Consider the following 42,328-nt stretch of genomic DNA (forward strand, 5'->3'; position numbering starts at 1 on the left):
CATCGTTGTACTTTATATATATTCGCGCACACCCACTGAAAAGCCCTCCCGGCCCCGTCTCTCTCTATTAAATCTTACGCCCGGCCCCCATCGCGGTTTCGCGACCGGGGACGGGCTTCCTTGTTATATGGTTCCTTCCAACGGGCTTTCGCCCGAAGGTCGTTGTTTATCTCCACAGTATGTCAATGAACTTGTCAAAATTCCGCCCCTCCAAACTTATAGGTCGCCCTATTGTCTCTCAAAGCGGGTGCAAATATAAGAGGGTTTTTTAGTTTGCACAACCCCATCCGTAAAAAATTTTAAAAAAAACGGGGTTAAAGAATTTTAAGATATACAGAATTGCGTTTAAACCTTAAGTTCACAGGGGTTTACAGAAATTCAGGTCATCAAAAATATTATGAAAAAAAGTTCCAAACCAGGCCAAAACGAATTACAAAATCACGATACGGGTAATTCGGAGCGGAGTAATACTCCTTGGTTTGGTTAAAACCGGAGTTGAAATGTTCTGCTTTTAGATATATCCTGGTTTGCTGGATCTTGGCGTTGATGAAAAAATCCAACATCGGATAACCTCCCAACTTTTCCTCGTTCTGGATATAGAACTCCCCTAAAAGCGGATTGTAGGCATCCATGGTGTAGGCGGTGAAGTACTTAAATGTTACGCCGGTCTGCAGGTACATCGCTTTTTTAAAAACATCCGAAGAAAAATATAAGGTATTACGCGTCACCAATTGCGGCAGGTTGAGTACATCATTGGCCTGTGAGACATTTTGGTACATGACCGTATTATTGAGTGCAAAGCCCCCCAGTCGAAATTCTTTTTTATACGTAACCTTGGTATGGGTAAGCACATCGCCTTCTTGGTACGGTCTAACTATTGAATTCTCTACACCTTCCGCTACGCGATTTTCAGGATCAGCGCCAAAATAACTGTAATTATCGACCGTAGTGTAGTCTACCGTCAGATCTCCCCATATATCGGAATCCAGATTGAACTGCAGGCCATATACCTGTTCCTTTTCAAAAACGCCTAGATTCGACCAATTGTAATTGACATAATCACTTTGGTACAACAAATAATTAAAGTTCGGCATACGGGCAGATGCATGGGCCGATGCACTTACCCTGTGCCGATCGTTAAGTTGATATCCTGCGGACGCATTGAAGAGATTACCCCCTAATTCGCCCGAGAGATTATATTTGAATTCACCCTCAAGGGCAAAGCCCCGGATCCTTTTTTCATAGTTCGCCCCAACAGCAATCTCCTCTCCTTTCAAACGACTTGGAATGCGACTTCCGTCTTCGGTTATCAGTATGCTATTGAAGAAATAATTATAGTTGTACACCGATATATTGCCCCTTAACCTGCCCAATGTCTCATTATAGAATTCGGCGTCGACTTCGTTGTACATCGCCTTCAATTGCGCCTTATCGTCAATGGCCGGCACAAGCCTGTCACCAAAATAGTCGCTCTGTTGGGTCTGGCCGAACGTGTAATATTTGGTCTCATAGTTGAACACATGTCCAAACCCCAACGATGTTCTTTCTACGCGGCTCGAATCCTTTTCCTTTTTGAACACTTTATAAAAATGGTCGAAATAATACCGCTTACCCAGTATCTTATTATCGGCATCGTTAAACCGAATATCTATTTTTTTCCTATCGTTAAAGCTGGGGTCCCCCGATTCGAATTGCTCCTCTTTGTTGGTAAGTCCACCGTTTGCCTGGGTTTCAATATCCTGAGCGGCGATGTGCGCCCGTATGCGATATCTTCCGTTTTTGGTGACGTAATTCGTGGTCGTGCGAAAATTACCGGATTCCGCCTGGTCGGATAGATATTTACCCAAGGAACGAAAGCCCTTGTAGGCCAACGAGAAATTCAATCTTTGGGAGGTGTTGAAGGTCAGCATGGCGTCCAATAGCTGTCCCTCTTCAAAAGTGGTCTTGAAAAAAAGATCTGTCATTGGGGTGGCTACGTTATAATAGTCGATATCCCGAACCTCCAAATAATTATAGTTCAAGGCGGCCGCCCCCAAAGCCGGATAAAGCTGTACTGACCTTAGATCGACGCCCAATTTATTGTAGGGCTGTCCGACGTTGGCAAAAGGCATCAGTTCAAAATCATCCCTTCGCAAATAATTGTATTTGTATTCTTTTTGGATGGTCAGGGTGGTATCCAAATAGATGGTGTCTGTTTTATAGGATATAATCTTGTAGTCCTTTATGGTAATTGGTTGTGATTTCGATGCAGGATCACGGGTATCGAGCCTTCTCTTTTTTTTCTGTACCAAGGATGTATCGACCGATTGTCGAGCGGGGATGGAATCTTCTTGCGCGAAAGTGGTAGGGCCTAGGAACAGGAAAAAGATGGGGAGGAAATAGTGGCATAAATATCCGGTAGGGATGCATGCAAAGGGAGTAGTTCGTAAATTCCAACTTTTAAATTCCAAATTTCAAATATTCAATGGGGTAGGATGCTACACTATTTGAATGGCTATCAACGTGAACATTGATACATACTTCGTGGACAAAGTTAAATTTTTTAGTTGGTAATTAAATGTGAAAGTTTTTGTCGGGCAATTTTGTATTTTCCCTTTCTCAAAAAACCACGCTCATTTTAAAATCATATTATCATATTTTGGAGCCCGAAGCTGGCACCGATGAGGCCGGTAGGGGCTGCCTCGCGGGACCGGTGACCGCGGCCGCCGTTATCCTTCCCAAAAGCTTTACCCACGAACTTCTCAACGATTCCAAACTGCTCTCTCACAAAAGCAGGGATTTTCTTAAACCGCTTATCGAATCGGACTGTACCGCTTTTGGAATTGCCCATGTACATCCTCAAAAAATCGACGACATCAATATCCTTAATGCAGCTCTCCTTGCCATGCACAAGGCAATTGATCGATTGATGATTGTACCAGAATTCATCATCGTAGACGGCAATCGTTTTAAAAGCTATAAAGAAATTCCACATGAGTGCATCGTAAGAGGAGATAGCCAGTACATGAGTATAGCAGCCGCGTCGGTGCTGGCAAAGACCTATCGTGATGCCTATATGGAAAAGCTTCATGAAGAATACCCCATGTACAACTGGAAAAAGAACAAAGGATATCCTACGAAAGAACACCGCGAGGCCATCCGAAGATACGGACTCACCCCACACCACCGACGGAGTTTTCGGCAGTTGCCAGAGCAATCTACTCTAGATTTTTAATGAAATTCCATACACCAAAATCAAATTCAAAAAAATTAAAATTTGTCTTTGATTTTATTTCTTACAGTAAACCAATACTTATTTTCTACCACTGGTACTGCATTGACTACCATTCATACAATTTTCACTACCGAATACAGCATTTTTTATTCCAAACTTAGTTAACCATACTATTTTGCATCCTTTAAAGATAGCTTTCCAAATTTGGGTGTTTGAAAAATTCTAGTATCTTTAAAATTAACAAAATAGTAAAAAATGAATAACCTAAACCGATTTCTTACAATTGCCACAACTGTTTTCTGTCTATTTGCTTTTGCGCCTTGCGCCCAGGGTCAATTTCTTAAAAAACTGGGTAAAGTAGCCGAAAGGGCGGCCGAACGCACCGTTGAACGCAGGGTCGATAAAGAGGCCACTGAAAAAACGGATCAGGGTCTGGACGACATTCTGGAACCTGGGTCCAAGGAAAACGACAAATCGGAGGAAAAGGGCAAAACGGGGAACCCCGTTCCAAATGAGGATGGACGAGGCACCCCCCCCAACGATGTGCCGGAAAATGGAACAGGAAAGAGCTCGACAAATACTTCCGGATCTTCTGAATCCGATAGTCCAAAATCCTTATCTATATATAGCAAATTCGATTTTGTACCCGGAGACGACCTGATTTTCTTCGATGATTTTTCAAATGATTTTGTAGGCGATTTCCCTTCACAATGGGATACTAATGGCAACGGCGAAGTTGTAAGCGTGGGAGATTCTTCGGGGAAGTGGTTCGAAATGAAATCGAGTAGTTCCTATTATCCCAATGTGGCAGACCTTCCGGTGGATTATACGATCGAGTTCGACCTTCTCACACAAGGTATCGACAAGCCGGGCACAGGTTCCGCAAAATTATTCATCAACCTGACGAGCGATAATGTATACGGTAAGTCTCACACAGATAAGAACGCAATACGAGTCTCACTTCCACTCTACAAACTTTCCCCCCGAGATATCGAAGTTTGGAACCAGATCAATGGTGAAAATACCATTAGCAACAATATAACGTCGGATTTGGTCAAGGTAATGCGTCAGCAGCCCCATATTTCGATGGCCGTAAACGGGCAGCGGTTCCGACTTTGGATCAACGAGACCAAATATTTGGACCTCCCCAGCTTGGTGCCGGCCGATATGCTGGACCACCTCCGCTTTGATGTCGTGGGCCTTAGGGACCAGCAAGACCGGGTCTTCATCAAAAATCTAAAAGTGGCCGGTGGTGGAGTCGATCTTCGCAGAAAATTAATGGCCGAGGGGAAAGTATCTACCAATGCTATTCTCTTCGATAGCGGCTCCGCCACATTACAACCGTCTTCGATGGGCGTAATCCGCCAGATATACCAAGTGTTGCAGCAAGAAACCGCCATGAAACTAAAAATTGTAGGGCATACCGATGCCGATGGCGACCCCACCAATAACGTTGATCTTTCCAAAAAACGCGCTGAGGCCGTGAAAAATACCTTGATTTCAGTATATCAGATTTCTGGGGACAGGTTGCAAACTGATGGCAAGGGCGAGAGCGAGCCGATCGGTGATAATGCGAATGCCAATGGAAAGGCACAGAATCGTCGCGTAGAATTTATCAAACTTTAAATAAATAGAAATTAAACCTTAAACTATAGAACACCATGAAACAGATTTTTTTATGTATTGCAGCCTTTATGTTAATGACCGGCTTAGGCTTTGCTCAAAATCAGTGTAGCAAATTTTATCCCATGGAAGAGGGCACTACCTTTCAATACACGAGCTCCGATAAAAAGGGAAAACCGGAAGGAACAATCGATTATACCATTTCCGAAGTGTCGGATAACGGACCGGCAACAGTGGCAACATTTGACCTCAAGTACACCGATAAAAAGGGTAAGGAAATCTTTGAGTCGAACTACAAGATTTCCTGCGAAAATGGCACGGTGAGTATCGATTACAAATCGCTATTCCCGACCCAGATGATGCAGCAATATTCGGATATGGATATTGATATGGATATAACCGGAACCGATATCGAACTGCCGAACGATCTCAGTGTTGGCCAAGAACTGTCGGATGCCAATGTTTCGATAGCCATGAGCATGAGCGGTATAAAAATGAATTCTACCGTTGACCAGACCGACCGTAAAGTAGAAAAGAAAGAAAGCGTAACAACGCCGGCCGGCACCTATGACTGCTATCTTATTACGGAGACCACAACCTCGAAGGTCATGGGCGCCTCTTTCGAATTGCAGTCCAAACTCTGGTTGGCGGAAGGTGTAGGCATGGTAAAGCAGGAAAGTTATAAAAAGAACGGGGATCTGATGAGCCGGTCAGAGTTGACGAAGTTCAGTAAATAAGAGGGATGTATAAGTGTGGAAATGGTATAGAACTTCGGTTTAGGCCGAAGTTCTTTGTTTTTCAATATCAGCCCCAAAAAGTATTTCAAAATGCCTCAATAATTTCTGTTTCACCCCTTCCATATCCACTTCCCTTTTCCCGAGCTCGACATTCATTGAAGTCACCGCCTTGTCCTTGATTCCACAGGGTACCATCAGATCAAAATACCCCAAATCGGTATTTACGTTCAGTGCGAACCCGTGCATGGTCACCCACCGACTGGCGCGGACTCCCATGGCACATATTTTGCGGGCAAAGGGCGTGCCAACATCTAACCAAACCCCGGTTTCGCCTTCGGAACGTTCCGCTTTCAGTCCGTATTCGGCCAAGGTTAAGATGACCATTTCTTCTAAAAGCCGCAGGTATTTATGGATGTCGGTAAAAAAATTGTCCAAATCCAGAATCGGATAGCCCACGATTTGCCCAGGGCCGTGGTAGGTGATATCGCCGCCCCGGTTAATTTTGTAAAATTTGGCATCCTTTTCTTCCAACTTTTTTTTGTCGACCAGCAGATTATTGATATCGCCACTTTTGCCCAAGGTAAAAACATGGGGGTGTTCTACGAAAAGGAAATGGTTGGGGGTTTGTTCATTGGTTTCCTGACGTCGATTCTTGATTTTCAGATGGACGGTTTTTTGGAAAAGCAATTCCTGAAAGTCCCAAGTTTCTTTGTAGTCTTTTAGTCCCAAATCCTGTAAATGCACCTTTTTGTTCATCGTGGCAAAGGTACGATGTTTCATGTTGAATTCTAATCACCCTGCGGCCTGGAATGGGATCCTTTCACTTCTAAATAGCGTTGGGCAAAGCCGCTAGTTCGGATTGTTCAAAATAACAAGTGCCGCAATAACCCCTGGAACCCATCCGCAGAAAGTAAGCAAAAGTACGATAAGAAATGAACCGCAGCCCTTACCAAGTACGGCCAAGGGCGGAAAAAAAATGGCGAGCAATACGCGTATAAAACTCATGGTGATTTGATTTTTTAGATTGATGAAATGCCCTTTGATGCGAGGGGGTTACTTATATGACGAAAAAATAGCGTGATTGTTACAAAAACAAATACTCGATTTTTGATACCCCATGAAAAAGGGTTTCCCTTCTTAGTGTATGAATTAGAATTTCTAGGACGACCCTATTTTAAGATTCTCAGCTACTTAATTTCATTGCCCAAAATAATCTGCTGTGTTACGTTCGCAAATCTGAACCTCACGCATCCGACATCATTCGTCATCGGTCAATTTTCAAATCATCACATCCCCAAATCTTCAAATTGATACCTTATATTTGCAGGCTTAATATAGAATACACATGCAGCTCTCGGAACAAGAAACTATCAGAAGGGAAAAATTGACCAAACTCCGCGAAATGGGTATCGACCCCTACCCCGCCGCCCTATATCCCGTAAATACCACTTCCAAAAGTATCAAAGCGGATTATGAGGATGGAAAAAAAGTGATCATCGCGGGTCGATTGATGTCCCGCCGCATTCAAGGGAAAGCTTCATTTGCCGAGTTGCAGGATAGTGATGGCCGGATTCAGATTTATTTCAATCGGGACGAAATCTGCCCTGGGGAGGATAAGTCGCAATACAACGACGTCTATAAAAAGTTGTTGGATATCGGAGATATCATTGGTATCGAAGGGGAACTTTTTACGACACAGGTAGGGGAAAAGACGGTTATGGTCAAAAGCTTTAGGATGCTGAGCAAGGCGTTGCGACCCCTTCCGTTGCCAAAAAAGGATGCCGAAGGCCATGTTTTTGACGAGTTCAATGATCCGGAGCAACGCTACCGCCAACGCTATGTCGATTTGGTCGTCAACCCGAAAGTGAAGGAAACTTTTATCAAGCGGACCAAGATTACGAATACTATTCGTCAATTTTATAACGATATGGGGTATTTGGAAGTCGAGACGCCCATTCTACAGCCGATTCCCGGTGGGGCGGCCGCCCGTCCGTTTTTGACGCATCATAATGCACTTAATATTCCGCTGTACCTGCGTATCGCTAACGAGCTTTACCTAAAACGTTTGATCGTAGGCGGCTTCGACGGGGTCTATGAATTTTCTAAAGATTTCCGAAACGAGGGCATGGATCGCACCCACAATCCCGAATTCACGGTGATGGAGCTCTATGTCGCCTATAAGGATTACCATTGGATGATGGATACCACCGAAAAACTCTTGGAAAAAGTCGCCCTAGAGGCCAACGGAAGTTCCAAGATTACCGTTGGCAAAAACGAAATCGAATTCAAGGCACCCTATCCGAGAGTGCCGATCTTAGAGGCCATTAAAATCCATACGGGATTCGATGTTGCCGGTATGGAAGAAGATGAACTCCGCGAAACCGCCAAAAAACTGCATATCGAAGTTGATGAGACTATGGGCGTAGGCAAACTCATTGACGAAATTTTCGGTGAGAAATGCGAGCATAATTACATTCAGCCGACATTTATTACGGACTATCCGAAAGAGATGAGTCCATTGACCAAGCAACACCGTGATAACCCGGCCTTGACCGAGCGCTTCGAACTCTTCGCCAACGGTAAAGAAATCGCCAATGCCTACTCCGAGCTCAACGATCCCATCGACCAGCGCGAACGCTTTGAAGATCAGCTGAAACTCTCCGAAAAAGGCGACGACGAGGCTATGTTCATTGATCAGGATTTTTTACGTGCCCTTGAATATGGTATGCCCCCCACCTCGGGCATCGGTATAGGAATCGACCGCTTGGTCATGCTGTTGACCAATAATTCTTCGATTCAGGAAGTGCTTTTCTTCCCACAAATGAGACCGGAGAAGAAGGCCCTAGAACTTACCGATGAAGAGAAAGCCATTGTCGCGCTTCTCAAACCATCGGGCAGCATGGAACTGAACGAACTCAAAGCCCAAGCCGGACTTAGCGGCAAAAAATGGGATAAGTCTATCAAGGGACTTACGAAGCAGGGGGTGGTTAAGGTTATTGTTGATGGGGATAGTAAGATTGTGGAAATGAAAAGTTGACGGCAAACAGGTCCTTATTACTTTCTATTCCCCGTTTCCTTCAATGAAAACCCGTTTGATAGGAAAGCATTCCGCACGATAGTGTCAAATCATCCATGTTTTAGGGAGAATTATCTATATGTGGTTTAAAGATAACTTCTTATCTTTAAACGAATTACATTGGTGACCTTCTTTGCCCATACTTTATCCTGAAAATGAAGCAGAAAATAGATAAGAGTTTGAGACTAATATTGATGGCCTTTTTGATGGTATTCTTAGGATGTCTACAGTCCTGCGGCGAAACCGACCGTGTCGATTTTAGCACCCAGATAAAGCCCATTCTTAACAATAAATGTATTACTTGTCACGGTGGGGTCAAAAAAAATGGTGGCTTTAGCTTACTGTTCGAGAAAGATGCCCTTGCCGAGAACGAATCCGGAAAACCGGCAATTATTCCCGGGAATGCTTCTGGAAGCGAGCTGATCAGCCGCATCCACGAGACGGATCCGGAGCTCCGCATGCCCTATGAAAAGCCGCCACTTTCTGAGGAAGAAATCGATTTATTGACCCGCTGGATAGATCAAGGGGCGGAATGGGGCCAACACTGGGCGTATTCGCTTCCGGAAAAAGTGGAGATACCCGCGATATCGCAAGAAGCGGGATTTACAGCGGACGGTACCTCCAACTTTGTCCAAAACGAAATCGATAACTTTGTCTTCGCCCGGCTTGAAAGCGAGGCCTTACATCCCAATCCGCCTGCAGAAAAGAACATCATTGCCCGAAGATTGGCCCTGGACCTTACGGGATTACCGCCCGATCAAAAACTTTTTACTGCATTTACCGACGGCGATCTAACCTACGAAACCATGGTCGACACTTTATTGGCCAGAAAGGATTATGGTGAAAAATGGGCCAGCTGGTGGCTCGATCTGGCACGGTATGCCGATACCAAAGGCTATGAAAAAGATATGGGGCGGAATATGTGGCGGTATCGCGACTGGGTTATTTCGGCATTTAACGAGAATATGCCTTACGACCGGTTTACCACGGAACAATTAGCGGGCGACCTCTTGCCCGACCCAACGACGGACCAATTGATTGCGACGGCCTTTCATAGAAATACCATGAACAACGACGAGGGCGGAACCGAAGACGAGGAGTTTCGAGTGGCCAGCGTCATCGACCGGGTGAACACCACTTTCTCGGTGTGGCAAAGCACGACTATGGAATGTGTACAGTGCCACAGCCATCCCTACGACCCCTTTACCCATGAAGAATACTTTAAGGCCATGGCCTTTTTCAATAATTCAAGGGACGAGGATACGCCGGACGAAAGTCCGAATATCCGTTTTTACGATGAAGAGCAACAACAAGATGTTGACCGGGTGAACGCCTGGGTCAAAAAATACGGTTCAGCCGAAGTCGCAGCCCTTTATGACGATTTTTTGACCTTTAACGAGCCCAAGTATCTCGCCCATAATGCAGTGGATTTTACCAACGGCGAACTTGCGGATACCAAATATCTCGCCCTTTGGGACGATGGTTCATGTACCTTGAAGAACGTGAATACAAGCGGGGCAGGTTTTATGTACATGAACTACCGATCGGATATCGATGGCACCCAGGTGACCATTCGGAAAAATAATTCGGAAGGTGAAATTTTGACACGTTTTATTACCAATAAGACCGAAGGCAATACGATTCGAAAAATACCCTTTAAAGGCACTGACACAAATATCGATCTCTATTTTGAGACGAACAACGATAACATCAAAAAACAGGTCTCTACCAGTTATATTACATGGTTCGCTTTTCTGAAGGATATTCCAGGGAAATCGCGACCTGGGTATCAAGGCATCACCGAAACTTTTTTAAAACTTTTGAACGAGCATACTCCCGTATTGCCCATCATGGTGGAAAATCACAGCTATATGGCCCGCGCCACCCAAGTTTTTGACAGGGGAAATTGGTTGATGAAAACGGATTCCGTCGAACCCGGCGTGCCGAAAACCTTGAACGACTGGGAATCCGGTTGGGAGGGAAACCGATTGGGTCTTTCCAAGTGGATCGTCAGCAAAAAGAATCCGCTTACCGCCCGCACTTTTGTAAATCGCGTTTGGCACCAGCTTTTTGGGCGGGGTATCGTGGCCTCAATAGAAGATATGGGTACCCAATCCGACCCTCCCAGTCACCCTGAACTTTTGGATTGGCTATCGCTGCGTTTTATGAACGAACACGATTGGGACATGAAGGCCCTGATAAAGGACATCGTAATGTCCGGTACCTATCGCCAGAGTTCCAAGAACAGTCCCGAACTCTACCAAATAGATCCTAACAACGAATTGTTTGCCCGCGGCCCGCGCAGACGGTTGTCGGCCGAACAGATTCGCGATCAGGCTTTGGCCGTTTCCGGATTATTGAGCGATAAAATGTATGGTCCCGGTGTAATGCCGCCCCAGCCCGATGGGGTTTGGCAATCGGTCTATAGCAACGAGTCGTGGGTAGAGAGCGAGGGTGAGGACAGATACCGTAGGGCGGTGTACACTTACCTGAAACGCACTAGTCCCTATCCCTCGTTTGTCACCTTCGATGCGGGCAGTCGTGAGGTCTGTACCATTCGCCGTACCGTGACCAATACGCCTTTGCAGGCCTTGGTGACCCTAAACGACCCGGTCTATCTCGAAGCCTCCTACAACTTGGCAAAATTCATGTACGGACCAGACGTTGAAAAAGGGATTTCTAAAGGCTATGAAAAGGCGACCTATTCCAAAATAACGCCAGAAAAATTAGAGGCCTTAAAAGAATTGTACGAAGAATCCTTATTGGAATTCGATAACGGGGAATCCCTTGGCAGCAACTTTTTTACACTTGCGGAGCAACCCACTCCGCAGCAAGCGGCACTTACCGTAGTGGCGAACGCGATTATGAATTTGGATGAGTTTTTGAGCAAGGCATAAAAATTAAGAACAGTGAAAGACAAGATACAACGTTTAATTCAGGAAAGGATCATCCGTGAGACAGAGGCCAAGACCCGACGCCATTTCATCAAACAATGCGCGACGGGTATGGGCGGTCTGGCGCTGGGTTCCATTTTTGCGGGATGTAATGATTTTTTGAAGGATGAAAAATCTTTTAAGCAATCCGGATTTTCAGATCGCGACCTGAACCCGTTGGCGACCTTGGCGCCTCCGTTCGGACCTAAGGTGAAAAATGTCATCTATTTGCATATGGCGGGAGCACCCTCGCAACTTGAAATGTTCGATTATAAGCCCGAACTCCAAAAATTGAACAATCAAGAATGTCCGCAATCGCTGATCGAGGGTAAAAAATTCGCCTTTATCCGTGGCACACCTAAATTATTGGGGCCACAGGCCAATTTCAAGCAAGAGGGCGAATCGGGGAATTGGGTATCCGACAACCTACCGCATTTTAAAACGGTAATTGACGAGGTGGCCTTTTTAAAAGCGGTGCACACCGATCAGTTCAACCATGGTCCGGCACAGTTGTTCATGCATACCGGTAGTCCGCGTTTGGGTCGGCCCAGCATAGGTGCGTGGGTCACATATGGATTGGGCTCCGAAAACCAGAACTTACCCGGGTTTGTGGTGCTTACCTCCGGTGGAAAAGCACCTAGTGCAGGCAAAAGCGTTTGGGGCAGCGGATTTTTACCCTCCGTATACCAAGGCGTGCAATGCCGCTCAAAAGGCGATCCCGTACTCTACATCGATGACCCGGACGGTATCTCAAGAAACCTAAAAAAAAGCACTATAGATGCTATCAATAAAATAAACAAGGAGGAATACGCCAGATACGCCGATCCCGAAATCCTGGCCCGTATCAACCAATATGAAATGGCCTATCGTATGCAGATCGCGGTTCCCGATGTGATGAACATCAACGACGAGCCCGAGAACATCAAACAGATGTACGGGGTCGAACCGGGCAAGGAATCTTTTGCCAATAACTGTCTTTTGGCTAGAAAGCTGGTCGAGGACGGCGTCCGTTTCGTGCAATTGTTCGATTGGGGCTGGGACAGCCACGGCACCGGACGTGATACTGCAGTGGACATAGGCCTCCGCAATAAATGCCGTGAAATCGACCGGCCGATGACCGCCCTATTGCTCGACTTGAAGCAGCGTGGCCTTTTGGATGAGACCCTGGTCGTTTGGGGCGGCGAATTCGGCCGAACGCCCATGCAGGAAAATCGCGAAGGTAAGGAAATGGGCTTCAAGGGCCGCGACCACCACGGCGATGCCTTTACCATGTGGATGGCCGGCGGGGGCATTAATAAAGGCGCGGTACACGGCCAGACCGATGAAATCGGTTTCTCGGGAGTTGAAGGGCGTGTTTCCGTACATGACGTTCATGCCACCATTTTGCATCTATTAGGATTCGACCACGAGCAGTTTACCTTCAATTTTCAAGGCAGGCCGTTCCGGTTGACGGATGTCGAGGGAGAGGTTATTCGGGAGATTTTGGCGTAGCGGTAGTACTAGTAGCCCCTAACTTTACTTTCAGGGTCAAAAGAAAAAACTTAGCTTAGACGACGTTAATCGCCACCCATGAACCTAAGCAAAAAACTCGGCCTATTTCTGGGGCCTCTCCTCTTCGTTATCCTTATCAACCTCCCTTTCGAAATGGTTTCGGAAAAGGGCGATGCCGTAATCGCCGTCGCCGTGTGGATGGTCATATGGTGGATTACCGAAGCAGTCTCCATTTCCGTCACGGCGCTATTACCCCTCTTACTATTTCCGATATTGAACATCATGGAAATCGGAGCCGTGGGCGCCAACTACGGGAGCCCTATTATCTTTCTGTTCTTCGGGGGCTTTGTTCTCGCACTTGCCCTCGAGAAGGTAAACCTACACAAACGCATTGCCCTGAATATCATAAAAATCACGGGTACGACCCCCAATAAAGTCGTTCTAGGTTTTATGATCGCCACGGCCGCACTTAGCATGTGGATCAGCAATACGGCGACCGCCGTGGTCATGCTGCCTATCGCCATGTCGGTAATCGGCCTGCTCGTAAACGATGAGGATGGCTTCACCAAGGGCGATAAAAACTTTGCCCTCAGCGTGATGTTGGGAATAGCGTTCGCCGCCAATGCAGGCGGAATTGCTACCGTTATCGGCACGCCGCCCAACTCGATATTGATCGGTCTGTTGGAGAACGAATACAATATGGAAATTTCATTTGTAAAGTGGATGGTCATCGGAGTACCGTTTTCCACCATACTGATCGGGATTATTTATCTAGTGCTCGTAAAATGGATGTACCCCTGCAACAACTTAAAATTTACGGCATCCAAGGATGTCATAAAAAATGAATTGGAAAAACTAGGGCCCATGTCCGGAAAGGAAAAACAGGTACTCGTCATTTTCGGTATCACGGTTATCCTTTGGATTTTCAGAACGGTCATCAACGAAATATTTCCGGACCTAAAACTAAACGATACGATCATCAGCATGATGGCAGCCGTCGCTATGTTCGCCATTCCCTATAATCTAAAGAAAGGGGATTTTATCATCCACTGGAAGGACACGCAAAAACTTGCCTGGGGCATCCTGATCCTTTTCGGGGGCGGACTTGCATTGGCCGAAGGCATGTCGGTCAGCGGTATCGTCGATATGGTTTCCGGGGCGATTGCGGATAGCGAGGTCAGCGTATTGTTTACCGCCATACTGCTGATTACCATGATGTTATTTTTGACCGAACTCATGAGCAATGTGGCCTTGACCGCCCTGCTTATACCCGTCGTCGCCGGCATCGCCATCGGGCTCGGAATTCCTATCCTTTATTTATTGATCCCGGTCACCATGGCCAGTAGTTGCGCCTTTATGCTGCCCATGGCCACTCCGCCAAATGCCATTGTTTTTGCCAGCGGCTATATCAAGGTCCACCAAATGGCGCGGACGGGCATAGTCTTGAACCTGATTTCCGTTGTTTTGTTAGTCCTGATGTTCAAATTTATAGTGCCTTTGTTGTTTTAAACACTCTTTAATCGCCTTAAAATTATCCATTAGCCGCCAATACAATAAATTCAGCATCATCGCTGGATAATCCAAAAGCAACAAAACCCCCATTCTAAATGGAGGCTTTATTCCGTTAATTCAAAGACTAGTTCCTACACCTCGGTAGGGCAAGCTTCCTATTTCATATTTGCTTTATAGGCATCAAAGCCTTCTGGAAGATACGCTTGGGTATCAAAATCCAATTCAAAAGCATCGTTTTGATCGATGTAATTGAAAGCGGCAACATCCGTTGGATACGCGTAAGCGTCAAAGTTGGCAGGTAAATGCCTTTTAGTTTTTACATCATCCGCTACCTCATCTTCTATAAAGATAACGGCGTCAAGATTGACATATATTTCATAGGGATCAAAACCTTCCGGCAAATAATCGGCCGTATCGAAACCCAGCTCGAAATCCGAATCATCCTCTATATAGGTAATGGAATTGATAAGCCTATCATCCCTTTCCGTAGTCAGATTACTTGCAAAAACTCCGTTGGCAACTAAAATCCCTGTTGCGATAGTAAGTATAAAACTCTTTTTGTTCATTATGTAAATACCTTTTGGTTTGAGATAGTATAACGCCCAATTGTCTAAATATTGTTACCTATATTTTGTGGGATGTTTCCTAATAATCGCCAAATCATCAAATTGATAATTTACTGCATAAAAAATTGACAAGTTGATATTTTAACATTTATAGCGTTGCACTCTAGGCATTTTAACCGGCCAATTTTTATTGGGCGAAAGCTAAACTTTATATTGTGATTTTCTTTGGACGGATATCCTACACAACCGTTTAACGTCAAACTATGCTTTTTGACTTTCCTTACCCTTATCAGTAGTTGCCAAAAGAGAAAGAGATTAATAGGAAGTACTATAAGGATATCTCGCAAAACCTGCCAAAACATCGACGAACGGCATAAAAAGGATGCTAAAAAGACCAAACATCAATTTATAGCACTTTGACCACACCGTAAACCCAGTTCACAACAAAAGATTTTCAGAGGTTGGATGATGTACTACTTTAGTACCAGAATTAAAAAACATAAGCCATGTCCCAAAGAGTAAAAAGCTCCCTGTACTTAGCCGCATTTGCGATCGCATCTTTAATTTATTACAACGAGACCAGCATCGACCCAACTCCCCAAACGGTCGATATGGCGAACGCCGATATCGAACAAATTTCGAGCATCGACTTGGCAGAGTAAAAAAATACCGGTTTCTATTCGATTCCGGACGAACCAGACCTACTTATTGAACGAAAGCACGGACCTACTCCGTGCTTTTTTTATGGGTTTAAACCTAATGACCCCTGACCAAACGGCCACCCTAAGGACCAAAAAAATGACCTTGGCCCTAGACCTGACCGAGGTCCAGCAAAAGCAAATTCAAACCCTGAATTTGGAAAACGCCAAGACCCGGGAATCCTCAATGGAAAAGCGTAAATCGATTAAAGAAAATGGGGAATCAAAAAAGCCCACTCCGGAGGAGCGCTACGCGATGAAAAACGAGCGATTGGATCGAATGATTGCCCAAAAGGCTGAAATGAAGGACATACTTTCGACAGAGCAGTATGGAAAATGGGAGAAGATGGTACAACGAAGAGGGAAGCACCGAAATGGGATGAAAGACGGGGGGAATATGGCGCAGTGGAAAGGGAAGCACCGAAAAGGGATGAACGAAATACATGGCATCCGCTAGGATCCCAACAAAACCAAATCGTCCTTAGTGTTCAAAGGATTTTCGAAACGTCTTTCCCGTAAATACCCTCCACAATTTCGTACAAATCTGGAATTACGGTTCGAGCCAAGCCCGAATTACTGTTCAAAAGCACACATATTCCTAAATCCGCTTCGGGGTAGACCGCGATTTCGTTCCTGAAATGGTTCACACTTCCCCCATGGTGCCACATCGTTTTTTCTGCATCCGTATCCGCTTCGGAAAATTTGTGGATACGCCATCCGAAGCCATAATACGAACGTAGGTGTCCGGGCCAACGTTGGTAATATTTGTTGTGCTCGTTCAGCGCGATAAACGGCTTGAAAGCTTCTCCCAAGGCGGCCTTGTCCATTATTTCGGGATTGTGCCCCAGCAAAAACCGCATCCATTTGGCCATATCGCCCGCACTGGCATTGATGCCTCCGGCCGCAATGGCGTTGTGATAGCTATCCGTTAATTTTGTGCTTCTCCATCCCCCTCGCGTTCGCACATGGGGCAGGGCAATATCGGGACTATGGGAGAGCGTTTCGTAATCCGTTGTAGTGGAACACATTTCCAAGGGATTAAAAAATCGATGCTGTAAGGCTTCCGAGATATTCTCACCGGTCACTTTCCGCATCATTTCACCGCATAAAGAAAACATGGCATTTTGATAACTGTAGAGTGCGCCCGGTTCGCTAATTGGTTTAACATCCTTAAAGTGTGCGGCAATTTCCCTTAACGGTACGCCGGCATCGACAAGATTGGTAAAACTGTGGTATGGGGTACCCGAGGTGTGGGAAAGAATATGGGCTAAAGTGATTTTATCGGTGTTCTCTTTGTCGCCTAACTGAAAGCCTGGAATAAAATCTTTGACTTTATCGCTCCAATGCAATTTGCCCTCATCTTCAAGTTCCGCTGCCAAAACGCCGGCGAAGCCTTTGGACAAAGATCCCAGCCTAAAAATGGTCGCTCCATCGACTTTATCCTTTCCGCCGCTTTTTCTTTTCCCAAAACCCTCTGAAAGCACTATGGAATCCCCCCTTACAATGCTTACCCCGGCTCCTACAATATCCCCGGATGCCACCGCTGTATTAAAATAGGCTGTCAAAGCTGATTTCAAAGCCTGCCTGTTTTTGTTGTACAACAGTATTTCTTGGGGATCTGCCACGATCTCCACAGTTTTTGTGGCCTCGATCAAAGCCTTGGGTTCAGGCTTGGCTTTGGATGTATTGCCGCAAAAGATGACCAGCATAAAAAACAGAGGAATGGCGATAAGGGCAACTATTAAAATTTTAAAGGGCCGCATGGATAGTATTTTACTCGGTGTTCAAAGTTGAGGGTTGAAAATAGGATTAATTATTCGTATAACAAACTCAACGTATAATTATCTTTAATATTTTATTACTTCCTTATAATTCAACATTTTGTAACCGAACTCATTTAGAGGTATTGTTTGGAACGGGGAATATCGGCTTTTGAAGTCAGATGAAGTCATTTTTTAACGGCATAGCAGGGCTAGGTTTTCAAAAATGAGGAAATTGGAACTCAAAATGTGATATTCGTAGGTAAAAGAAAAAGACTATATGAGTTCGTCTTAAAATAGCAAGGAAAATTAGTCTAAAACTCGAGAGCATCCAAGGCCGCTATGGTCTCGTCTAAATCGTCATAGCTCAGCGCATCGTTCAAGAAATAGCTCTCGAATGCACTGGGCGGTAAGTAAATTCCTTTGTCCAACATCCCATGGAAATATTTTATGAAAGTATCGTTATTGCCTTTTACGGACGTTTCAAAATCGATTACGGGTGTATCGGTAAAATGCACCGAAATCATGCTGCCGAAACGATTGATCTGATAAGGGACGCTTTTATTCTTCAATACGGAATCAAAGCCCTTATGCAGGTATTCCGTCTTTTTCGCCAGATTTTCGAACACCTCGGGGCGTTCGTTCAGCTCGGTCAGCATGGCAAGTCCCGCCGCCATCGCTAAGGGATTTCCACTTAGAGTTCCCGCTTGGTACACGGGGCCTTCCGGCGCCAGATGTGCCATGATTTCGGAGCTTGCCGCAAAGGCACCGACGGGCAATCCGCCGCCTATGACCTTGCCGAAACAAACAATATCGGCATCGATACCCAATGCTTCCTGTGCGCCGCCCTTGCCCAATCGGAATCCCGTCATGACCTCATCGAACAGCAATACTATATTCTCCTGCGTACAAATCTCGCGCAGGCCCTTTATAAATTCATCCGTAGGCACGATACAACCCATATTACCGGCGACCGGTTCTATGATAATGGTAGCGATCTCACCCTCGTTGGCGGCGACCAGTTGGCGGACGCTTTCCAAATCATTGTATTTCGCCAGCAAGGTATCCTTCGCCGTACCTTGGGTCACACCGGGACTGTTGGGACTTCCAAAAGTAACCGCCCCACTCCCCGCTTGTATCAGAAATGAATCGGAGTGGCCGTGGTAGCAGCCGGCAAACTTAATAATCTTATCCTTGCCAGTAAATCCCCGCGCCAAACGTACCGCGCTCATACAGGCCTCGGTACCGCTGTTTACAAAACGGATTTTATCGATATTCGGTACCATCGAAACCGCCAATTTTGCGATTTCGGTCTCGATTTCCGTAGGCATGCCGAACGAAGTGCCGTCTTTGGCCTTGTCGATTACCGCGTCGATTACCGGTGCGTAGGCATGGCCCAAAATCAGCGGACCCCACGAAGCGATATAATCGATCAAACGGTTGTCATCCTCATCATAAAGATAGGCCCCTTTGGCCCTTTTTACAAAAATCGGATCCCCCCCGACCGCTTTAAAGGCGCGGACGGGAGAATTGACACCTCCGGGAATATATTTTTGGGCCTCGGCGAAGAGGGCGCTGCTTCTTTTGTAGAACATAATTTTTGAGTTTAAAAATGAAGTTTTTCCGCTTCTATTAGTACCGCCTTGTATGTTTTTGTTGACGGGTCGTCGATTCAGACGGCAATTACTTATTAAAACTTTCAGTCTTCACGGTAAGTTCTTGCCCGACGGCCAGGTTATTGTCGTACAGGTAATTCCAACGTTTTAGATCGTTGACGGAAACGGCGTACCGCTTCGAAAGGGAATACAGGGTATCGCCCTCTTGAACGATATAGCTGGCATATTGTGGCCTTGCAATGGCGACCTGTGTTTTTTCGCCCTTGCCATATCCGGCATCGGCTACGGCCATATCGTATTTATGCAGGTTGTGCCTCTCGATAAGGGCAATCAACTTCTGTGGATAGTGCCTGTCCGTGGCATAACCGGCCTTTCGTAGTCCCTTGGCCCATTCCTTATAATCGTCGTTCGGCAGGTCGAAGAGAAAAGCGTAGCGTGAGCGGCCGGTCAAGAAGATACTATGGTCGCGATAGGAATACATCGGGTGGTTGTACTTACGGAAACATTCTCCCTTTTCGTCATCGTCGTGATGGTCGTAGTCGCCCTGCCAGCCGGTATGACATTTGATACCAAAATGGTTGTTGGTCTTCCGAGCCAACTCTCCATTTCCGATGCCACTTTCCAACAATCCTTGCGCTAATGTAATACTGGCGGGTATGCCGTAGGCCTTCATTTCCATCTGTGCAATTTCAGAAAAGGTCGCTATGTATTCTTCGGGCGAACCTATATCGAAGCTAAGAAATTCCCCGGTATCCTCGGGCATTACGTACAGGCCGTCATCCACTTTTTCAATTTCATGGGCGACCGTAATTTCCTTGGGTTTTTCAGGACGGGGAGCCGTAACGGAGGTCACGGTCTTTTTGGATTTGCATCCCCCAAAAAAAATTCCTGCAACGAGTAGAAATACAATTTTTCGAATCATACGCTGAATGTGGGTAGATTTTTCTTTTTCAATAGGATGTTCATTCCCGCTATACCTTGCAGCCCTCCCGTGTGAATGGCCAAAATTTTGGTCTTCGGAAGAAAATAATCCTGTTGGACAAGGTCTAGAATTCCAAATACCATTTTCCCGGTGTATACCGGATCAAGGGGAATCTGGGTCTTTCGTTTAAAATCGTTTACGAAATCGATCAGTTCCGCGGTTACCTTGGCATAGCCCCCGAAATGATACTTGGTAATCAACTCCCAATGCTCTTTCGTGACAAAATTACGAATATCTTCGCTTAAAAAATCGCCTTTCAGGGCAGGAAAACCCAAAACGCGCTGATTTTCAAGCGATGAATTTATAATACCGGCCAATGTGCCGCCCGTTCCAACGGCACAGCAGATGACGTCGAAATCGGTATCCGCGGGCGTTAAGATTTCTTCGCATCCCTTCACTGCCAGGGCATTCGTACCGCCTTCGGGCAAGAAATAACAGGCACCAAATTCACATTGTAATTTTTTTAAATAGGATGGATTTTCCTTATCGCCATAGTCATCCCTAGAAATAAATTTTAACCGCATCCCGTGTTCGGATGCCAATAACAAGGTCGGATTCGCTTTCCATTTATCGGATAGTTCATCCCCCCGGATAATCCCGATAGTCTTAAAACCATTTAAATTTCCGGCATAGGCCGTAGCCACGATATGGTTTGAATAGGCACCCCCAAACGTTAGGAGGGTATCGAAACCTAATTTTTTGGCTTGGAAAAGATTGTACTTTAGCTTCCTGAATTTATTTCCTGATAGTAGCGGATGGAGGAGGTCTTCCCTTTTTATAAAGAGGGATACTTGTTTCTCGTTAAGTAGGGGCAGAATTATTTCTTGGTTTACCGTATTTTCTTCCATAACCGGTCTTGGTTACACAAAGATAGGATTCTTCGATTATTTTTTGAAGTTCGTAATAAGGCAATTGGCGTCGTCCCCTTCATTTCAATCCCATTAGCACAGAGAAAGTTTGCTGACCGGGACATAGTGGCATGCATGAATCAAGACCGGGCAGAGATCATCTCGGAATGGACAAGGCTTTCCCTCAAAAATAGCTCAAAAACCCAAAAGCCTTCCTATCATCCGGATAATCAAGATTCTTTTCGTTGGCATAGGCTTCCCGTTCAAAACTGATGTTTTGATAGGCTTTGTAACTATCCAAATAAAGCAAAGTCCGTAAAAGCCATTCGGAAATATAGAGGACGTAAAAGAAAACGATCAACAATTCTTGCTGCTGCTTCAAATGTATTTTTTCGTGGTTGATCAGCACAATATCGTCTTTCAGGTCATCATTTTTCAAGATGATAAAGGGCCATAGGGAGAGGCCGACGTAATTTTTGTAGAAAAAATGTTTGAATATCACTATCATAGTCCAGCTTTTAAACGAACACCTCTAAAGTTAATTGTTGCAGGGGCCGTATAATCGATAACCTGAATAGGTTGCCAACAATTGTACCGAATCGTTAGAACACGGGAAAAGCCTATAAAATGTATGTTTTATTATTACTTTTGGGCGTTTATCAACATATAGTAGTAACTTTAGGTATTGGAAATTTATCTAGATAGACTAGAAATAGCGGTTAACCCGACCCATGAAGAAGATAATTCCCATTGAAGATGGTGATTTTTACCTATCGGAAGAAGGTTACAAGGTTTTTACCTCAACCTTTCATTTGAAACGTGGCTATTGTTGTGAAAGTAGCTGTAGGCATTGCCCGTACGACTATGATCCCAGAACGAACCGACGATAGCAGCCCTGTCGTTCGGCATGATTTTTGAGCTATACCTATTGGATATAAAACGGTTTGAACTCCAAATAAAAATAACTATGAAAACACTAAAAATACTAGTAGCACCCATGCTGATGGTTCTCTTTTTAAGTTCATGCGCTTCGGTGCAGGTACTTTCGGATTACGATAAAGAGGCTAATTTCAACGCGTACAAAACCTACGCCTTTTACAAAACGGGCATAGATAAGGTACAGATTTCGGATCTTGATAAAAAACGGATTCTTAGGGCAATCGAGGCGGAAATGTCCAAAAGGGGCTTTACAAAATCGGAAAATCCTGATTTATTGGTCAGTATTTTTACCAAAGAAAAGGAACAGGTCGACATCTATAATAACTATTGGGGCGGCTTCGGATACGGATGGGGCTGGAACCCCTACTATTGGGGCCCTGGCTATGGAGGTGGTGCCTATGCGAACACTCGCACCGAAGGCTCGCTTTATATCGATTTGATCGATGCCGGTAGCAAAGAGCTGGTCTGGCAGGGCAAAGGTGTTGGCAATTTGGGCAACATCAATAATATCGAAAAGAAAGAGGCGCGCATACGTGAGTTCGTCTCGCAGATTTTGATGCAGTATCCACCGAATCAGGTGGCGGTGAAGTAGGGATTGCACTTTTTATTGGAAGGATATCACATTGACCGAATGAATTGACCCGCTATTTTTTAATGGCGGGTTTTTTTGTAGTTGCCACTAACAAAAGTTGTCATATCGAACATTGCAAAATATCTAGCGGAATTTTTCGGAAAGTAGATTGGGCAGCTACCTGCCAAAAACTTTCTACAGGGAAGTAGCCCATCATAATACCAGGAACAGTCCACAAGATTCTTCCTTCTTCAGAATGACAATTCGGCTATGTTTCGCTTCCTAGGGTCATCTTCGTTTTTTGTAACTTTACATGAATTCTAAATCACCATGCCCTATAAAAGCAACCCCGTTCTCGACAAGCTGCCGAAACATCTGCAGCAGTACATCAAGCCCCAGAATTATGAGGGGTATTCGGCCATTGACCAGGCCGTATGGCGGTATGTGATGCGGAAAAATGTGGATTATCTAAGTAAGGTCGCCCACGCATCCTATTCGACCGGACTGAAAAAAACGGGTATTTCAATTGACCATATTCCGAATATGTATGGCATGAACCGTATTCTCAAGGAAATCGGGTGGGCCGCCGTTGCGGTAGACGGCTTTATTCCCCCTTCCGCCTTTATGGAATTTCAGGCCTACAACGTGCTGGTCATCGCTTCCGACATTCGCCAAATCGATCATATCGAATATACCCCCGCCCCAGATATCATTCATGAAGGCGCCGGCCACGCCCCGATTATCGCCAACCCGGAATATGCCGAATACCTGCGCCGGTTCGGGGAGATCGGCTGCAAAGCCATTTCCAACGCTAAAGATTTTGAGCTATACGAAGCGGTGCGGCATCTATCTATCATCAAAGAGGCCGCGGGTACACCACAAGAAGAAATCGATACCGCGCAAAAGCACATCGAACAAGTGCAACAGAACATGGGCGAACCCAGCGAAATCGCCCTGATCCGCAACCTGCATTGGTGGACAGTCGAATACGGACTCATAGGCACGCCCGAACATCCGAAAATCTATGGTGCAGGCTTGCTTTCCTCAATAGGCGAAAGTGCCTGGTGCATGAAGGAAAAGGTTAAAAAAGTGCCCTATTCCATCGAAGCGGCCTATGCCTCCTTCGATATTACCCAGCCGCAGCCCCAACTTTTTGTAACACCCGATTTTGCTTTTCTGAATCAAGTACTTGAAGATTTTGCAGATACCATGGCACTGCGCATTGGTGGATTATCGGGACTTCAAAAACTGATTGCCTCCAAGGAACTCGGCAGCATCGAGCTAAGTACGGGCCTACAGATATCCGGTAGTTTCGATGGAATCATCGCGCACGAGGGCCGACCTATCTATTTTCAGACCAAAGGACCCACTGCACTTTCCTATCGTGAAAAAGAACTGGTCGGCCATAGTACCGACAAACATGCCACCGGTTTCGGATCGCCTATCGGAAAGCTCAAGGGCATCAACTTGGCGATCGAAAATATGGCACCCCGCGATTTGAAAGCCTATAACATATATGAGGGACAAACGGTTACTTTGGAATTCGAAGGCGACATAACCGTCTCCGGTGAAATCATAACGGGAACCCGGAACCTCAACGGAGCCATTATCTTGGTGACCTTCAAAAACTGCAAGGTGGCCCATAAGAACAAAACGCTCTATGAATCGAAAGACGGTACTTACAGCATGGCCGTTGGCGAAAAAATAGTTTCCGCCTTTAACGGCCCCGCCGATGTCAACAGCTTTGATCGTATCACGCACGAGATTTCGTCGATGACCATCAAAACCGACACCTCGGAGCAGCAGTCCCAACTAGAAAAATATTATGAACAAATACGTCATTTTCGGGAAGGCAAAAACACGACCATTTCACGGCACAAGGTTTTCGACGCGCTAAAAAAGGACTATCCGAACGACTGGCTGTTGTCTGTCGAACTATACGAGCTGGCCGTAACCAATGGGGACAGTGACTTTGCCGGAGAAATCGTCATGCATTTGGAAAATATCAAACGCCATCATCCCAAAGTCGGACATTTGATCGATGATGGGATGGCGTTGGTTGCGGGGAGTTTTGTGGTTTAGAGGTTTAGAGGTTTAGAGGTTTAGAGGTTTAGAGGTTTAGAGGTTTAGAGGTTTAGAGGTTTAGAGAAAAAATATTTAATTCTTCACACAAATTTTGACATGAAAACATTTTTAGTTTATCTTCTTATTTCATATCCTTTAAGCATGGCCATGGCACAATTCGAACCCAACTATGATGAGCGCCAAGTCCCCGAATTCAAGATTCCCGATCCTTTGACCACTTTTGATGGGAAGAAAATAACTGCCACTTCGGAATGGGAAAATACGCGCCGACCCGAGTTATATCAATTCTTCGAAGAACAGGTCTATGGCAAAGTCCCCGGAAAACTAGATAGCTTGTCCTTTAACATGGTCGAGACTTCCGATGATGCTTTGAACGGCAAGGCCCAACGCAAACAGGTCGAGGTCAGCTTATTCAAAAACGGGAAGTCCCTCGACTTCAATATCCTCCTCTATCTGCCAAAATCACGGAAACCTGCCCCTATTTTTCTTGGATATAATTTCTACGGAAACCATAGCATAACCGATGATCCAAACGTAATCGTATCCAAAGCTTGGGCAATGGATAGTGAGGAATTCGGCATTAGCGGGCATACCCTTACCGAGGCATCAAGGGGCGTTCGCGTTCATCGCTGGGCGCTAGAAAAGATTATCGACGGCGGTTTCGGACTGGCCACCATCTATTATGGCGAGGTCGATCCCGACAAAAACGATTTTTCGGACGGATTGCATAGCTTGTTCTATATGGAGAGCCAAGAAATTCCTAAAAAAGACGAATGGGGTAGCATTGCCGCATGGGCTTTCGGCATGAGTCGCGCCCTAGACTATTTGGAAACGGACCCTGACATCGATGCATCCCATGTAGTTTCTTTCGGTCATTCCCGCTTGGGGAAGGCCGCGTTATGGGCGGGTGCCAGTGATACTCGTTTTGCCGGGGTAATCAGTAACGATTCCGGATGCGGTGGGGCGGCCCTATCCAAACGCCAAGTTGGGGAGACGGTTGGCCGTATCAACACCAGTTTTCCGCATTGGTTCTGCGACAATTTTACCGAATATAACGAAAACGAAGAAGCGCTTCCTGTAGATCAGCATGAATTACTGGCCTTGATTGCGCCAAGACCCCTTTACGTCGCCAGTGCCGAAGACGATCAATGGGCGGATCCCAGAGGGGAATTTCTATCGGCCCATTATGCCACATCCGTTTATGATCTATATGGTACAAAGGGAATCTCCGATACTAAAATGCCAGAGGTCAATTCCCCCGTGCAAAATACGTTGGCCTATCACATTCGTACCGGCAAACATGATGTTACCGAGTATGATTGGGAGCAATATATTGACTGGGCGAAAAGGTTTGTTGCGGTGAAACCTTGATGAAATTCTGAAATAGGTTAAAACTTCGGCAATCGCTTTGAGAATAGTCGGAACGTACGGCGCATCGCTAATCCATCAAGAAAAAATCCTGCAGATCATTCAAATCCCCTAAACCCTGTTCCACGGTTTTACCATCATACTCCAGCGTCCACCCCATTGAATTGGTCAGGATATAGAATTTCTGCAGTTCGCTGAGCAAACGGTTTTCGGCGTTTTTTTTTAGGGAAGATTGGTTGACCTTCTTCATCAATGAAACATTTACATTTTTCTTGATTTTGTTGTAATCGGAAGCATCGAACATATTCAAGTAATCGGAAGTCACATCGTAATACTCGAAATCGGGACTGATTTTGATTTCGGGTTCGGGAATACTTTTTATCCGTAAGGTTTTGGCTTTTTCATCGACCTCAAAATCGATTTTTGACAGGTCATAGGCCACGGTCACATCGGCATTTACGACGACCAATGCCTTTTTCTTCGCCGAGACTAAAGGGCCGAAAACCGATTTGGAATCCTTATAATTATAGACTTCGGCAAAATGGCCCTCCGTTACGATCAGTTTGGATACGTTATCTATCTGCTGTTGGATCAGCATGGAGTTTTCCTGAAGGATGGATTTTTTTTCCTTGTCATCGGAACACGAACGGATAACGAACACCGCCGCCAAAGTAATGAGTACGCCTATCAGGATTTTTTTCATGACATCAAGTTACGATAGAAATTGGGATTGGGACAACTCCATAAACGGATACACCTTCCGAACCGCGGTGATTTTGGTTTCCAATCCTTCCCGAAATTTCCGATGTTGCTCCGAACCGGGGTTGAAAGGTCGATGTTGCAATCCCTTTTGAATTGCATCGACCTTCTCCATCGTCGAATGCGCTTCTTCCGAGATCCAGACCAGTTTGAATTTTTCCCAGATATAATCGATGGCGAGTTGGTTGGGGTGCATCATGTCGCGCTCGTAAAAACGGTAGTCGCGGAGTTCGTCCATCATCAGCTCATAGGAAGGAAAATACCCGTCGGCTTCGCCCGGAGTGCCATTTGTACTACGAATTTTATGCACTGCGGAAATCAAATGTGCTTTGCTCCGCTGGTTTTCGATAAAACCATCTTTTAAATGACGTACAGGGGACACGGTGAAAATAAATTGGAGTTCGTTATTGATGGATCGGGCGTGTTTTAGCGTTCTTTCCAAACTGTTAGTGATTTCATCTATGGAAAGTAATTCCTTCGAAAACTCCCCTTGGGGCACTTTATGGCAATTGGCAACGAAATTTCCGGATGCCGAGTGGCGGTATGCCCAAGCCGTACCCAATGTAATGATGATATGGGATGCAGTTTGAAGTTGTGAAAGTGTGGCTTCTAGACCATCGTTCAGCTTCTTTAGCAAGTTTTCTTTGGAGGGGTCGCTCAATGACGAATGCGCGTCAAAGCAATGCCAGCGTTCATTGAGGAGGAAAATATCCGATTCGGAATAGGATTTATTTTGGAGGGCCCTTGCCAGCAATTTTTCTATCGCCAACGGTTGAAAAAGGATGCCGAAGGGGTTTTGGAGGTGTCGGAACTTGAAATAATCGAGCTTTTTGCCCATGTTTTCGACGAAGCAGGAGCCTAATAGGAGTAATTGGCTGCCGTAACCGATTTGGTTTTCGGCTTTTTCTAGCGGGATTTGGGTTTGGAGCTTCATGTTTAATTTTGTTAAAGACCCACAAGGTTGCCCAACGAGGACAGCACCTTGCAGATTTCATCTTCCGTTACACCACATACCCCCTCGCCTTTTCCAAAGCTGCATCGATCCCCGCTGGATTTTTACCTCCGGCGGTTGCAAAAAACGGCTGCCCACCGCCACCGCCCTGAATGTATTTTCCGAGTTCGCGGACTATGGTTCCAGCGTTTAGATCTTTTTCCGCGACCAATTTTTTGGAGATATAACAGGATAGCAAAGCCTTTCCGTTCTGCTCGGTTCCGAACAGTAAAAAGAGATCATTACGATTGTTGCCCATTTCGAAACACAGGTCCTTGATGCCCCCAGCATCCAAATCGACTTTTTGGGCTAGAAACTGCATGCCGTTGATGTCTTCGAGTTCGTTTTGCAGCGCTGCTTTTAGGTTTTTGGCCTTGTCCTTCAAATGGCTTTCGACCTCTTTTTTCAGTTTGACATTCTCTTCCTGCATCGATTCCAAGGCTTTGATCAGGTCTTGGGGATTATTCAACTTGCTTTTGATTTCGGATAGCTTGCGGTCGTTTTCCTCATAAAAATCCTTCACCGCATCCGAGGTTATCGCTTCGATGCGACGAATGCCTGCTGCTACGGCCCCTTCGGAGCGAATCTTAAAATGCCAGATATCGGCGGTATTCTTGACATGGGTACCCCCGCAGAGCTCGATGGATTTCCCGAAACGGACGGTCCGTACCGCATCACCATATTTTTCGCCGAAAAGCGCCATGGCCCCTTGCTCCAAGGCTTTTTCCATCGGTACGCTTCTATTTTCCTCGGAAGGCAATTGTCCCGTGATACGGGCATTTACGAATTGTTCGACGGACCTTAGTTCGCCATCGGTCATTTTAGCAAAGTGTGAAAAATCGAAACGCAGGTATTTGGAATGTACCGCCGAGCCTTTCTGCTCGACATGGGTACCCAAAACTTCTCGCAGGGCCTGGTGCAACAAATGCGTCGCGGTGTGGTTGGCCTCCGTGCGCCGACGCTGGGCCGCATCTACTACGGCTTTAAAAGTTTCGTTCAGGTGCTTGGGCAGGTCCTTCGTAAAATGGACGATTTCATTGTTTTCCCTTTTGGTGTCGACAATGTAAATGACGTCACCGTTAGGCACTTCTAAATAGCCTTTATCCCCCACCTGTCCGCCGCCTTCGGGATAGAATGGGGTCAAATTGAAAACGAGTTGATACTGCTCGCCGTCTTTTTTCGATGTTATTTTTCGGTATTTGACCAATTTGACATCGGCTTCCAAAAAATCATAGCCGACAAATTCCTGTTCCGAATCTTCCAACAGCATAGTCCAGTCTTCCTTGGTGGTTTTTGAGGCGGATTTCGAACGGTCTTTCTGTTCTTGCATGGCCGTTTGAAAACCTTTTTCATCCAAAGAATATCCCTTTTCCTGTAAAATGAGGGAGGTAAGATCCACGGGGAACCCATAAGTATCGTAAAGTTCGAAAGCTTTTCTGCCATCGACCTGTTTTCCTTGTGAACCTGCGACCACCTGATCCAGCAAGGTCAGGCCCTGTTCTAAGGTATTCAAAAAGGAATGCTCTTCTTCCTTAATGACATTCTCTATCAATTGCCGCTGCTCCTTAAGTTCGGGGAAGGCATCGCCCATGGTATCGGTCAGCACATTGACCAATCGGAACATAAACGGGCCCTTCGTATCTAAAAAAGTAAAGCCGTACCGCACTGCACGGCGCAGAATCCTACGGATGACATAGCCGGCACCGGTATTGCTGGGCAACTGCCCGTCTGCAATCGAAAAAGAAACTGCGCGAATATGGTCGGAAATGACGCGAATGGCAATGTCCGTTTCGTCCTGTTTTCCGTATTTGGAATTCGTTACCTGTTCAATTTCGCGAATAATGGGCGTAAACACATCGGTGTCATAATTTGATTTCTTTCCTTGTAAAACCATACAAAGGCGCTCAAAGCCCATACCGGTATCGACGTGTTTTGCAGGAAGGTTTTCAAGTCTTCCGTCCGCTTTCCGGTTGTATTGCATAAAAACCAGGTTCCAGATTTCGACCACCTGCGGATGGTCATTATTAACTAACGAAGCCCCGGAAACCTTGGCTTTTTCAGCATCCGAACGGATATCCACATGTATTTCGGAACAGGGGCCACAGGGACCTTGATCGCCCATTTCCCAAAAATTATCCTTTTTATTGCCCAAAAGGATGCGGTCTTCGGGTACGATGGCCTTCCAAAGGTCGAAGGCCTCCTTATCCATATCTAGGCCATCTTCAGTGCTTCCCTCGAAAACGGAAACGTAGAGGCTTTCTTTATCAATTCCGAACTCCTCGGTCAGCAATTCCCATGCCCATTGGATGGCGTCCTTTTTAAAGTAATCGCCGAAACTCCAGTTGCCTAACATTTCGAACATAGTATGGTGGTAGGTATCCTTGCCGACTTCCTCTAAGTCGTTGTGTTTACCGCTGACCCTCAGACACTTCTGGGTATCGGTGACTCGCGTATTTTTCGTCACGCCAATCCCTAGAAAAAAGGCCTTAAACTGGTTCATTCCCGCATTGGTGAACAGCAGCGTCGGATCGTCTTTGATGACCATGGGTGCCGAGGCTACTATTTTGTGGCCTTTTTCCTTGAAAAAATTTAGGAATTTATCTCTAATTTCTTTTGAGTTCATTGAAATATATAAGGTTATGCAAATAGTTCCGTTTTAAAGGAAACAATTTTTATATTTGTAAGACTGCATGTAACACCGCAAAAATAGGCTATACTCATACCATTTAAAAATTCGGGAGTTTTGGGACTATTATTTTTTTCTTTGCTAAGGCAAAATTTTCAGGCATAGCCGGAGGTACCGTTTACAATTTTAACGCCGATAAAGGAAAAAAGGAAAATACAAAAACCAGAATTTCCGCATGACAGGAGAATACTAAAAATTATGTCCAAAGTAAAGTACTATTACGATCCCGATACACTTTCGTACCGAAAAATAGAGCCGAAAAAATCGCGGCGTTACCGTAATATCGCATTCTTTATTCTGGGGTCTTTTTTCTTTGGCCTACTCGCACTTATCCTTTTAATGAACACGAACCTTATCAATACGCCGCAAGAACTTTCTTTGCAGCGCGAGGTAAACAATTATGAACTACAGTTCGAACTTTTGAACCGTAAAATGGGACAGATCGAAGAGGTCCTGAACAATATCGAAGACCGTGACAACAACATTTATCGTTTATATTTTGAAGCGAATCCTATTCCCGAAGAACAGCGACGGGCCGGTTTTGGCGGTGTGAACCGCTACAAATCCCTCGAAGGCTTCAACAATTCGGAAATGGTGATTGCCACTACAAAACGGCTTGATATCATCAAAAAACAGATGGCCATTCAGTCCAAATCCCTTGACGAAATCACCGATCTGGCCGCTGAAAAGGAAAAACTGTTAATGGCCATACCCGCCATTCAGCCCGTGCGCAACGAAGACTTGAAACACATGGCATCAGGTTACGGCTGGCGCACCGATCCATTCACTAAAGCGCGTAAGATGCACCGGGGTATGGATTTCTCGGCCAAGAAGGGCACCCCGATCTATGCGACGGGAGACGGGAAAGTGAAGCGGGCAGATAATAATTCTTCCGGTTACGGCAAGCACATCCGTATCGATCATGGGTATGGGTACATGACCCTTTATGGTCACATGAGCGAATACAATGTAAAAAGGGGGCAAAAGGTTAGGCGCGGTGATTTGATCGGTTTTGTAGGTAGCACCGGTCGGTCTGAGGGACCGCACGTGCATTACGAGGTCTGGAAAGACGAGGAACGTATCAACCCCATCAACTTTTATTACGGCAGCTTGACCGCCAAAGAATTCGAAAATATGCTGAAACATGCCCAACAAGAGAACCAATCCTTAGACTGAGAGATTATTTTGACATATGCCGATTATTTTTTATGGCCCTTTTTGCGCCATTCTTCGTTAAAATTTTGTACCATAGCTAATGATATGCTAAAAAAGTTTGCCTAAAATAACATCAAAAATGAGCTATAAAAAATCTAATCACATACGTCAAAACAGTCTCTAATGCAAATAGAACTTCCCGACAAACGCTATTACGGTATCGGCGAGGTCGCAAAGGCCTTCGATGTCAACACTTCGCTCATTCGCTTTTGGGAAAAGGAATTCGATGCCCTAAAACCTAAGAAAAATGCGAAAGGGAACCGAAAGTTCACTCCGCAGGATATCGACAATCTGAAACTTATTTTTCATTTGGTAAAGGAACGTGGTTTTACGTTGGATGGGGCCAAGATACACCTGAAAGAAAACCGGCAGAAAACCTTGAACAACTTTGAAATTATCGATAAGCTCGAACGGGTCAAAGCGGAGCTGGTCAAGATGAAGGAACAGCTTTGAGGAAGTACGAGATACGAAATTAGAAGTGAGAAATGAGAAATGAGAAATTTAAACATTAAAAATGCATCTTACTCAGAGGAAAGTGTAACAACTTGGGGATAAAATCTACTAATGAATTAATTCAATTATAAAAACGGATCCTATGCGTGGTGTCTCTGAATCAACCCCCTTGAAAACAGACCCAATGCATGGCGTTCATTAACCAACATCCCGTACGTCAATTAAATATTGCGGCGTACAGATTAAAACAAAAACATGAAAAAAGGATTAATTGCATTGATTATTATTGGCGTTATCGCCTTCGGCCTTTACCGATGGGGCGTTGGGTTTAACAACAAGGCGGTCGAACTCGAGGCCGATGCCAAAACGGCCTGGTCGAATGTAGAAAGCTCCTATCAGCGCAGAAATGACCTGATCGGTAATCTGGTCAAGACCGTACAGGGCGCTGCCGATTTCGAGAGAGGAACCCTGACCGATGTCATCGAGGCGCGGGCCAAGGCTACTTCGACAACGATTGACGCGGGCAACTTGACGCCACAGAATATGGAGGCGTTTCAACAAGCCCAAAGCGGACTTACAGGTGCCCTAAGCAAATTGATGGTCGTCGTGGAACGCTACCCAGAACTGAAAGCGAACCAAAACTTTTTGGAATTACAATCGCAATTGGAAGGCACAGAAAATCGCATAAACGTAGCCCGTGATCGTTTTAATGAAAAAGTGAATCTTTACGACGTGCACACCAGCAAATTTCCCGGAAAACTCTTGGCGGGTATGTTCGGTTTCGAGGAAATGGCGAGGTATAGTGCCGATCCCGGCTCTCAAAATGCACCGGATGTAGATTTCGACTTTCAATGATTCCTAAATAAAATCTATGTCCAGAGTTGAGGATTTTTTGTCGAAGGAAGAAGAACAGGATATCGTACAGGCCATTCTTGAGGCCGAAAAGAACACTTCAGGGGAAATCCGTGTACATATCGAGGCACATACAAAACTGGATCATATCGACCGTGCCAAGGAAGTTTTTAAAATGCTCAAGATGGGCAATACCAAAGAAGAGAATGGCGTGCTTATCTATGTAGCGGTAAATGATAGAAAATTCTCCATTTACGGCGACCGCGGCATCGATAAGGTAGTATCCGATGATTTTTGGGATTCTACCCGCGATGCCATTCAGGCGCAATTCAAGAAAAACGACTTCAAACAGGGCATCATTGACGGTATATTAAAAGCCGGAAAAGAACTACGGACCCATTTCCCATGGCAACAGGGCGATATAAACGAACTGAGCGATGAGGTATCGAAAGGCTAGCTTTCTAGCATTATTTCTTTGTATTTGTGGATGTGTTTTCGGGCAGTTCCAAATTCCCGAAAAGCCCAAAGAAGAGACCAGTGTCTACGATTATATCGATTTGCTCCAAGACGGACAGAAGAATGCCCTAGAACAAAAGTTGATTCGTTATTCGGACAGTACTTCTACCCAAATAGTTGTTGCCATCATTAGCTCTACCGAAGGTGAAGATATCAATTACCTTGGAGCGCAATGGGGCCAAAAATGGGGTCTTGGCCAAGCGGACAAAGACAATGGTGTACTAGTGCTATTGGCTAGAAACGACCGACGAATCGCTATCAATACCGGCTATGGCACGGAAGGTAATTTGACCGATGCGATGTCTAAACGGATTATCGAGAACATTATCGTACCGCAATTCAAACAAGACAACTACTACGGCGGTTTGAACGACGGTGCCGATGCCATATTTCAGGTATTGACCGGTGAATTCAAAGAAGAACGGACGTTCAGTGATGGCGGCGGTAGCTTTCCGTTTAGATCTATCCTGCCTATTATCATTTTTTTTATTATCCTTATCATATTCTCTCGAAAAAACCGCAGGGGCGGCGGTAAGAATGGTGGAAAACGCTCGGGTGGTTTCAATATATGGGACATGATTATTCTCAGCAATATGGGCCGCAGTAGTGGTTCGGGCGGCTTTGGCGGCGGCGGGGGAAGTTTCGGTGGCGGCGGAGGCGGATTCGGCGGTGGTTTTGGCGGTGGCGGCTTTGGTGGTGGAGGGGCTTCTGGGGGATGGTAATTCAATTTCTACGAAACCGGCTACCTCGATCCTTCTTCCCGCCGAACTGATCGAACTTATAGGTAAAGCTTCCCATAAAATAACGTTGTAGTACGGTGCCCTGAAAATCCTGTATAAAATCTTCGCCGGTCGTTCTTCGCACGTTGGTATTTTGGTTTAACAGGTCGTAGGCCAATACTTTTACGATAGCCTTTTTATTAAAAATTTCAAGCCCTAGGCTCATATTCCAGAACAGGGCATCCTTTCTGAAACCTGGGCCGACGTTGCCGTTGTAGGTATATCGGATATCGTTGCCCCAGACCAGGTTTTCGGGCCAGTACGTAGTCAATCTTAGGTTGAGGTTTTGGGAGGTGTACTTTACATCCTCGATAGTATCAAGATTGTACTTGGTGCTGTTGAAGGAAATTCCGTAACCCGGTTCAAATTCCACCAATTCCCTGAAACTAAGGGTTGTGGAAAAAGAGGGTGATACATCGAAACTTTTGGCTTTCAGTTCCGTGCCGTTGGTAAAACTCACCTGTTGGCCAAAGTTAAGACCTGGCCGTAAGTTGAACGTGGCCGAAAATGTGCTGTCCTTTTTTATTTCTCTGGAATACCCAAAACCGGCGTAGCCGTTATAGTTACCGTCTACATTAGTATATCGTGTCGTTCTTAAAAGGTTTTCGTCAGTGGTCGATACGGCGGAGACCCGGTTCTTTTGAAAATCGATATTGGAATACACATAGATACCCGTTCGTTCTTTCCAATCATAATCGTCGTAGTTGAAATTGATACCGTGCTCTACGGCGGGCGAAAGATCAGGATTACCAATGACGATATTGAGGGGGTCGTTTACGTTAGGAACAGGCTGCAATTGGTTTATGGAAGGCAAATCCAACCGTTTATTATAGCGGATATAAAATCGTTTATTTTTACCTAAGCTATAGCGGAGCCGGCCCCTAAAAAGCAAATTTTCATAAGATCGGGAAAATGAAGTGTTCTGTAGGAAGTCGCGGTTGTTGAGATTTGTGAAAGCATAGGAAGCATCGAAACGTATACTCAACTTTTCCCCTCTTCGACGAATACCCATTGAAGGGGTGTGCTGTTCACTCTTAAAATTAAAATCGGAGCTTAACTCCTCGTTAAAGAGAGTGTACCCGTTGCTAGTTTGGTCAAAATCCATCACATCCTTGGTGTTGTCCCTATCGTCATTGTTGTAGGTATACCCCAAATCCAGAAACCACTTGTTTACTAGTGGCTGTCTGTATTCCATTTCCATTTCATAAGAATTTCTTTTGTTGTTTACTTCCGACCGCTGGTCTAAAAGCTGCTCTTCGGGAGTATCCCCAAAAATTTCCCGGAGGGAATTTAGGAGGGATGTGCTGTTGTTTTCTGTATTATTATTTGAAAACGACAAGCTCACAAACTTGCCGATGGTGTCGAGTTTTTTAATGATGTTGAAGCGATTGGAAAAATTCCGCTGGAAACCATCCTCGGCCCTCGTTCGATTGTTACGGTTGATCAGTTCCCCGTCATCGTTCGTCGTAGCGGATGTGTTGAAGCGCTTGGAATCTGTTCGGTTGACGCTCATTGAGGGCTCGACGGAAATTCTAAGGGTGCTATCGATATCGAACTCCAAATTGGCCGCGCCACGATTCGAATTGGTCGAACCCACAAAATTACTTTCATTTTCCGAAAAAAACCTTCGGTCGGGCAAAAGGTTCTCCCGACTGGTCTTTTGGTCGTTAAAGGAATCGCTATAGCCGAAAAAGTAATTGGCATCGATTTCAGATGCTCCCTTTTTCGCGTTGGCATAGCTGCCGCCGATATTCGAAGAGGTCGTGATACCGTTACCGAAATTATTTATCAGGCCTGACTCTCTCGCCCCATTGTAGCCGCCACGGGTATTGCCCACCATATCGTAGATCTCGTCAAATGAAAATCCGGAATTATTGATATTATTGGCACTTGCAATAAAGCTGATCCGTTCCGTGTCGTTAAAATAATTCAGTAGGCCGTTCGTTTGGTAGCGATCATCGGTGCCGTATCCGGCGGCAATTCTGCCAATATAGCCCTTGTTCTTATCCTTTTTTATGGTCAGGTTAATGGTCTTGTTTTCCCCGTCGCCTTCTTCCCCCGTAAACTCTTGGGTCTTTGTTTTGGTATCGGTGATCTGTATTTTATCGATGACCTCTTTCGGAAGGCTTTTGGTGGCTACTTTGGGATCAGTGCTAAAAAACACCTGTCCGTTGACCAACACTTTGTTGACTTCCTTACCGTTTACTGTAATTTTGCCATCGTTGTCCACTTGCACCCCGGGCAGTTTTTTCAGCACCTCCTCGACCGTGGCATCGGGCCGGGTCTTGAAAGAATCTGCATTGAACTCCATGGTGTCCTTTTTTATGACAATCGGCACCCGCTCCCCAACTAAACTGACGCCCTTTAGTTCCTGTGCCTGTTCTTCCATTGGGATATTCCCAAGCTTTACCAGGGCCTTCAAGGAGATTCTCATGGACAGGGTTTTGTATCCGTTAAAGGAAAAGAAAAGATTCAGTTCATTGAGGTCCGAGCGGTCTTCGAGTTCAAAAAAGCCGTCTTCATCGGAAATCGAATACACGACCAGGGAACTATCCCGAGGAGATTCGGCATAAATTGTCGTAGATTCTAAAGGTTGTTTGGAAAGGGCGTCGACCACGTTGCCCGTAATTTTAAAGTCTTGTGCGCTGGAATCGGAAAAAATGAAAATACAGAGTAAGAAACTTGGTAGAACTTTGTTCATGCAACAATTTTGGCACCCTAAAAATACAATAACAACTAAAGAGTTAGTTGGTTGTTAACAAAGGTTTAGGACTGCTCGATGCTTATCAAAAATTACTTCTTCCGCATAAAAATCGTAACCGGCACTCCCGTAAAATCAAAGTTCTCGCGTAGTTTGTTCTCCAAGAACCGCTTGTACGGATCCCTTACATATTGCGGCAGGTTGCAGAAGAACGCAAATTGCGGATAAGGCGTTGGCAATTGGGTGATGTACTTTATTTTTACATATTTGTCTTTGTAGGCAGGTGGCGGGGTATGCTCTATAATCGGCAGCAAGACATCGTTGAGTTTTCGGGTCTTGATTTTTTTTGATCGATTTTCGTAAACGGCGACGGCTGTCTCAATGGCTTTGTGGATGCGCTGTTTGGTCAAAGCGGAAATAAAGATAATGGGTACGTCGACAAAGGGTTCGATACTCTTTTTGATTTCCTGAATATACCCTTTCATGGTATTGGTCTCCTTATCCTCGACCAAATCCCATTTATTGACCAAGATTACGACCCCTTTATTGTTTCGCTGTGCCAACCAAAAGATATTGGCTACTTGGCCATCAAAACCTCGTTTTGCATCAAATAATATCAGGCAGACATCACTGTGCTCAATGGCCCTTACGGAACGCATAACGGAGTAAAATTCCAAATTTTCCTTTACCTTGGCCTTTCTGCGGATACCGGCCGTATCAACGAGATTGAAATCGAAGCCGAACCGATTGTATTTCGTATCCATACTATCCCGTGTAGTGCCGGCGATGTCCGTTACGATATAGCGTTCCTTACCGAGCAGCGCGTTTATAAAAGAGGATTTTCCCGCATTTGGTCTTCCGACCACGGCGAATCGGGGCAATTCGCTCCCATCCTGTTCCATTTGGGGAAGTACTTCGACAAGCGCATCCAATAATTCGCCCGTACCGCTGCCGTTGATGCTCGAAAGGGTGTAATATTCCCCTAATCCCAAGGCATAGAATTCCACGGCATCTTGGGCACGCTTGGCATTATCGACCTTATTGATGGCCAAAAAAACGGGCTTATCTACTCGGCGCAATAGTTTGGCGACATCTTCGTCCATACCGGTTACGCCGGTCTCGACATCCACCATAAAAATGATGGCATCGGCCTCATCGATGGCCAGCTCGACCTGTATATCGATTTGCTGTTCGAAGATATCGTCACTACCCACGACATAGCCTCCGGTATCGATCAGGGAGAATTCGCGACCGTTCCAGTCACTTTTTCCGTAGTGGCGATCCCGCGTAACACCGCTAATGGCATCGACAATGGCCTCACGGCGTTGGATCAATCGGTTAAAAAAGGTGGATTTGCCCACGTTCGGCCTTCCTACAATGGCAACGATAGCGCTCATGTTGTTTGTTTTTTTGGAGGTGCAAAAGTAGGCTTTATTAGTGTATACTCCGGCAAGCTTGACTACCTAATATTGAGAAGTTTAGAAGTTTCATTACCCTCTGACCTGCCTTATGAAACAACACAGATGAATGAAAAAAGCATTTATTTGAGGAAAACTTTTGTTGATAGGTGCTGACGGATGGTATAAGATACATAATCATCCATTGTATCCGAACCGCTTCAACTGCCGCGCATCGCTCCGCCAATTCTTGTTGACTTTAACGTAAAGTTCGATATGCACCTGTTTGCCAAAGAATTTTTCCAGATCTTTTCGAGCCTCTACCCCTACTCTTTTCAAGGCGCTGCCCTTATGACCGATTATAATGCCCTTTTGGGAGTCGCGCTCGACCATGATGACCGAACGCATCCGGATGATATCTTCATCCTCAAAAAATTCCTCGGTCTCGATTTCTACTGCGTATGGAATTTCCTTTTTATAATGGATCAGGATCTTCTCGCGGATGGTCTCGTTGACAAAAAACCGCTCCGGTCTGTCGGTCAACTGATCCTTCGGATAATAGGCGGGACTTTCAGGAAGCAATTCGATAATCCGTTCGAAAACATTCTTAATATTGAAATTGGTCAGTGCGGAAATGGGATGCAGCTCGACCGTCGGAAGAAGTTCTTGCCAGTATTGCGCCTGCTCCTCCAAAAGTTCCTGATCGGCGGTATCAACTTTATTGAGCAGAAGTAGCACGGGAACGGTACTGTTCTTTATCCTTTCGAAAAATCGCTCGTCCTTTAAGGCTTTCTCCCCGATTTCGACCATGTAAAGTAAAACATCGGCATCCTCAAAAGCGGACTTCACAAAATCCATCATACTCGATTGTAGCTCGTAGGCCGGTTTGATGATACCCGGGGTATCCGAAAGAATCATCTGAAAATCATCCCCATTAACAATCCCCAAAATCCGATGCCTTGTGGTCTGCGCCTTTGAGGTGATAATGGACAGTTTTTCGCCCACAAAGGCGTTCATCAAAGTGGATTTGCCCACATTGGGATTTCCGATAATATTTACGAAGCCGGCTTTATGTACGCCCATGTTTCAGTTTTAAAAAGTAGTCTTTCGCCGCCGCATTCACTTTGGGTGCCAACAAAAGTACGGCGATCATATTGGGAATTACCATCAGCGCGTATGAAAGATCAATCAGGTTCTTTACCAGTTCCAACGAAGCAACGGCCGCAAAAACAATCATGATTACAAAATACCAGTTGTAGAACTTCCCGATTTTCGGAGTGGTTAGAAAAGACAGGCATTTTACCCCATAATAGGAATAGGTGAATAAAGTGGACAACGCAAAGGCGGTCACAATAATCATCAACAAATCGTCACCCCAGCCAAAAAGAGTCGTCTCAAAAGCCGATAAGGTCATTACAATTCCGCTGGAATCTTCAAGATACGCACCGCTCAAAATAATGACGATAGCCGTAAAACTACAGACCAAAATGGTATCAATAAAAGGGCCCAACATCGCCACCAAACCCTCTTTAATGGGATTATCGGTCTTGGATTGCCCATGGTACATCGGTGCACTACCCAGACCTGCCTCGTTCGAGAACATAGCCCTACGGATACCAATAATTACCAAGCCCCAGAAACCGCCTGTCACCAAGGTCTTGAAATTCCAGGCCTCGGTAATTATCATTTTTAAGGACGGCAATATCTGCGATGAATTCAACACCATAACGATAACCACCGCAACCAAATATACCCCGACCATAAAAGGTACCAGGGCCGAGGCGACTTTGGCAATTTTGTTCAATCCCCCAAAAATTACGAAAGAGGTGATAATGGCCAGAACGATGCCGACGGTCCATTTCCAATTCATTTCGCTCATTTCGAATAAGGTGCGCGAGGGTTCGACCACGCTCATAAAAGTTTCCGTAAACTGGTTTGCGGTAAAGACGCCCAAGAATCCGAAAAGTCCGCATACCGCGAAAAAAATGGCCAGAGGTTTCGCTTTTGGCCCCAACCCTTTGGTGATGTAGAACATCGGTCCGCCCTGAAGTTTACCATCTTTATCCGTAGTTCGGAACATTATGGCCAGACTACAGGAATAAAACTTGATGCACATACCGATAAGGGCCGTGACCCAGATCCAGAACACAACCCCCGGCCCCCCGTCGTGGATGGCAATGGCCACCCCGGAAATATTGCCAAGACCCACCGTGGCCGCCACTGCCGCAGAAAGCGCCTGAAAAGAGCTTACGTCGCCCTCAGCGTTTTTGTCGTCGTATTTCCCCGCCGTAATTGCAATGGCATGGCCAAAAAAGCGGTAAGGCAAAAATTTGGAGTACACTACAAGAAAAATTCCGCCACCAATAAGCAGCAAAAACATGGGCCATTCTGTGTAAGGTAATAGGGATGCAATGAAATCGTTTATAGTCTGCATAAAATCAAAACGCCGAAGGTATGGAATTTAGGGATTTTTGACGGCCTAGCTTTTAAATAATCTTTGTGAACAAATTTGATTAACTTAAAAAACCGTCGTATATTTGTCGCCCGTTAGCGCAAATAGCGTTTTCGATTTTCTCGTCGGAGGTTATGTTCCGAAGTTGTAAAGACAGGTGAGAAGACACCCATCGCGGGGTAGAGCAGTAGGTAGCTCGTCGGGCTCATAACCCGAAGGTCGCTGGTTCGAGTCCAGTCCCCGCTACTAGCAAACAAAAGGCCTCCGAGAAATCGGGGGCCTTTTTTTATTGCAACTGTACAACATATGTACAACATTTTGAACCTTTAGAAAACCTATGAAACTTAGACCAAGGACCAAAATGCTTTAAAAGCGTTATTGCGATAAAATATTCGAGAAAAAATGTCTCCTTTTTAATTTTCTTACTAAAACATACCCAAATCAATTTACTGTTTCATCGAAGAATCTTGCCAAAACCAGTTTCCTTGAAGTAACGGAGTTTAACTTCAATCCCGTCGATTTTTTTGGTAGATTCAGACAGGTGTTGAAATTTTTTACCCTGCCCTCGTAAGAATTCACTGTTTCTTCCTTTCCCCTATCCACAAAAAAGCGCTCGATAGGGCGCTAGATTCTAAGTCGAAACTCGAATTTAATTTTTGGAGATCTTAGTCCCGTAGAAGGTTACTTACGAAATTATTAAATAGAACTGACAGGGCTATTCTAAAGCCAATTTTTAGAAGTCCCATGAAAAAGACCCTTTCGAGGGGCACTTGAGATAATTTCTTGTGTACTGCGCGATAATTTTGCGACACATTTATTAGAGTGTGGAGCCAATCTGCGTAAAATCCAAGTATTTCTAGGTCACAGATTTATTAAAACAACGGAAAATTATGCTCACTTGGCGAAAGATTCTTTTGACAACATCAACATCCATTAGATTAGCGGTGTAGACAAAATAGAAATATGCGTACTAGCTTACAATACCATCGTTGGCTTTAATGCTGAAGGACATTGCAAAATACCCAATTTTCGGTTTGAAAAAAATTACTTTTGAATGGGACTTGAAATTCTTATCTTATTAATTCTTGGCATTGGTGGATGGATTTTTAAGCAATGGAAATTTGATATCAAAAGGAAGCGTCGTCGAGATTATTATAGAAACGTTTATTTAAAATCAGACGATTGGAAACGAAAAAGATATGTAGTTCTCAAGCGAGATAATTGGAAATGTGTTTATTGTGGAAAGCGAGCAACCCAAATTCACCATAAGAGATATGCTAAAAAGAATATTGGAAAGGAACCAATAAAATGGTTAGTTTCTATTTGTAAGCCTTGTCACGGAAAAAAACATTAAAATAAAAAAGCAGAAAACGGAAATTATTGCCCAAAATGTTCAATCAAACTGCCCTAATTGGGTGTGTAAATTAAACTCTGTCCGGTTCATTTTTTCTCCATTCCAAAATTGGTCAGATCTTTTATCTGACCGGTTTTGGAATGCGACCTAGCGT

The 42,328-nt window shown here is 45.2% G+C and carries 36 protein-coding genes and 1 tRNA gene; 21 read left to right on the forward strand and 16 right to left on the reverse strand.

Translation table 11 applies throughout. The features are described 5' to 3' along the window. Window positions 1-395 precede the first annotated feature (395 nt). Entirely contained in the window at window positions 396-2,450 is a 2,055-nt protein-coding gene (locus BLT07_RS19285) for a putative porin (RefSeq protein WP_245726610.1), read from the reverse strand. A gap of 188 nt (window positions 2,451-2,638) precedes the next feature. On the opposite strand from BLT07_RS19285, the gene BLT07_RS19290 reads away from it, so the two are divergent. The 3 genes from BLT07_RS19290 (at window position 2,639) to BLT07_RS19300 (ending at window position 5,574) form a co-directional block, all read left to right on the forward strand. Beyond that, window positions 2,639-3,214 (forward strand): ribonuclease HII, encoded by a 576-nt coding sequence (locus BLT07_RS19290; protein ID WP_245726611.1) that lies wholly within the window; start codon window positions 2,639-2,641, stop codon window positions 3,212-3,214. 255 nt (window positions 3,215-3,469) lie between these two features. Next, window positions 3,470-4,840, forward strand: coding sequence for an OmpA family protein (locus tag BLT07_RS19295; protein WP_091873953.1), 1,371 nt, complete (start codon window positions 3,470-3,472; stop codon window positions 4,838-4,840). A gap of 35 nt (window positions 4,841-4,875) precedes the next feature. Further along, window positions 4,876-5,574: a TapB family protein gene (locus BLT07_RS19300; protein ID WP_245726612.1), complete on the forward strand. Its 699-nt coding sequence runs from the start codon at window positions 4,876-4,878 to the stop codon at window positions 5,572-5,574. A 39-nt stretch (window positions 5,575-5,613) separates the two neighbouring features. On the opposite strand, the gene lipB is transcribed toward BLT07_RS19300, so the two are convergent. Together lipB and BLT07_RS19310 are read right to left on the reverse strand one after the other, a co-directional pair. Beyond that, window positions 5,614-6,330, reverse strand: coding sequence for a lipoyl(octanoyl) transferase LipB (lipB, locus tag BLT07_RS19305; RefSeq protein WP_091874027.1), 717 nt, complete (start codon window positions 6,328-6,330; stop codon window positions 5,614-5,616). A 93-nt stretch (window positions 6,331-6,423) separates the two neighbouring features. Further along, window positions 6,424-6,579, reverse strand: coding sequence for a YqaE/Pmp3 family membrane protein (locus BLT07_RS19310; protein WP_091873956.1), 156 nt, complete (start codon window positions 6,577-6,579; stop codon window positions 6,424-6,426). A 340-nt stretch (window positions 6,580-6,919) separates the two neighbouring features. On the opposite strand from BLT07_RS19310, the gene lysS reads away from it, so the two are divergent. The 4 genes from lysS to BLT07_RS19330 all read left to right on the forward strand — a co-directional run bounded on the left by lysS (window position 6,920) and on the right by BLT07_RS19330 (window position 14,583). Next, window positions 6,920-8,611: a lysine--tRNA ligase gene (gene lysS, locus BLT07_RS19315; RefSeq protein ID WP_091873959.1), complete on the forward strand. Its 1,692-nt coding sequence runs from the start codon at window positions 6,920-6,922 to the stop codon at window positions 8,609-8,611. 194 nt (window positions 8,612-8,805) lie between these two features. After that, window positions 8,806-11,547, forward strand: a complete 2,742-nt coding sequence (locus BLT07_RS19320) for a PSD1 and planctomycete cytochrome C domain-containing protein (protein WP_091873961.1) — start codon at window positions 8,806-8,808, stop codon at window positions 11,545-11,547. 12 nt (window positions 11,548-11,559) lie between these two features. After that, window positions 11,560-13,074, forward strand: coding sequence for a DUF1501 domain-containing protein (locus tag BLT07_RS19325; protein ID WP_091873964.1), 1,515 nt, complete (start codon window positions 11,560-11,562; stop codon window positions 13,072-13,074). A 78-nt stretch (window positions 13,075-13,152) separates the two neighbouring features. After that, entirely contained in the window at window positions 13,153-14,583 is a 1,431-nt protein-coding gene (locus BLT07_RS19330) for an SLC13 family permease (protein WP_091873967.1), read from the forward strand. Between the two features lie 158 nt (window positions 14,584-14,741). Here the strand turns inward: BLT07_RS19330 and BLT07_RS19335 are convergent, their stop codons facing one another. Beyond that, entirely contained in the window at window positions 14,742-15,152 is a 411-nt protein-coding gene (locus BLT07_RS19335) for a hypothetical protein (protein ID WP_091873970.1), read from the reverse strand. A 506-nt stretch (window positions 15,153-15,658) separates the two neighbouring features. Here BLT07_RS19335 and BLT07_RS21130 point away from each other — a divergent pair. Both BLT07_RS21130 and BLT07_RS19340 read left to right on the forward strand, forming a co-directional pair. Next, window positions 15,659-15,814 (forward strand): hypothetical protein, encoded by a 156-nt coding sequence (locus BLT07_RS21130; protein WP_175455376.1) that lies wholly within the window; start codon window positions 15,659-15,661, stop codon window positions 15,812-15,814. An 82-nt stretch (window positions 15,815-15,896) separates the two neighbouring features. Beyond that, window positions 15,897-16,307 (forward strand): hypothetical protein, encoded by a 411-nt coding sequence (locus BLT07_RS19340; RefSeq protein ID WP_175455377.1) that lies wholly within the window; start codon window positions 15,897-15,899, stop codon window positions 16,305-16,307. Window positions 16,308-16,338: 31 nt separating this feature from the next. Here BLT07_RS19340 and BLT07_RS19345 read toward each other — a convergent pair whose 3' ends face one another. The 5 genes from BLT07_RS19345 to BLT07_RS19365 all read right to left on the reverse strand — a co-directional run bounded on the left by BLT07_RS19345 (window position 16,339) and on the right by BLT07_RS19365 (window position 21,564). After that, window positions 16,339-17,613: a serine hydrolase domain-containing protein gene (locus BLT07_RS19345; protein ID WP_091873975.1), complete on the reverse strand. Its 1,275-nt coding sequence runs from the start codon at window positions 17,611-17,613 to the stop codon at window positions 16,339-16,341. A gap of 311 nt (window positions 17,614-17,924) precedes the next feature. After that, window positions 17,925-19,205 (reverse strand): glutamate-1-semialdehyde 2,1-aminomutase, encoded by a 1,281-nt coding sequence (hemL, locus tag BLT07_RS19350; protein WP_091873977.1) that lies wholly within the window; start codon window positions 19,203-19,205, stop codon window positions 17,925-17,927. An 88-nt stretch (window positions 19,206-19,293) separates the two neighbouring features. Beyond that, complete coding sequence (locus BLT07_RS19355; protein ID WP_091873980.1) at window positions 19,294-20,148, reverse strand: glucosaminidase domain-containing protein; 855 nt, start codon at window positions 20,146-20,148, stop codon at window positions 19,294-19,296. Then, window positions 20,145-21,056: a 1-aminocyclopropane-1-carboxylate deaminase/D-cysteine desulfhydrase gene (locus BLT07_RS19360; RefSeq protein ID WP_091873982.1), complete on the reverse strand. Its 912-nt coding sequence runs from the start codon at window positions 21,054-21,056 to the stop codon at window positions 20,145-20,147. Before BLT07_RS19360 ends, BLT07_RS19355 begins: the two co-directional genes overlap by 4 nt. Before the next feature lie 184 nt (window positions 21,057-21,240). Further along, the gene (locus tag BLT07_RS19365) at window positions 21,241-21,564 is read right to left on the reverse strand and encodes a hypothetical protein (protein WP_091873984.1); all 324 of its coding nucleotides are present in this window, start codon (window positions 21,562-21,564) and stop codon (window positions 21,241-21,243) included. 223 nt (window positions 21,565-21,787) lie between these two features. Between BLT07_RS19365 and BLT07_RS21135 the strand changes: the two genes are divergently transcribed. From BLT07_RS21135 to BLT07_RS19380, 4 genes are all read left to right on the forward strand, one after another. Further along, window positions 21,788-21,946, forward strand: a complete 159-nt coding sequence (locus BLT07_RS21135) for a C1orf53 family protein (protein ID WP_175455378.1) — start codon at window positions 21,788-21,790, stop codon at window positions 21,944-21,946. Between the two features lie 77 nt (window positions 21,947-22,023). Beyond that, complete coding sequence (locus tag BLT07_RS19370) at window positions 22,024-22,587, forward strand: DUF4136 domain-containing protein (RefSeq protein WP_091873987.1); 564 nt, start codon at window positions 22,024-22,026, stop codon at window positions 22,585-22,587. A gap of 309 nt (window positions 22,588-22,896) precedes the next feature. Then, window positions 22,897-24,648: an aromatic amino acid hydroxylase gene (locus tag BLT07_RS19375; RefSeq protein WP_091873989.1), complete on the forward strand. Its 1,752-nt coding sequence runs from the start codon at window positions 22,897-22,899 to the stop codon at window positions 24,646-24,648. Between the two features lie 99 nt (window positions 24,649-24,747). Next, window positions 24,748-26,022, forward strand: a complete 1,275-nt coding sequence (locus BLT07_RS19380; protein ID WP_245726613.1) for an alpha/beta hydrolase family protein — start codon at window positions 24,748-24,750, stop codon at window positions 26,020-26,022. A gap of 67 nt (window positions 26,023-26,089) precedes the next feature. On the opposite strand, the gene BLT07_RS19385 is transcribed toward BLT07_RS19380, so the two are convergent. The 3 genes from BLT07_RS19385 to alaS all read right to left on the reverse strand — a co-directional run bounded on the left by BLT07_RS19385 (window position 26,090) and on the right by alaS (window position 30,392). Next, complete coding sequence (locus BLT07_RS19385; protein ID WP_091873991.1) at window positions 26,090-26,722, reverse strand: DUF4230 domain-containing protein; 633 nt, start codon at window positions 26,720-26,722, stop codon at window positions 26,090-26,092. A gap of 9 nt (window positions 26,723-26,731) precedes the next feature. Further along, window positions 26,732-27,712, reverse strand: a complete 981-nt coding sequence (locus tag BLT07_RS19390) for a GSCFA domain-containing protein (RefSeq protein WP_091873993.1) — start codon at window positions 27,710-27,712, stop codon at window positions 26,732-26,734. A 67-nt stretch (window positions 27,713-27,779) separates the two neighbouring features. After that, a complete protein-coding gene (gene alaS, locus BLT07_RS19395) occupies window positions 27,780-30,392 on the reverse strand; it encodes an alanine--tRNA ligase (RefSeq protein ID WP_091873995.1) in 2,613 nt (870 codons plus the stop codon). Between the two features lie 261 nt (window positions 30,393-30,653). On the opposite strand from alaS, the gene BLT07_RS19400 reads away from it, so the two are divergent. From BLT07_RS19400 to BLT07_RS19420, 5 genes are all read left to right on the forward strand, one after another. Further along, window positions 30,654-31,631 (forward strand): M23 family metallopeptidase, encoded by a 978-nt coding sequence (locus BLT07_RS19400; RefSeq protein ID WP_091873997.1) that lies wholly within the window; start codon window positions 30,654-30,656, stop codon window positions 31,629-31,631. 162 nt (window positions 31,632-31,793) lie between these two features. Next, entirely contained in the window at window positions 31,794-32,123 is a 330-nt protein-coding gene (locus BLT07_RS19405; RefSeq protein ID WP_091873999.1) for a MerR family transcriptional regulator, read from the forward strand. A gap of 255 nt (window positions 32,124-32,378) precedes the next feature. Further along, window positions 32,379-32,978 (forward strand): LemA family protein, encoded by a 600-nt coding sequence (locus BLT07_RS19410; RefSeq protein WP_091874001.1) that lies wholly within the window; start codon window positions 32,379-32,381, stop codon window positions 32,976-32,978. Window positions 32,979-32,994: 16 nt separating this feature from the next. Continuing rightward, complete coding sequence (locus BLT07_RS19415; RefSeq protein WP_091874003.1) at window positions 32,995-33,432, forward strand: TPM domain-containing protein; 438 nt, start codon at window positions 32,995-32,997, stop codon at window positions 33,430-33,432. Next, window positions 33,413-34,213, forward strand: a complete 801-nt coding sequence (locus tag BLT07_RS19420) for a TPM domain-containing protein (RefSeq protein WP_091874005.1) — start codon at window positions 33,413-33,415, stop codon at window positions 34,211-34,213. The genes BLT07_RS19415 and BLT07_RS19420 overlap by 20 nt, the downstream gene beginning before the upstream one ends. Window position 34,214: 1 nt before the next feature. Here the strand turns inward: BLT07_RS19420 and BLT07_RS19425 are convergent, their stop codons facing one another. The 4 genes from BLT07_RS19425 to BLT07_RS19440 form a co-directional block, all read right to left on the reverse strand. Next, window positions 34,215-36,971 carry an outer membrane beta-barrel protein gene (locus BLT07_RS19425; protein ID WP_091874008.1) on the reverse strand — a complete coding sequence of 919 codons (2,757 nt, stop codon included), beginning with the start codon at window positions 36,969-36,971 and terminating at the stop codon, window positions 34,215-34,217. Window positions 36,972-37,063: 92 nt separating this feature from the next. Continuing rightward, window positions 37,064-38,368 (reverse strand): ribosome biogenesis GTPase Der, encoded by a 1,305-nt coding sequence (gene der / locus BLT07_RS19430; RefSeq protein ID WP_091874010.1) that lies wholly within the window; start codon window positions 38,366-38,368, stop codon window positions 37,064-37,066. Between the two features lie 198 nt (window positions 38,369-38,566). Next, window positions 38,567-39,451, reverse strand: a complete 885-nt coding sequence (gene era, locus BLT07_RS19435; RefSeq protein ID WP_091874012.1) for a GTPase Era — start codon at window positions 39,449-39,451, stop codon at window positions 38,567-38,569. After that, the gene (locus BLT07_RS19440) at window positions 39,438-40,802 is read right to left on the reverse strand and encodes an alanine/glycine:cation symporter family protein (protein WP_091874015.1); all 1,365 of its coding nucleotides are present in this window, start codon (window positions 40,800-40,802) and stop codon (window positions 39,438-39,440) included. The genes era and BLT07_RS19440 overlap by 14 nt, the downstream gene beginning before the upstream one ends. A gap of 191 nt (window positions 40,803-40,993) precedes the next feature. Here BLT07_RS19440 and BLT07_RS19445 point away from each other — a divergent pair. From BLT07_RS19445 to BLT07_RS19455, 3 genes are all read left to right on the forward strand, one after another. Beyond that, window positions 40,994-41,066, forward strand: a tRNA-Met gene (locus BLT07_RS19445). A 544-nt stretch (window positions 41,067-41,610) separates the two neighbouring features. After that, a complete protein-coding gene (locus BLT07_RS21590) occupies window positions 41,611-41,757 on the forward strand; it encodes a tyrosine-type recombinase/integrase (RefSeq protein WP_262503272.1) in 147 nt (48 codons plus the stop codon). Window positions 41,758-41,874: 117 nt separating this feature from the next. After that, complete coding sequence (locus tag BLT07_RS19455; RefSeq protein WP_091874017.1) at window positions 41,875-42,174, forward strand: HNH endonuclease; 300 nt, start codon at window positions 41,875-41,877, stop codon at window positions 42,172-42,174. The last annotated feature ends 154 nt before the right edge of the window (window positions 42,175-42,328 follow it).

It is taken from the genome of Pricia antarctica (assembly GCF_900101815.1).
GTDB lineage: Bacteria > Bacteroidota > Bacteroidia > Flavobacteriales > Flavobacteriaceae > Pricia > Pricia antarctica.

Bases quoted from the DNA above. Each gene is read 5' to 3' on its own strand.
- BLT07_RS19425 (WP_091874008.1), bottom strand. From the start codon at position 36,971: ATGAACAAAGTTCTACCAAGTTTCTTACTCTGTATTTTCATTTTTTCC.
- lipB (WP_091874027.1), bottom strand. From the start codon at position 6,330: ATGAACAAAAAGGTGCATTTACAGGATTTGGGACTAAAAGACTACAAA.
- BLT07_RS19355 (WP_091873980.1), bottom strand. From the start codon at position 20,148: ATGATTCGAAAAATTGTATTTCTACTCGTTGCAGGAATTTTTTTTGGG.
- BLT07_RS19300 (WP_245726612.1), top strand. From the start codon at position 4,876: ATGAAACAGATTTTTTTATGTATTGCAGCCTTTATGTTAATGACCGGC.
- BLT07_RS19370 (WP_091873987.1), top strand. From the start codon at position 22,024: ATGAAAACACTAAAAATACTAGTAGCACCCATGCTGATGGTTCTCTTT.
- BLT07_RS19455 (WP_091874017.1), top strand. From the start codon at position 41,875: ATGGGACTTGAAATTCTTATCTTATTAATTCTTGGCATTGGTGGATGG.
- BLT07_RS19335 (WP_091873970.1), bottom strand. From the start codon at position 15,152: ATGAACAAAAAGAGTTTTATACTTACTATCGCAACAGGGATTTTAGTT.
- BLT07_RS19310 (WP_091873956.1), bottom strand. From the start codon at position 6,579: ATGAGTTTTATACGCGTATTGCTCGCCATTTTTTTTCCGCCCTTGGCC.
- BLT07_RS19360 (WP_091873982.1), bottom strand. From the start codon at position 21,056: ATGGAAGAAAATACGGTAAACCAAGAAATAATTCTGCCCCTACTTAAC.
- BLT07_RS19375 (WP_091873989.1), top strand. From the start codon at position 22,897: ATGCCCTATAAAAGCAACCCCGTTCTCGACAAGCTGCCGAAACATCTG.
- BLT07_RS19385 (WP_091873991.1), bottom strand. From the start codon at position 26,722: ATGAAAAAAATCCTGATAGGCGTACTCATTACTTTGGCGGCGGTGTTC.
- BLT07_RS19320 (WP_091873961.1), top strand. From the start codon at position 8,806: ATGAAGCAGAAAATAGATAAGAGTTTGAGACTAATATTGATGGCCTTT.
- alaS (WP_091873995.1), bottom strand. From the start codon at position 30,392: ATGAACTCAAAAGAAATTAGAGATAAATTCCTAAATTTTTTCAAGGAA.
- BLT07_RS19295 (WP_091873953.1), top strand. From the start codon at position 3,470: ATGAATAACCTAAACCGATTTCTTACAATTGCCACAACTGTTTTCTGT.
- BLT07_RS19420 (WP_091874005.1), top strand. From the start codon at position 33,413: ATGAGGTATCGAAAGGCTAGCTTTCTAGCATTATTTCTTTGTATTTGT.
- BLT07_RS19365 (WP_091873984.1), bottom strand. From the start codon at position 21,564: ATGATAGTGATATTCAAACATTTTTTCTACAAAAATTACGTCGGCCTC.
- BLT07_RS21130 (WP_175455376.1), top strand. From the start codon at position 15,659: ATGTCCCAAAGAGTAAAAAGCTCCCTGTACTTAGCCGCATTTGCGATC.
- BLT07_RS19380 (WP_245726613.1), top strand. From the start codon at position 24,748: ATGAAAACATTTTTAGTTTATCTTCTTATTTCATATCCTTTAAGCATG.
- BLT07_RS21135 (WP_175455378.1), top strand. From the start codon at position 21,788: ATGAAGAAGATAATTCCCATTGAAGATGGTGATTTTTACCTATCGGAA.
- BLT07_RS19340 (WP_175455377.1), top strand. From the start codon at position 15,897: ATGGGTTTAAACCTAATGACCCCTGACCAAACGGCCACCCTAAGGACC.
- BLT07_RS19440 (WP_091874015.1), bottom strand. From the start codon at position 40,802: ATGCAGACTATAAACGATTTCATTGCATCCCTATTACCTTACACAGAA.
- lysS (WP_091873959.1), top strand. From the start codon at position 6,920: ATGCAGCTCTCGGAACAAGAAACTATCAGAAGGGAAAAATTGACCAAA.
- era (WP_091874012.1), bottom strand. From the start codon at position 39,451: ATGGGCGTACATAAAGCCGGCTTCGTAAATATTATCGGAAATCCCAAT.
- der (WP_091874010.1), bottom strand. From the start codon at position 38,368: ATGAGCGCTATCGTTGCCATTGTAGGAAGGCCGAACGTGGGCAAATCC.
- hemL (WP_091873977.1), bottom strand. From the start codon at position 19,205: ATGTTCTACAAAAGAAGCAGCGCCCTCTTCGCCGAGGCCCAAAAATAT.
- BLT07_RS19410 (WP_091874001.1), top strand. From the start codon at position 32,379: ATGAAAAAAGGATTAATTGCATTGATTATTATTGGCGTTATCGCCTTC.
- BLT07_RS19390 (WP_091873993.1), bottom strand. From the start codon at position 27,712: ATGAAGCTCCAAACCCAAATCCCGCTAGAAAAAGCCGAAAACCAAATC.
- BLT07_RS19345 (WP_091873975.1), bottom strand. From the start codon at position 17,613: ATGCGGCCCTTTAAAATTTTAATAGTTGCCCTTATCGCCATTCCTCTG.
- BLT07_RS19330 (WP_091873967.1), top strand. From the start codon at position 13,153: ATGAACCTAAGCAAAAAACTCGGCCTATTTCTGGGGCCTCTCCTCTTC.
- BLT07_RS19400 (WP_091873997.1), top strand. From the start codon at position 30,654: ATGTCCAAAGTAAAGTACTATTACGATCCCGATACACTTTCGTACCGA.
- BLT07_RS19415 (WP_091874003.1), top strand. From the start codon at position 32,995: ATGTCCAGAGTTGAGGATTTTTTGTCGAAGGAAGAAGAACAGGATATC.
- BLT07_RS19405 (WP_091873999.1), top strand. From the start codon at position 31,794: ATGCAAATAGAACTTCCCGACAAACGCTATTACGGTATCGGCGAGGTC.